Raw genomic sequence first — 57,671 nt, 5'->3', positions numbered from 1 at the left:
ATTGATTTAACAGCTATAAAAAAACAATCACACTATGATGAGACACCTGCTTACTCTCCCGCTTTTAATTGCGGTTACAATTAGTGGTTATGCCCAGGACATTAAGAACAATCCCGGCAGCAACCATGGTAATCGTTTTGAACAATTAGGTACTATTCTGCCTACACCCAACGAATACCGTACTGCAAGTGGCGCACCAGGACCTAAATACTGGCAGCAGCGTTGCGATTACGACATCGTTTGCCAACTGGATGAGCCCAACCGAAAATTGAACGGAAAGGAAACGCTTACCTATTTTAACAACTCTCCTGACCCGCTTAGCTATTTGTGGATACAGCTGGATGAAAACCAGCACAGCACAAAAAATAACTCCGGTTACCAAACGAGCAATACCATGCCCAAAAGTGTAACTGAAAACGACCTTGCAAGGCTTGGCGGAAAAACAGATAAGGAATATGGAGACAATATTTTAAAAGTAACTGATGCCTCAGGCAAACCGATCGGTTATACCATCAACAAAACAATGATGCGTATTGAACTGCCACAGGTTTTAAAACCCGGCCAGCAGTTTATTTTTAAGATAGAATGGAATTATTTTATCAGCGACCGCATGAAAAACTTTGGGCGTGGCGGGTATGAATATTTTCCTGAAGATGGCAATGATTTGTATACAATGACGCAGTGGTATCCACGCCTCTGTGTGTACAGCGATTTCCAGGGATGGCAGAACCACCAGTTTGTTGGCAGTGGTGAATTTGCATTAACCTTTGGCAACTTTAAAGTGGCGATGACAGTGCCGGCAGACCATGTAGTGATGGCCACCGGCGAGGGGCAAAACTATCAGCAGGTGCTATCACCGGCCCAGTTTGCCCGCTGGCAAAAAGCGCAGACAGCAACAGAACCAACAGAAATTGTTACGCTGGAGGAAGCCAAAGCAAGAGAGAAACAAAAGTTGACACAAACAAAAACATGGATATTTAAAGCCAGTATGGTACGTGACTTTGCCTGGGGCAGCAGCCGTAAATTTATATGGGATGCCATGGCAACAAAAGTAGAGGGCAAAAAAGTAATGTGCATGAGCGCTTACGGAAAAGAAGCATATAACCTGTACCGCAAGTATAGCACCAAAGCAGTGGCGCATACCATTAAAAGCTATTCAAAATTCACCATCCCTTACCCCTACCCTGTGGCCCAAAGTTTAGAAGCCGCCAATGGTATGGAGTACCCGATGATCTGTTTTAATTTTGGCCGTTGCGAAAAAGATGGCACCTACAGCGAGGGCACCAAAAACGGTATGCTGGGCGTAGTTATTCATGAGGTAGGGCATAACTTTTTTCCAATGATCATTAACAGCGATGAAAGGCAATGGACCTGGATGGATGAAGGCCTGAATTCTTTCTGCGAATATTTAACAGAAGAATTATGGGATAATAAGTTTCCTGTAAGCAAAGGCGCGGCTTATAAAATTGTTGATTACATGAAACTGCCTAAAGATCAGCTGGAACCCATTATGACCAACAGTGAAAACATTATACAATTTGGTCCCAATGCGTATACCAAGCCTTCTACGGGTTTAAATATTTTACGCGAAACCATCATGGGGAGGGATTTATTTGATTATGCCTTCAGGGAATATGCAAGGCGCTGGGCATTTAAACATCCTACACCCGCAGACCTTTTCAGAACCATGGAAGACGCGAGCGGTGAAGACCTGGACTGGTTTTGGCGTGGCTGGTTTTATGGTACTGATCCCTGCGACATTTCCCTGGACAGTGTGAAATGGGCTAAACTAACGCTTGATGGAGGTAACCCAACCACCGGTGGTAATACGATTAAACAAAACATTGCCAGGCCACTTTTAAATTCGTTTGAAGATATTTCTAAAGTAAGAAACCGGGAAGACAAAAAGATCAATTTTGCTACGGATGCAGATACCAGCCTGCGGGATTTTTACTGGCGTTACGATCGCGGCGTTGCGAAAGTTGACACTACGCCGGTTGAAATTATCATCCCCGTTGCAGTGGCAGATACTTTTACCAACCAGCAAAAAACTGATTTGGCCGGTGGTAAAAACATGTACGAGCTAACCTTTAGCAACAAGGGTGGTTTGGTAATGCCCATCATCATTGAATGGACGTTTAAAGACAGCACAAAACAAATTGACCGCATACCTGCACAGGTATGGCGAAAGAATGAAAACAAAGTGGTAAAAACATTTGTAAAAGATAAAGAAGTGGCCTCTATTAAGTTAGACCCAATGAGGGAAACAGCCGACATCAATACCAGCAACAATACCTGGCCGGCTGTTGAAACGCCCACCAGCTTTCAATTGTTTAAAGCCCGCAGCGGAGCAGGCCGTGGTGGGGCATCTGGTAATATCAATCCCATGCAAAAAGAAATAAAAAAATAATTACATTTTAGATTACAGTAAAGCCGCTCCTTTGCAGGAGCGGCTTTTTTATGGCATCATCTGCCTCTGTTAAAATATGTATACCGGTGTTTTTTTTATAGGAGATATAACAAAAACTGCCACACCTGTACCTGCGGTAGTTATTATGCAGTCTGTTTTATTTACCAGCAACCTTTTTCATTCTCCAATTGTGATGGAAGTTTTTTTGCTCAGGCCATTAATCACCCAACATCCTTTTACAGTCTGCTGGCCGGTAAGGAATAAACCAGTTGCCTTTTAGGGAGTTAATTAACTATGTAAACAGCTTTCGTTGTTGCAATTGATCTGCCTTTATTTATGCTTAATAAGTACCTGCGTACTAAATACCGATCCTTTATCGGAAACATTTACTACATAATAACCATTCGGGAAATTAACTGTATTGATATCGATCGACTTTTCAGTAAATGCCCGGTCCAGTATTTTTTTACCGCTGATATCAATCAATACAATTCGTCTTTGGTCAGAAAAATATTCTTCAGTGGAATACACTTTTATTAACTCATCGGCGGGGTTAGGTGTAACTTTTATTTTTTGAAAATCTGCTGCCTTTCTTACCACCAATACCTGGCTCAGATAACTGTCGCCGGAAGCGTCGTAAGCCCTTATCCTGTAATAGGCGTCGCTGTTTCCGTTCACGCGGTTATTAAAATAATAGCTCTCTTTACCTGCTTCTCCGTTTACTGTACCGGCAAGTGCCCAGTTTTTCGAATCCTCACTATACTCTACTTCAAATTTGCCAACCAATGTTGATGCCAGGGCAATTGACCACTTTATACTGTGCAGGGTGGTGTTGATGGCATCTGCCTTGGCGTCAATAAATTTTACCGGTAAAATGGTTCCAAAGAAAAACGGTGTAGGCCTGTTTTCGGGATAGTCGCCAGGGTCGCCATCTGCATTCAAATCTATTACATTCACTCCACCATTATTGGATGAATCAATTACCGGAAGCCGGTTGCCCGCATTACCTATTTCACCCTTTGAAAAGGCTGTGTTATAATAGATTTGATTATTGACAAGGTTAGTTGCCCTTAGATGTACCTGTAATATCACATAGCCGTTCTGAAGATTGCTCATCAACTGGTTGTCCAGAAACATTTTATTATTGGTAACGCCATCAAATAACGGATCCAGTATTAAATTATTAGGATTTGATGACACGGTAACGCTAACATTAGAAACGTTGGCAGCCCCGAATATTGCTCCAAAATCTTCAGTAACATTAAAGTTGGTAAGCTTAACATTACCCATATTTCTTGCTACTATTTCATACACAATGTCTTCCGTTACACTGTCAATTTTTGTATTGGCCACCAACCGGTTTGACAAGCCTGTTGCAGGCGTAATACTGGAATTATCAATCGGGGTTTGGTTTAATTGAAATGTTTGTTGATTCGTCATTACTTTCGTTACCAAATCATACACATAACGGAAACAACTGCCGTTGAAATTAGTGCCGGCCAATTGTATGGCTCCATTTACATAAGCCAGGGCGTAACAAGGCCTCGCCATATCCTGTATAAAATTGGCAATGGCGTTTCCTGATCCGCCGTTGTAATTGGTGATCTCATAAAACTTGCCCGGGTTGTCGCCCATTACAATAAACATTCTGCCGTTGGGCATTAAGCAAATATCGCCTGTATTCAGGGTATTGGGGATGTGATTGGATGGAAAACGGATTGTTTTACTTGCAAGAATAGTACCCGTTGCTTCATCGAACCGCTCTATAATGGCTGAACTGTCCACGAGGTTGCGTATAGACCATAGATCTCCGTTAATGTCAAATTCAAAATTATTAGGTGTATAGTTATACAGATAAGTAGGTACCAGTGGCATGGTTGCCGGACATGTATACGCCGTAGGTAAACTCATATCGTATATATAAATACGGCTGTCACCCTGGTTTATGTCATTGATATAAATCTTATTGTCCTTTGGATTGTAAGAAATAAATTTATTAAAAACGTCTGAAAAGGGAGGGTTAACCGCACAACTTGCCATCAGGTATGCACCTGTGATGGGTTTGTTTCCAATGGAAGAAAAAGTAACGGCTGTTTTATTACCACAGGCATTAGAACCAAAATTTAAAATAGCCGTATTGATAGCCTTGCTTTGGCCGTAGCCTTTACCACAAATCAATACAATCACTGTAATGAGGTACTTAATTTTTTTTCTCATAAATCGGCATAATAGTGGGTTGAACAGTTACTATAACGGACTCAGTATAAAAAAATTGTTGTTTTTATTAGTGCAGCTGTGCAGTGAGGCCCAAAGGCGCCGGGCTTTTCACCAGAAGAAGCCGGAATAACTGATCCGGTTATTTATCAAACATACATTTCAAAGCAGATTAATGGATACTGGCGTAGCTTGTTTCGTTACCGATTGTTAAGGAAAAAGTTGTTGAAGCTGTATACATTTCGTCCCCATTGTTAAATACGGTTTTTATACGATAGTATACCTTTTCTTCAGACAGGTAAGTTTTTCTGAATTTCACTTCGTAGTTGGTAGACCAGGCAGTAACATCGCTGGCTGCTATTAATTTCGAGGTTTCAAAAGTATGGTTATCGTAACTTAATTGTAATTCAAAATGACTGGTATTACTTTCGTTTATAGCCTGCCATTTAATGGAAGCACCGTTGGCATCTCTTTCAAATTTTAATTCGTTTCCCTCTGCACCCATAGGTTTGAATGATATATCATTGGTAACGGTTTCCGGGTTGTTGTTAATCGTAAATTTTACCTGTGCATTCACAGACGTAACAAGAAACGTGCAAGTAACTGCGAGAATGGTTGAGATAGCTTTCATAAAATCAGTTTTTAATTATGAGGGTACTGATAGTATGTTTACAGCAATGATGCCAACAGCTAAAACCTTTACTGGTAAAGGGTTTCAGAATTTACTTGTTATAGATTTTTCTTTTTCAGGGAAACAAATTCCATTTTATGGAAAAAATCGGTAGTTAGTATTCTACCAGTTTACAAGCAATAACGGATACTTGCTTATTTATTAATAAACGACCCGGATAGCACTTATGGGCAATAATTAATTATGCGTAGTTGATTAACTAAATAAAAATTCTACGTCTTCTTTACTCAATTGTTTTACAAAGCCTTCGTTATCGCCGATTAAATGATCGCTGAGTTCTTTTTTTCTTTGCTGCAGCTGAATAATTTTTTCCTCTATCGTATCCTTACAAATCATCTTGTAAGCAAATACGTTTTTGGTTTGCCCAATGCGGTGAGTCCGGTCGATGGCCTGTTGCTGTACTGCATTGTTCCACCAGGGGTCAAACAGAAATACATAATCTGCCGCAGTTAAGGTGAGACCCGTATTACCCGCCATCAGGCTGATTAAAAAAACACTGGTGGTATTGGATGGCTCCTGAAAATCAGCCACCATTGCAGCTCTCTGCCTGGGTGGCGTACTGCCATCCAGCTGATAAAATGAAATGCCCTTTTTTGTAAAGCTTTCTGCCAGCAGGTTCAGCATTTTTGTAAACTGAGAAAACACCAGCACTTTATGATTGCCGAGGTTAGCCAGCTCGTCCAGCAACATTTCTGTTTTTACTGAATGACCGGTTGTTTGTTCTTCAGCTGGTAACAATAAAGGCGAACTGCACACCTGTTTCAATTTCATGATACCCTGCAGCACGGCTAGTTTGCTCTTGCCGAGGCCTTCAGTTTTTATATTTAAAAACAGGTTGCTTTTAATATTTTCTTTGATGCCTTCGTACATTTCTTTTTGCGAAGCATTCATGTTACACCATAACACAGTCTCTGTTTTTTCCGGCAGGTCTTTAGCCACTTGTTCTTTGGTTCGGCGGAGAATAAATGGGGCGGTTAGTTTTTGGAGTGCAGCAATTTTTTCTTCATTCCGGTCACGGTCTATGGCATCAGCATATTCCCGTTTAAAAAATTCTTTTGTACCGAACATGCCGGGCAACAGAAATTCAAGTTGCGAATACAAATCAAAAGTATTGTTCATCACTGGCGTACCGCTCAGGGCAATACGGCTGCGAACCTGCAACTGGTAAATAGCACGGGTACTTTGCGCTGAAGGATTTTTTATATTATGGCTTTCATCCACTACAGCCACATCAAAAACAATGGCTGACAGTTGTTCAATATCCGACCGCATGGTGCCATAACTGGTGATGCAAACATCCATTGTTTCAGCATGAATGGAACTGATATTTCTTGCTGCGCCATGATGAATATAGCTGCGCAAATGAGGTGCGAATTTCGTGATCTCCTGCTGCCAGTTGTAAATAAGGGAAGATGGGCAAACTATCAATGCTATTCGGCCTTCTGCCTGCTCCAGCCGGTCAGTTATAAAACAAATCGTCTGCAGGGTTTTACCCAATCCCATGTCATCCGCCAGGCAAGCACCTGCATTGATAGCCGATAACATTTTTAGCCATTCAAACCCTTTTTGCTGGTAAGGACGCAGCGTGGCCTGTATGCTGGCCGGCGCTTTATATACCACTTCCCCCGGCTGCTGCCAGCGTTCCCAGTTTTGCCACCAGTCATCACTTACTGTAATTTTCAGCGGCTGATCTTCTGTCGCATTCTTTTGTTCGCTGATCGCCAGCCATTGCGGTACGTTCAGCTGCTTTTTCTCTATCTTACTATGTTTGATGATGGTGGCATATTCCGCTATCCAGCTTTCGGTTAAAACACCGAAGGATCCATCCTTCAGCATGAGGGCACGTTGGCCGGCAATGAGCATTTTCTGCAGTTCTGGCAACGCTATTTTTTCCTCTCCAAACTGCAGGGAAAAATCAGCCAGCAAAACCTGCGCATCTTTTTTTACGATCGTCATTTTGGTAACCGGCTTATGTGCCGAATACCTGAAGTGGGTAAGCATATCCATACCAGCGAGTTCGATATCCATGTCCAGGAGCTGGTGGTATACTTTTAAAAACCATTGCTTTTTCTGCGCTTCGGCAAACGATAAATAATACCAGCCATTTAACTGCTTGATAAAATTGGGATGTAAGGCAACGAGCTCCTTTTTAAAAGCAGCCTCCATTTCTTTATCGCGTTTTACAACTATGGTTTCACCGCGGTTGGTGGTTTCAAAATACTCCTTCCACTCACCCTCTGCAATATATCCATCGTATACCCATTGTGGTGTAAGTACTAAAAAAGAATTGCTTATCTCGCTAAGTAACACCCTTCGTACAGGTGGAACCTCTATCGTGGTTACAGAGAACAAATTATTTCGCTCCACGATGTAGCTTTCTTCGAGCCTGCTCAAAATATTTTCTGCAAGGGATGGCGCATCAGCACTGTATTGCGACGGATTTTTTTGCACCAGCCATTCCAGCGTTTGATAATCTTTTGATGCCAGTAAAAAATACTCGTTTTTACTTTCGAGCAGGAAGTGAAAACGGTTAAAATTTTCCAGGGGATAATCGGCTCCGTTAATGGTTATGATGGTTTGCAATACCAATTCGTCTTTCTCCTTCAGCACTTCAAACTTCAAAAATGGTTTGTAGTTGCTGAAACTGCAGGATGCAGTGATCATGTTACCAGTACTTGCATTGGGTAACTGATGATACCACTTTACAAGGTGTGCAAATGGTTTAAAAAATTCAAAATGCTCCTGTAGTTTTCGTGCATAGGCTGCCTTTAAAAACTGGCTCAGCTGAACGCCTGATTTTTGCTGCTTATGGCGTTTGATAATATCATCTTCCATGCGATAAAGAGCTTCCGGTGTTAACCCGTATAAACCCTGCCTGGCCTGACCTGGAAGATCGCTGTACAGCCGCAGCATTTCCCGGCTGTCGAGCTCTGCTATATCATACTTTACACCTAAAACATTTTTTGTAATGTGAAGCGAACGGAGGATGCTTTTTTGCTGGGTTAACTGCCGGGGCAGCAGCAGCAAAGCGGTTTTTTTTTCTGTTTTTTTATCGGCCATAATCAGACCGCAAATGTAGTAGATTTATCAGCGAATGATGCCCAAATATTGACCACCATGCTTAAATTAAAAAGGCGAAGGTTAGAAAAACAATCTAAGCAGATTTATGAATACCCGTCAATAAACAGCTGCTTATAACGCTGCGGTACAAGAGGGCGATGCAACAATGTTCATTATAGCTTCCTGGCCCGGACCAACTTGTTTTCTTATAAAGATTATTGTTGCTATCATTACAACGAAGTCTTTCCTTCCCGCTCCATTTGTTTTCTTTTCTTTTTGCTGTATTTTTTTTCGTACTCCAGTATCTCTTTCGTCTTCCCTACTTCACCCGTTACATCTGCCGGTTTTTTAGCCACGATTGCTGTGTTATTATCTGCTTTTACCAGGCGTCCATGATCGTAGGTTTCAGCCTTAATAAATTTCTCACCCGGAGCGTAATACTTCCATACACCGTTGGGAACACTATACTGTTCTGCCTTTACAATTTTATAACTGCTTACCTCATTGTTACCCTGCCCGTATACGGCAATGGTATCGTACGGTCTTTCAGGATCGTACCCTTTCCATTCTTCATGGCGGATAAGGTCGCCCAAAAATGTGAAGTATTCCTGCACACCTTCTTTGCCACCAGCTTTATAATTTTCCACAGCCAAAATATCTCCGGTGCTGTTGTATTTGCGCCAGGGACCTGTCTTTTTATCATCTTTAAAATATCCTTCTTCGTCATACCCCGGTTCGCCTCTTAATTCCACCACACTAATCACCCACCTGCCCTGCTTTAAATTATTTTTATCCACTACGTTTAGTGTATCTCCCTTTGGCGACAGTATAAATGACTTGTATTGGGCGCCGGCACAGAAAGAAAAAAGCAACAGGGTCATTATGCAAGCGGCGATTTTAAAATTGATGTTTTTCATACTGCGATTTTTGTAGATTTTAAACAACGCAAATTTACCTTTTTGTTGACTAACCAGGCATGTTAACGATTTTTTTTAACATCTGTTGTATATCTGAACGAGCGTTTATTTTTACAGGTATACAATACTGTATTTCAGTACATTTGAGAAAAATAGGTTGTGCATACAATATTAATCATCGATGATGAAGAAAAATTAAGAACACTGATGGCCCGTATCATCAGGCTGGAAGGTTACGAGGTGCTGGAAGCCGCTACCTGTAAAGCCGCATTAAAAAAACTGGAACAGACAGAAGCCGATGTAATTTTATGTGATGTTAAACTGCCAGACGGTAACGGAGTTGAACTGATTAAAGAAATAAAGACCCTTTATCCGCGGGTGGAAATTATTTTGCTTACTGCGTATGGTAATATTCCGGATGGTGTACAGGCCATGAAAAATGGCGCTTTTGATTATCTTACCAAAGGCAATGACAATGAAAAAATTGTTCCACTCATCAACCGGGCGCTGGAAAAAGTACAGCTGGAAAAACGTATCGAAAAACTGGAGCAGCAGGTAGGCAAACGTTACGGGTTCGACAGTATTTTAGGCAGTTCGCCGTTGATACTTGAAGCCATTGCATTTGCAAAAAAAGTAGCACCAACCAACGCATCGGTTTTATTGCTGGGCGAGACTGGTACAGGCAAAGAGGTATTTGCACAGGCCATTCACAATGGCAGCCTGCGGGCGGGCAAACCTTTTATGGCGCTCAATTGCAGTGCATTTGGAAAGGAGTTGCTGGAAAGTGAAATATTCGGACATAAGTCGGGTGCCTTTACCGGCGCATTGAAAGATAAAAAGGGCTTGATTGAAGAAGCCAATACGGGTACCTTATTTTTAGATGAGATCGGTGAAATGCATATTGACCTGCAGGCGAAATTATTGCGTGTACTGGAAACGGGTGAGTTTATCAAAGTGGGTGACACAAAACCCACCAAAGTGGACGTAAGAATTATTGCCGCAACCAACCGCGACCTGCAGGATGAAGTAATAACCGGCAGGTTCAGAGAAGATCTTTTTTACAGGATCAATGTGTTTACTATCATGTTGCCTTCGTTACGTGACCGGAAAAAAGACATACCGGACCTGGCAAATAGTTTTATAAAACTATTTGCTCAGAAAAGCAATAAGCGGATTGATGGAATGAGTAAAGACTTTAGCGGTCATTTGCAAAACCATGTGTGGAAAGGAAATATCAGGGAACTAAAAAATGTAATCGAACGGGCCGTCATCCTGGCCGAAGGGTCGCAATTGACATCAGACAGTTTGCCGGTAGAACTGCAGATCAATGACACACAACAGCAAAGCGGCATGTCAGCCTTCGAATTGTCGAGTGTTGAAAAATTGCATATTCAGCGGGTATTAAATCATACCAAAGGAAATAAAACAGAGGCAGCAAGATTGCTGAATATTGGCTTAACCACATTGTACCGGAAAATAGAAGAGTATAAAATTTTTTAAAAAACCATTTCAAAATGAAAATCACCCTCCCAAAACGGAGGGTTTTTTGTATTTTTTTTTGAGGTGAATTAAGCGATGAAATTTATTAAATAATATTGCTGAAAGTTACTGCTATCAACAGGTTTATTGATTTTGTCCAATTCACATTTACCGTACAAATAAAATGATCTTCCTTTAGCAAAGTGCTGTTATATCGGTTACAACAATAGTTGTTTTTACGCTGTTGTTGTACATTTTTTATAAAAAAATATTATGCATCCCAACTTAAAAAAAGTTACCGGCGCAGGCCTGTTAATTACCCTAGGAATTATTTTTGGTGACATTGGCACTTCGCCTTTGTACGTTTTTTCAGCCATCATCGGCAAACGCGTTATAACAGATCAGCTGGTATACGGCGGTATCTCCTGTGTGTTTTGGACACTGACGCTGCAAACCACTTTTAAATATATATTGCTCACCCTGCAGGCAGATAACAAAGGTGAAGGAGGAATATTTTCACTGTATGCCATTGTTTGGAGATACCGGCACTGGCTGTATTTTCCGGCCGCACTGGGTGCCGCCACGTTATTGGCGGATGGCATTATTACACCCCCTATTTCTGTCTCCTCTGCTATTGAAGGTTTAAACGGCGTGCATGGCCTGGAAAATATTATTGTTCCCGGTAATGCGCTAACCATCGGGATAATCGTTGGTATTATTTCCCTTTTATTTTTCTTTCAGCAATTTGGTACCAAGGTAATCGGAAGTTCCTTTGGCCCCATTATGTTTGTCTGGTTTTCAATGATCATGTTTTTTGGTATTGTACAGGTTACATATTATCCCCACATATTATCGGCTTTCAATCCATATTACGCATACGACCTTTTGAGCCACTATCCTAAAGGATTTTGGTTACTTGGCTCTGTGTTTTTATGCACTACAGGGGCCGAAGCATTGTACAGCGACCTGGGGCACTGCGGCAGAAAAAATATACAGGTAAGCTGGATCTTTGTGAAGATTGCTTTGGTAGCCAATTATTTTGGGCAGGCTGCCTGGTTACTAAAAAGTGGAAAATCACCGCTGAATGGGATCAACCCTTTTTATGCGATTATACCCCATAGCTTTTTGCTGCCTGCAATCATCATTGCAACGCTGGCTACCATCATCGCCAGCCAGGCACTCATCAGCGGATCATTCACATTAATCAGTGAGGCAGTAAATATGAATTTCTGGCCACGCATTACCATTAAATTCCCCACTAATGTCAGGGGACAGATTTATATCCCCAGTATCAACTGGATACTATGGATTGGCTGCGTAGTAATGATGTTATATTTTAAAGAATCAAGCACCATGGAGGCTGCGTATGGCTTTTCCATAACAATTGCCATGCTGATGACAACCATGCTGATGTTTTACTACATGAAGTTTATAAAAAAATGGAGCACCCCGGTTTTGTTGCTGATATTGGCCATTTTTCTGTCCGTAGAACTTTCCTTTTTTGTAGCTAATGTTGCCAAAATAAAACAACGTTGGATGTTTTTAATCTTTGAGATCCTGCTTGTGTTCATTATGTACATCTGGTACAAAGCAAGAAAAATTACCAACAGATTTTTACACTTTGAGTCTATCGCCCCATTTGTGCCGGCTTTGCATAATTTGAGCATTAATTTAAAGGAACCCAAATATGCCACACACCTGATCTATCTTACCAAAGCTAACAGCAATAAAAGTGTTGAAAAAAGAATTTTAGAATCCATTTTTAGTAAAAGGCCCAAGCGTGCCGATGTGTATTGGTTTGTTCACATCGACAGAACAGATGAACCTTATACCATGGAGTATTCAGTAGAAGAAATTGAGCATGATAAAATCATCCGGGTAGAGTTTCGTTTGGGCTTTCGCATCCAACCCAGGATAAATTTGTTTATGAAAAAGGTTATGCAGGAAATGGTGGAACACCATGACCTGGAGATTGGCATTAATGATGAAGCCCCGCTGTTGAATAAGCACAATATTTCTGCAGATATCAGGTATGTGTTAATTCAAAAATTTCTGTCGATAGAAAACGAATTTTCATTTAAAGACAGTTTCATTCTCAACTCGTATTTTGCCATTCTCAATCTTGGTCAGTCAGATAAAAAAGCCTTTGGCCTTGAAATGGGCGATACGGCCATTGAAAGGATTCCATTGGTTGTTTCTCCGGTTGTAAACATTCCCCTTAAACGCATTGTACACGCATAAAAGCACTTCCTTTTGAAAAGCGACCCTTCCATTTTGGAAGGGTTTTTTATTGATCCGAAATGATGCTCTGTTATCCATATTACATACAACACAATACAGTACTGCATTACAGCTTTCACTAAACTATTTTAACAAGAGAGGCATATGGTTTGGCATCATGTAATGAAATGGGAAAAATGAAATTGCCTTTTCAACAATTCAAGCAAATGATAAAACTAGTCCATGTGTTTATTAGAAGTTACTGATTTTGTGATATTGGCAGAGCCTGTTTAAACCTATTGCCAAATCAATTCAAAGCATGTGAAAATCAATATTTCCGATGATAATTATCATGGCTACAAGATTCTTCAGGCTTTAGTTTTACTACAATTTTTTAAAAAAATGAGAAAATTTCTAAACCGAGTAATGGCTTTGCATCCAATACCGCAAAAAGTAAAAGAAGTTGTTATTATACTGTTGGCCTGGTTAACAGCAGTTGCGCTCGTTTACATCACCTATCAAAAGTTTAAAATATTATTTCATAAATAAAAACTAAAAAATGCTGACCATTCTTCTAATTCTTGCAGGGCTTTTATGCTTTGTGCTATTTTTTAAAGCCATTGATTTTTTTGACAAAATCTGATCATCGCATCAGGTATAAAAATTTTAAACCATGTTATTACTTTTTATTTTATCCATCCTGGTTTTTTGTTACATCTGTTATGTACTTGTAAAGCCAGAAAAATTTTAACCTTGAATGGTAAGCGATCAATGAGAATATTCATTATCAACGAACATTCACAATTCACCATTCACAATTCACTTTTATGAACACAGAAATTGTTGGCGTTGTTGCCATGTTTATCATCACTGTACTGCTGGCCATTCCATTAGGCCGGTATATTGGTAAAGTTTATAGCGGGGATAAAACCTGGCTCGATCCCATTATCAATCCTATAGACAAATTGTTTTACAAAGCCGGCGGTATTAACCCCACAAAAGAAATGACCTGGCAACAAAACCTTGTGGCATTATTAGTTATCAATCTCGTGTGGTTTTTACTCTCCATGCTGGTATTAATGAACATGAGCTGGCTGCCGCTCAACCCGGATAGTAACCCATCCATGAGTGCTGACCTAGCCTTTAACACTACCATCAGTTTTGTATCCAATACCAACCTGCAACACTATTCCGGTGAAAGCGGTGTATCGTACCTGGGGCAATTGCTGTTGATGTTTTTTCAGTTCGTAAGTGCAGGTGCAGGGATGGCAGCATGTGCTGTAGTATTTAAAGCAATGAAAGAAAAGAACAGCGATAAGCTGGGTAACTTTTATGTGTACTTTATAAAATCCTGCACCAGGGTTTTATTGCCCATCTCAGTTGTGATAGCAATCGTTTTGTTGTTCAATGGCACACCCATGACATTTCAGGGTAAAGACCAATTTATTTCCCTGCAGGGTGATACAGTGAATGTATCAAGAGGACCCGCAGCAGCTATGGTAGCCATTAAGCAAATCGGTACCAACGGAGGTGGATACTTCGGTGTTAACAGCGCCCACCCGCTGGAAAATCCCAATTACTTTACGAACATGATGGAGAACATCTGCATCATCCTGATACCCATCGCCATGATATTTGCGCTGGGTTATATCATCAAAAGAAAACGTTTTGCCTGGATGGTTTTTGGAGTGATGACGATCGGTTTTTTATTACTGGTGATCCCTTCCATCTACCAGGAAATGAAAGGCAGCAACGCCATTCATAAAATGGGCCTGGTTCAAAACCTGGGAAGCATGGAAGGCAAGGAAGTACGTTTTGGCCCGGCTGCATCCGCCTACTGGGGTATCACTACCACCGTAACTTCTAACGGTTCGGTCAACGCCATGCATGACAGCTTTACACCACTTACCGGCATGTTTGCCATGCTGGGCATGATGATCAATTCATTCTATGGCGGTGTAGGGGTGGGCTTTTTAAACTTCTATATTTTCATCATCATCGCCGTTTTCATCAGCGGCTTAATGGTAGGCCGCACACCGGAATTTTTAGGCAAAAAGATCGAAGCAAAGGAAATGAAGATTGCAGCCATCATTGCATTGCTGCACCCTTTCCTGATATTGGTTGGCACTGCCATCGCCTCCCACTTGTATGCTCAAAATCCAACGGCTTATGCTGCCTGGCTAAACAACCCCGGCAGCCACGGCTTTAGTGAAATGCTGTACGAGTTTACGTCTTCTTCTGCCAACAACGGCAGTGGCTTTGAAGGCCTTGGCGACAACACACCCTTCTGGAATATAGCCTGTGGCCTCGTGATGATCTTAGGCAGGTTTTTACCAATTATCGGTCCGCTGGCCATTGCAGGTATACTGGCAAAAAAGAAATATGTACCCGAAAGTGCCGGTACTTTAAAGACAGATACGTCCACTTTTGCAATTATGATTTTCGCAGTCATTTTTATCATCGCAGCATTATCATTTTTTCCCGCCCTTGCGCTTGGTCCGCTGGCAGAATACTTTGGTATGCGTTAAAAAAATTATAGGCCCAGCCGTTGAATATAAATGAAGCTTCACTGGCGTCGCACTCTTGTACAACAAAACAATATTGAACAAGGCAATGCATGTTCTGCGGCTCAGATAAAAGCAATTGGCTTTAAAATTTGTATAACTCGTGCATTAAAACTTGTGTCAAAAAATAGTGCATCAAAAAATAAAATCATGGCAAAGAACCATTCTAATAAACTGTTTGAACCAGCGCTCATCAACACCGCTTTAAAACAGTCTTTTATAAAATTAAATCCTCGTATCATGTTCCGCAACCCGGTGATGTTTACGGTTGAAATATGTACAGCTGTCATGCTGGCCGTTTGCATCTGGATCGCTACCGGCGAAAAAACACAGGGCAGCCTGTTGTATAATCTCATTGTGTTTGGGGTACTTTTTTTAACCCTCCTGTTTGCCAATTTTGCCGAAGCCATTGCAGAAGCAAGGGGGAAGGCGCAGGCAGATTCTCTCAGAAAAACAAGGGAGGAAACACCGGCGAAATGGATACAAACCGTGGGAGAAATGTATGTGAACGAAGTAAAAATTGTTCCTTCTTCCCAGTTAAAAGAAGGAGATGTATTTCTTTGTGAAGCAGGCGATATGATACCCATGGACGGCGAAATAATCTGGGGAATTGCAACCATCGATGAAAGCGCCATCACTGGTGAGAGTGCACCGGTGATAAGGGAAAGCGGCGGTGATAAAAGTTCTGTTACAGGCGGCACAAAAGTATTGTCCGACAAAATAAAAGTAAGGGTAACCACAGAACCGGGCGAATCTTTCCTGGATAAAATGATTGCGCTGGTAGAAGGTGCCAGCCGCCAGAAAACACCCAATGAAATTGCGTTGACTATTTTATTAGCTGGCTTTACACTGGTGTTCATCATTGTGTGTATCACGCTAAAACCATTTGGCGACTATGCCAATACACCGATCACCATTGCGGCGTTTATCTCCTTGTTTGTGTGTTTGATACCAACTACTATTGGTGGCCTGTTAAGCGCCATTGGCATTGCCGGCATGGACAGGGCCCTGCGGGCGAACGTAATTACTAAAAGTGGTAAAGCGGTAGAAACCGCCGGTGACCTGGACACTTTATTACTTGATAAAACAGGTACCATCACCATTGGTAACAGAAAGGCTACCAACTTTTATCCTGCCAATGGTATTGATGCAGCCGCTTTTACAGAAGCCTGTGCGCTGTCTTCACTAGCTGATGAAACCCCTGAGGGAAAATCAATCATTGAACTGGCTAACATCAATGTAAATACCTTTAAAACCGACGGCGCTAAATTTATTATGTTTACAGCGGAAACTAGAAGCAGCGGCATCGATTTACATGGCGGCATAAAAATTCGTAAAGGTGCTTATGATGCTATAAAAAATATAGTGACGAAGGCAGGCAATGGCTTTCCGGAAGAAACTGCAGAAAGAGTGCGGTTGATTTCAAGCAACGGCGGTACACCACTGGTTGTAAGTGAGAACAACAAGGTATTGGGTGTTATTGAATTACAGGACATCATAAAACCCGGTATCCAGGAAAGGTTTGCACGTCTGCGTAAAATGGGTGTAAAAACAGTGATGGTAACAGGTGATAATCCTTTAACAGCAAAGTTCATTGCAGAAAAAGCCGGCGTAGATGATTTTATAGCCGAAGCCAAACCTGAAGACAAGATGAACTACATCAAACAGGAACAGCAAGGCGGAAAGTTAGTCGCCATGATGGGCGATGGCACCAATGATGCACCTGCACTTGCACAGGCTGATGTAGGCGTGGCAATGAATAGTGGTACTGCCGCAGCTAAGGAAGCAGGTAATATGGTAGACCTGGATAATGACCCCACCAAACTGATAGAAATTGTAGAGATCGGAAAACAATTATTGATGACCAGGGGAACGTTAACCACCTTCTCAATCGCCAATGACGTAGCAAAGTATTTTGCAATTGTACCGGCCTTATTTATCACTTCGATACCGGCATTACAAGGTTTAAACATCATGCACCTGCATAGTCCTGAAAGTGCTATCTTATCAGCAGTAATATTTAATGCCCTCATCATCCCGATGCTGATTCCCCTGGCCTTAAAAGGGGTGGCATACAAGCCCATTGGTGCCAGCGCCTTGCTAAGAAGAAACTTATTGATCTATGGACTGGGTGGAGTAATAGTACCCTTTATCGGAATTAAATTATTGGATTTAGTGGTATCCGTTTGGTTTTAATAAACAAATAAATTTAAAAAAATGAAACAGCATATTCTTCCCGCATTAAAGTTAACCTTCATTTCCATCATAGTGCTTGCAGGTATCTACACACTTGCAATCTGGGTAGTTGCCCAGGCGGGTCCTAACCATGGCATCGGTGAAACCGTGAGTGTTAATAACAAAGTGGTTGGTTATAAATTAGAAGGTCAGAATTTTACCGCAGATAATTATTTTAACAGTAGGCCATCTGCCGCCGGCTACAATGCAGCTGGCAGTATTGGAAGCAATAAAGGGCCCAGCAATCCTGAGTACTTAAAACAGGTGCAAGACAGGGTAGATACTTTTTTAGTACACAATCCTTCTATAAAAAAAGAAGCCATCCCTGCAGAATTAGTAACCGCTTCTGGTAGCGGATTAGATCCTGATCTTTCTGCAGAAGCTGCAATGGTGCAGGTTGCACGAATATCAAAAGCAAGAAACATTTCCGAAGACAAATTAAATACACTGGTAGTGCAGCAAACACAAAAGCCGTTACTGGGTTTATTTGGCACAGAAAAAATAAATATTTTACAGTTGAACATCGCCCTGGATAAATTAAAATAATTATGCCGGAAATAACATCCAATGCCGAACACTTTTTGAACCTCATCCGCAAAAACAGGAGGGGCAAGTTTAAAATATACATTGGTATGAGTGCCGGTGTAGGTAAAACTTTCCGGATGTTACAGGAGGCACAAACCCTGCTGCGCAATGGCGTGGACGTTATGATCGGATATATTGAAACACATAATCGTAAAGAAACACACGAACTGCTGGAGGGGCTGCCCGTACTACCGAGGCGTAAATTATTTTACAAGGGAAAAGAGCTGGAGGAGTTTGATGTGCAGGCGGTAATCAACCTGCATCCTGAAGTGGTGATTGTAGATGAACTGGCCCACAGCAATATTGAAGGCAGTAAAAATGAAAAACGCTGGCAGGATGTAATAGAAATTTTAGATGCCGGTATCAATGTGATCAGTGCTGTAAATATACAGCATATAGAAAGTCTTAACAGCGCCGTAAAAGAAATTACAGGTGTAGATGTAGCAGAGCGGATACCAGACAGTGTTTTACAGCAGGCAGATGAAGTAGTGAACATCGACCTTACGGCAGACGAACTGATCACCAGGCTAAAGGAAGGCAAAATTTATTCACCTGATAAGATTGAAGTCTCGTTGAAAAACTTCTTTCAAAGCGAGCGCATACTCCAGTTAAGAGAACTGGCGCTAAAAGAAGTAGCCGGACAGGTAGAGCGCAAGATTGAAACCGAGTTGCCCCGTAATACGCATTTAAAAACGGAACGTTTTATGGCCTGCATCAGCAGCAATCATGAAATTGCAAAAAAAGTGATTCGCAAAACGGCCAGGCTGGCTTCTTATTATAACAGCAAATGGTATGTGCTATATGTTCAAACACCAAACGAAAGCGGAGATAAAATTGGACTTGCGTTACAAAGACACCTGATCAATAATTTTAAACTGGCTGCAGAACTGGGAGCAGAGATCATTAAAATAAAAAATAAAAATATCGCCAAAGGTATCCTGGAAGCCAGCGTAGATCAGCACATCACTACAATCTGCATTGGCAAACCTCATCTTACCCTTTGGAATATCATTGTCAGTACACCCGTATTTAACCAGCTATTGAATAAATTGTCAGAATCAGATATCGACATTGTAATTTTAGCATAGCATGAAACTTAAAACAAAATTATCCCTCGGCCTTTCCTTTCTGTTTGCGGTGATAGTGGCCTTTGGCATTCTTGGCTTTTTTTATATTAACCGTCTTAGTAATGATGCAGACAGGGTATTAAAAAATAACCACGAATCGCTTGTGTACGCGAATAATATGCTGAAGGCGCTGGAAGAAATTCCTTCTAAAAAAGCAGCCTTTCAGTTATTTGAATATAACCTGGAGAGGCAGGAAAAAAATATTACCGAACCGGGCGAAAAAGAAAGTACAGAGGCGCTTAGAAAAAATTTCACAGAATTAAAAGCCAACCCTTCTGACTCGTCCAATTACCCGCAGTTGCGCCAGTCTATACAAGTGATTAATGATTTAAACCAGGATGCCATTTTAAGAAAAAACGAAGTTGCTCAAAAAACAGCGGAGGATGCACGCTTCTGGCTTACGCTCATATTTACCATACTCATCATTGTGAGCATTACATTTATCTATAATTTTCCAGCGATTATTTCTACACCTGTAACAAAACTGGCCGAAGGCATCAGGGAAATTGCCAACAAAAATTACAAGCAACGGATTTACCTGGAACAAAAAGATGAGTTTGGTGACCTCGCCAATTCTTTTAACAGCATGGCCGAAAAACTGGATGAATATGAGCACAGTAACCTTGCAAAAATAAAGTTTGAAAAAAGCAGGATTGAAACCATTATCAACCAGATGAAGGATGGCATTATCGGGCTGGATGAGAAGAAACATATTTTGTTTGTTAATGCCGTTTCTGAAAAAATACTGGGTCTTAAAGAAAATGATATCATTGGTAAATATGCCGCAGATATAGCCATTCAAAACGACCTGATGAGAACCTTGCTGCAGGATGACAGCAGGAAGGAATTAAAAATTTATGCGGATGAAAAAGAAAGTTTCTTTAACAAAGATTTTATTAATGTAAAAGCAAATGATGCAGTAATTGGCCAGGTGATTGTTTTGCGCAATATCACCCCCTATCATGAACTGAACGAAGCCAAAACGAATTTCATCGCCACCGTTTCGCACGAATTAAAAACACCTATAGCTTCCATACGAATGAGTCTGCAATTACTGGATAATAAACAAACGGGCAATATAAATACCGAACAGCAATTGCTGCTGGACAGCATAAAAGACGACACCAACCGCTTGCTAAAAATCACAGGAGAACTGCTGAACATGACTCAGGTAGACAGTGGCAAAATACAGTTAAGCATTGTATCCAGTGATGCAAAAGAAATTTTAGACTATGCAGTCAACGCCAACAAATCCGCGGCTGAACAAAAAAATATCCGGCTGGATGTTAACATAGTACCCAACCTGCCGCAGGTTGCGGCTGATAATGAAAAAACTGCCTGGGTGCTCACCAATTTATTATCGAATGCCATCCGCTACTCCTATGATAATTCAACCGTTTTTGCAAGTATACATGCAACTGGCAGTAAAATAATTTTCACTGTAAAAGACACCGGACAAGGCATTGCACCGGAATACAAGTCCAAAATTTTCGATCGTTATTTCCGTGTTCCCGGCACACACAAAGAAGGTACGGGTCTCGGACTTTCTATCTGCAAAGAATTTATTGAAGCCCAGGGCGGCCAGATAAATGTAGAAAGTGATTATGGCACCGGCAGCAGCTTTATGGTGATTTTAAATGCATTCCCCCATACCCTGAAGGGGAGTTCTGCGACGACCTCATAACGTAGCGGATTGAAGTAGTGTTACACAAAGCTAAAACAGTACAAGAGGGTGACACAAGAATGATCCACAAAGCTGTGTATTTGCCCCGGGAAAAAAATATTGTCAAAAAAATATTGCTGTAAAGTCCAAAAAAAATGGTTCTATGACAAATTTTACCAGATAATTTTTGTCGATATTTCTGCTAATAATATAACGATTGTCTATTTTTACGTTATGACAATTACACAACTGGAATACATTATTTCGCTGGATACTTACCGGCATTTTTCTACTGCCGCCGAAAGGTGTTTTGTAACCCAGCCAACATTGAGTATGCAGGTGCAGAAACTGGAAGATGAACTCGGCACCAAATTATTTGACCGCAGCAAACAACCTGTGATACCAACTGAGACCGGCGAAGAAGTCATACGACAGGCGAGGATGATTGTGCATGAAGTTAAGATGATGCACCAGCTGATAAAAGATAAACAGGGCGTATTGCAGGGCGAACTCAGAATTGGGATCATACCAACATTGGCACCTTACCTGCTGCCCATGTTTCTGCAACCTTTTCTCACAAAATACCCGGATATTAAAATAAGGGTAAAAGAAATGACCACCGACATTTTGGTAGAGAAACTAAAAGCCGGAAAGATAGATGCGGGTTTGCTGGTAACCCCTTTGCAAGAAAGCGCCATTAAAGAATATCCCTTGTTTTATGAAGAACTCGTGGCCTACGTTTCTAAATCAAACGCGGCTTTTAAAAAAACATATGTACTTGCAGATGATATTGATTTAAAAGAATTGTGGTTGCTGGAAGAAGGCCATTGTTTCCGTTCCCAGATCGTGAATTTATGTGAACTAAAAAAACAAAGCACCGAACAAAGCCATTTTGAATACGAAGCCGGCAGTGTGGAAACCCTGCGTAAAATGGTAGAGAAAAATAATGGTGTGACTATCTTGCCGGAAATGGCTACACTGGATTTTACGTTAAAGCAACTCAACATGGTGCGGCATTTTAAAGCCCCGGTGCCTGTAAGGGAAGTGAGCCTCGTTACACACCGCGACTATGTAAAGAAAAAACTGGTGGATGTTTTGAAAGCTGCCATCATTGAATCTATCCCCGCTAAAATAATGCTGAACAAAAATAAAAACCTGGTCAAAATTTAAGGTGCACTAAAAAAATAACTTAAAAAATTTACGGCTGGCTGCAGGTATGTTTGCAGCCGACCTATATTTACAATCTAAAAAATAAAAAATTATGGCAATTGAAATTGGGCAGCAAGCCCCCGCATTTACTTTATACGACAGTGAAAAAAACAAAGTGAGCCTGGCAGATTACAAAGGCAAAAATGTGTTACTGTTATTTTTTCCGCAGTCATTTACCGGTGGGTGTACAGCGCAACTTTGCAGCGCAAGGGATAACATGGCGTCTTATAATGGAGCGAATGCGCAGGTATTGGGCATTTCTGTTGATTCTGTTTTTACTCTGGGTAAATTTAAAGCCGAACAGAATTTAAATTTTCCGTTGTTAAGCGATTTTAATAAAGAAGTGTCCACAGCATATGAAAGTATTTATACTGACTGGATTCTGGATATGAAAGGCGTGAGCAAACGCTCTGCTTTTGTGATAGATAAAGAAGGTATTGTACGTTATGCAGAAGTACTTGAAAGCGCCGGAGATCAGCCCAATTTTACCGCAATACAGGAAACGCTGGCCGGATTGAACTAAGATTTTTTATCAAAAAGAGCCAATAAGTTTAACATCTTATTGGCTCTTTCACAATATTTTGCAATATAATTTGTTTAAGCAAATAGGTGACATTTTTAAAGAATTTACCTACTTTTACATAAACTGAAACGTTTAACAATTATATCAATCTTTTTATTTGGATTAATTTATACTTCTTTTGCTCAAAATAAAATCGCCGCCTCCAACGGTGGTGATCCTGCTGCAAAACTGATTAAATATTATCCAAATCCAGCTACTACCGCTATTAGCTTCGAATTCGTGCGGGGTTATGACAAATCTTTTACACTTCAGTTGTATAATTTCATGGGCAAAAAAGTGCTGGATGTAAACACACTTTCGCAGCTCACCAACCTTTCCCTCAACGGCTTTTACCGCGGCGTTTATATATTTCGCCTAAGTGATAAAAACGGCAACGTGATTGATTCCGGTAAATTCCAGGTGGTACGTTAAGTTTTATTTCTCTTTAATTTTATTGGCCCTGCAGTATATTTTCAATTAAGCTTCATTGGCGTCGCACTCTTGTACCAATAAGCGCTATGCAACTTTCATCGAAGCGTGTTATGACCTCTCTGATTTAAAACTCATTTTCATTTTTCCAAAAACAGGAAAGTTTTATAAAACCTGTGCAATCAGAAACTTCAAATAATGGGTATTTTCCTGTCCGCGGATAATCGGGTGGTCGGCTGATTGCGCATTGAATACTACCTGCCTTATTTTTCGTTTGGCATCTTTTGCAGCCATTTGTATAATGTCTAAAAACAACTCTGGTTTCACCAGGTTGGTACAACTGGAGGTCACCAAAAATCCGCCTGGTTTCACCAGTTTCATTCCCCGCAAATTAATTTCTTTATACCCTGCAACTGCCTTATCAATCGTACTCCTGCTCTTTGTAAACGAAGGCGGGTCAAGCATCACAACGTCCCACTGCTTGCCTTCTTTAGTCCATTCCTTTAACACATCAAAGGCATTTACACATTCAAAACGGCAAATGCTTTCCAGTCCGTTCAGGGCCGCATTTTTGTTGCACATATCAATAGCGCTTTGCGAAATATCCAGTCCCAAAACGCTTTTTGCGCCATAGTGCGCAGCCGTTACTTCAAATGAGCCGGTATAACAAAACGCACCCAGCACATCCGCCCCTTTTACAATATGCTGAATGGCCCGGCGGTTATCCTGCTGGTCTAAAAAATAACCTGTTTTTTGCCCGTTGGCAATATCCACGTTCATTTTTATGCCGTTCTCCTCAATCACAATATTGGTATCAAATTCCGCCGATAAAAATCCCTTATGCTGTTCCATGCCTTCCAGTTCCCTCACCGGTACATCGTTGCGCTCATAAATACCCTTGGGCGAAAACAATTGTTCCAGGGCTTTTACTATGGCAGGCTTCCAGATGTCGATGCCCAGCGCCAAAGTCTGTATCACAAAATAATCGTTGAATTTATCGATGATCAGTTGTGGCAGGTCATCCGCTTCGCCAAAAATGAGGCGGCAGTTTTCAGTATAACCCAGCGTTTGCCGGTAGGCCCAGGCCTGCTTGATTTTATTATAAAAAAATGCTTCATCAATGGGAATATCTTTATCCCGGGTAAGCAGCCGCACCATGATTTGCGATTGGGGGTTTACATAGCCTTTACCAATAAATTTCTTGTCGTGCGTAAAAACATTGACTATTTCGCCGGCTTTGGCAGCTGCATCTAAAGCTTTACCGCGGTTAATTTCGTTCGCAAAAATCCAGGGATGGCCGGTTTCCACACGATTGCCTACATTTTTATTGAGGAAAAGACTTTTCATGCCGCAAAGGTAACTTTTAACCACTCAGCCAGCTCAAATTTGCAGTTAAACTCACTTCATTTGCCAATTTGGCTGTTAATGAAGGTTGGCAAAATGTTTGACTATCGTACATTTGCACCTCATTTACCATCTTGATTGTATAACAAAAAAAGAAGGCTTAATACTATAATTATGGAACAAAAAATAAAAGAAACAGAAGAGGAAACAACCATGGCGGAGCAAACGCAGGGCTTTGAGGACATCAATTCGGATTCGGATATTCCGGGAAATACCCACTTAAGCAATGAAGCGGGGGAAAACGCGTTTGAAAAACTGCAGTCTGAACTGGAAGAACAAAAAGATAAATACATCCGTTTATTCGCCGAGTTTGATAACTATAAACGCCGCAGCGCCAAAGAAAGAATTGAACTGATTCAAACTGCGGGCAGGGAAGTAATTACCTCTTTACTGGATGTATTGGATGACAGCGAACGTGCTGAAAAACAGCTGCAAACAAGTACTGACCTGGAACAAATAAGAAAAGGTATCGAACTGGTGTTTGGCAAGTTGAGAAGCACATTACAGGCAAAAGGATTGAAAGCCATGGACAGTATCAACACAGAATTTGATGTGGAAAAACATGAAGCGATTACCGAAATACCGGCTCCTTCTGAAAACCTGAAAGATAAAGTAGTGGACGAGGTTCAAAAAGGGTATTACCTGAATGATAAGATTATCAGGTTTGCCAAGGTTGTGGTTGGTAAATAAATCGGTATCTTCTGCTTAGCGAATTACAAAGCAGGGATTTACCTAAGCTGACCGTACCCTATCTTATTACGCTTCGGTAAAAGTTCCTTACAGATATTAAAGTACAAGTGAGTGACACAACAATGCTGACCAATGAAAAAATGCTGGTAAAATAATAATAACAATTGTCTTTACCCTTTTTAAAGGTTAGGCATAAAACAAATTACCCTTTGGGGAAACCGGTTTATGAAGAAAGATTTTTATGAAATTTTGGGGATTAGTAAAACTGCATCGCAGGATGAGATAAAGAAAGCGTACCGTAAAGTGGCTATGCAGTTTCACCCTGACCGCAATCCCGGCGATAAAGCATCTGAAGAAAAATTTAAGGAAGCAGCTGAGGCTTACGAAATATTAAGCGATCCGGACAAGCGGGCCCAGTATGACCGTTTTGGTCACCAGGCTTTCAGTGGCGGTCGTGGTAACAGCGGCGGCGGATTTAGTGGCGGTGGTATGAATATGGATGATATCTTCAGCCAGTTTGGAGATATTTTTGGCGATGAAAGTCCGTTTGGTAGTTTCTTTGGTGGCGGAGGTAGCGGTGGACGCCGATCTTCCGGCGGAAGGAGCCATGGTGTGCGGGGCAGTAACCTGCGCATAAAAATAAAACTGAACTACGAGGAGATGGCCAAGGGCGCTTCGAAGACAGTTAAGGTAAAAAAATATGTTCCCTGCGCTACCTGTAGCGGCAGCGGAGCTAAAGATAAAAACAGTGTACAAACCTGTGGCACCTGCGGTGGCAGCGGCCAGGTAAGAAAAGTGCAGAATACCTTCCTGGGCCAGATGCAGACCGTGACTACCTGTCCTACCTGTAATGGCGAAGGAAGTACCATCGCCAATAAATGTACAAGCTGCAAGGGTGAAGGACGGGTTTACGGCGAGGAAACCGTAACCATCGAAATACCGGCAGGTGTACAGGAAGGTATGCAACTGAGCATGAATGGCAAAGGCAACGCAGGCGAACGCGGCGGAGCTAACGGCGACTTAATCATCCTGATTGAAGAGGAAGCTCATGCACAACTACAAAGAGACGGCCTGAATGTGGCTTTCGATTTACATATTTCTTTTCCTGAAGCGGTATTTGGAACCAATATAGAGGTACCAACGATTGATGGAAAGGCTAAAATAAAAATTCCGCCGGGAACCCAGAGTGGTAAAATTTTCCGGTTGAAAGGAAAAGGCTTTCCTTCAGTCAATTCTTACGAAAAAGGTGATCAGTTGATTCATGTAAATGTATGGACGCCGCAACATGTAAGTTCTGAAGAAAAAGCCATGCTGGAAAAAATGCAGGACAGCAAAAATTTCGAACCAAAACCGGAAAAAGGCGACAAGTCTTTTTTTGACAAGGTGCGGGAGATGTTTGCTTAATCTTTATATTTCATTTTCTTTTTTACGTAGATTTTTTTGGCCATCCCGATCAACTGTACAAATTGCTTTTGCAGGTAGTTGTCAGGATTATAGGCATTGGTGGCGATTCTTTCTGTCTCCGTCCAGTCAGTTACAGGAAAATACTTTGACTGGCGCAGCTTCATGCCAAACATGGCTATGGAAGCACCCAGTTGGTATTCCTTATCAATGTTATTAAAGGATTGGTAATTTGCGGGGCAATCAAATTTAATTTCCCTGCGGTTTTTTGTAGCCGGCAGGGTATATTTTAGTGAAACCGATGCCGGAGAAATCTGTGTGCCGGAATCAACGGCAAAAGCATTTTTTGGCGTTACTTCAAAAATTGCCAGCACACTGTTTCCGCTGCCAATATCTCCCCCTTCCAGTTCACCTGAGCTGTCTGCGATGGCATCCCTTTTATTATCGAAACCAATCAGACGATAGTCTTTTATTACAGCGGGGTTGAAATGCACATTTAAAAAAACATCATCTGCCACTGAAAAAAATGTCTGGGTTACTTCTTTTACCAGCACTTTTTCCGCCTCCGTAATATTGTCCAGGTAGGCATAATTTCCGTTCCCTCTTTTTGCCAGCGTTTCCAGTTTGGAATCTTTAAAATTTCCCATACCTACACCCAGGCAGGTTAAATATACACCACTCTTTTTTTCTTTAGTGATCAGCTCGTCAAGGGCCTTTTCTGTCACTTCTCCCACATTAAAATCGCCATCTGTTGCCAGTATCACCCTGTTATTTCCACCTTTTATGAAAGATCTTTCTGCCAGACCGTATGCCATCCTGATGGCCGATTCTCCCGGTGTATCGCCACTGGCCGTCAGCTCTTCAATAGAGGCCGTAATCTTTTGCTTTTCTGCTCCGCTCGTAGGTGGAAGCCATACAGATACGCTGCCACCATAAGCCACAATGGATACCGTGTCGATTGCCCTTAAATTTTTTATCAGCATTTGAAAAGCGGCTTTTACCAGCGGCAGCCTGTTGGGTAAATCCATACTTCCGGAAGCATCGATCAAAAAAACCAGGTTGGAAGGAGGTACTTTATCCATATCCAGTTTGCGGGCGTTAACGTTCAGGAATAACAATTTGCTTTCGGCATTCCAAGGGCATTCTGATAACTGTGATCCTAAACTAAATACTTCATTTTTAGAGGGCTCGCGGTAGTGCAGGTTAAAGTAATTCAATAATTCTTCTATTCGCACCGCATCCGGTGGTACCAGACTTTTAGTGGTAAGAAACCTGCGGATATTACTGTAGGATGCTTTATTGATGTTAAGGGAAAAAGCTGAATTGGGAAATTTGTTTACATCGACCGTTTCATTTTCTACCAGCGAAAAATAAGATTCATCGCTGACATACCAGGTATAGGTGGAAGAAAAATCCTGGTCTTTAGTAACGGAAATCAGCTTAGGCCTGTTTTTAGTTACATTGGCAGACAATGATTTTAAAATTAATTGCTGAAACGCATCTGTTTTTACGCCAAAGGATTTTGTTTCATAACCATCTGCAATCAGCGTAAGAGAATCATAAGCTGAATGACAGGAAATACCAAATCCACCTGATGTACCCGAATAGTAAACGTTTTTATCTGAGTGAAGTAAAATTTTTACATTCTGCAATAACTCACTTTTTTCGTTTTTTATTTCACCACGTAAATAGTATTGAGCATTGGCAAATGGCACAAATAGCAGGAAGGATATGTAGACAGCTAATTTTTTCAACAGTTCAAAAGTTGCAGTAAGTTATAAAAATTATCCCAAACAGAAACTGATTACTGCCGCATAACCGTTATTCCGCTGTTAATTGATAAATTTCCGGGATGTTTCTTCCCAACCCGTCGTAGTCAAGACCGAAGCCCAGTAAAAAGATATTTGGTACACTAAAGCCCAGGAAATCGATTGCTACAGGATGCAATAAAGCTTCAGGCTTGTGCAGTAAGGCTGCGATTTTTAGAGAAGCTGGCTGTTGTGCATACAGTTGTGGTAAAAACTTGTGCATCGTGGTGCCGGTATCAACAATGTCTTCAATAATAATGACATGCCTGCCTTGTAATGGCTCATCCAGCCCGATGGAAGTAATGACATTGCCGGTTGAGCAGGTCCCCTTGTAAGAAGCCAGCTTTATAAAACAGATCTCTGCATCTATTGATATTTCTTTAAAAAGATCAGCCGCAAACATAAATGAGCCGTTTAAAATAGCAATGAATAAAGGGCGTTTGCCGGCATACTCTGTATTAATTTCAGCTGCCAGTTCTTTTATCCGTTCGTTAATCTTTACTGCAGAAATATACGGCTTGAATTTTTTATCATTTACCTGTAATACTGGCATATGGTTGTTGGCTGTTTTATTGTGTGTGTACGTGTATAAAGGACTATTCAGAAACTACCAGCTCCTGTCCTATCCGTAAATTGTCGGTAGTTAAATTATTCCATTGCCTTAATTGCTGAATGGTTACCTGGTACTTCTTTGCTATGCTGTACAATCCTTCTTTAGGTTGCACAGTATGTATTTTGTGCGGTGCTGGTACTTCTTTTTTTGATACTGTTGAAGCAACTGCATCCTTTATTGCGGCTGCCTGTTGCGTTTGTGCAACCGGACTTAAATACAATTTTGTCCCTGCAGCAACTGGTGTATCTTCTTTCATGTCGTTATACAATAAAAGATATTTCAGCTGTATGCCATTTTTTTGTGCGATGTCATGCAACGGCTCCTGCTGTTGTGCGATGTAAAAATCACTGGCGCCTGTTTTTGATTTCTTTTGCAAAAAGATAATCTGGTCGTCTTTAAGAATGCCGTCTTCTTCCAGGTCGTTATAGGAAAGTAGTTTACTTAGATCAATATCATTTCCGGTGGCAATGGCAAGCAGCGAGGTTCCTTTTTTTGCATTGATATATTTGTGCCCGTTAATATAGTTTACAGGCTGGCTTTCAGACGAATTAGCAGGTTCTGTGTTATCAGCGGAAGTGGCTTTTTCCGGCGCCGGTTCCTTATCATCCTGGTATTTGCTTTTATCAACTTGTGGCATATCCTGGGCTCCTATTAAAGAATATTGCTGCAGGTTATATTGTTCAATATTTTTAATCAGGATGTCAGGATATTTTGGATTAGTGGCATACCCCGCCTTTCTCAATCCTTTTGCCCATGCCTTGTAGTCCAATGGATCTAACTGAAAAAGAAAAGCATACCACTCCATTCCACGCAAATAATTACTATGATCCCTGTAAGATGCTTCTGCATCTTTATAGCTGCGAAAACATTCGCCCTTTTCATCATCGTGGGTCACCGCGTCCGACGTCCAGCTGCTTTTACATTTGATACCAAAATGATTATTCGATTTTTTTACAAGATCGCTGTTGCCGCTTTCTGTTTCCAGAAGTCCCTGTGCCAACGTTATGGCGGCAGGCACACCCATTCTTTTCATTTCTTTTATTGCAAGGTCTTTGTATTTTTCTACGTATTGCTCAGGCGTCATTTTTTGCGCATTTGCACTAATGCAAAAAACGGCAACCGTCCATATTAAATTCACCAATTTTTTTATCATAATTATTAGCCTTTGGGGAGCCTGATTTTACAATTTTCTTATCAGCATCAATCCGTCCCTTACTGTTAGCAATACCTGTTGTACTCCCGGATCATTTTTTACATGCTCATTAAAAGCATGTACGGCTTTCGCATTTTTGCCGCTGATATTTTCTTCCAGTACCTGTCCATGAAACAAGGTATTGTCTGCGATGATAACACCGTTCTGCTTCACCGCAGGCAAAATTAAATCGTAATAACCGATATAACCCGTTTTATCTGCGTCGATAAAAACAATATCCCACTGTTCATTTAACGTGGGAATAATATCATTCGCGTCACCAAGGTGCAACCGGATGTTATTTTTATATACAGATCTCTCAAAATACGATTTTGCTGTCGCAGCATCCGGCTCTCTTAATTCAACGGTGTGAAGCATTCCTCCGGGCCTTAAACCTTTGGCAAGGCACAGCGCACTGTATCCTGTAAACGTGCCTATTTCCAAAATGCGGGATGGTTGCAACAAAGTACTCAACAGGCTTAAAAAACTCCCCTGCACGTGCCCGCTAAGCATGTGTGCATTGTCATGTGTTGCAGTTGTATATTGATTTATTTCGTGCAGTAAATCATCTTCTTCAAAAGAAAAATTAGATGCGTATGCTTCTGCTGCAATATTTACAATATCCATGAATTGAATTTAATAACAATGGCGTCACCCTTAATTCACCGATTAAAAATGACACCCTGCAGGTACAAAAATAAAATTTATACCCCGTAACCAATTATTTTTTTGAAATGATTAACAAGCCTGTAAAGGTTAATAGTCCGTTGATGATGAGTATTTCAATACCAATTACATATCCATTCAATAAATGCGGCGCATTGGTTTGAAGCAGGTAACATAGTACGGGACTTATAATTGCTATAATGGCGATAATGAAATTATCCGGTAAACTGCGACGGGTTAAAATACCAAAAGTAAACAGGCCTAGCAGGGGACCATATGTATAGCCGGCAAGGTCTAAAATTTTATCAATAATAGAACGGCTGTTAATTTCCCTGAAGATCAATATGCATATAAAAAACAGCGTGGTCATTGTTAAATGCACTGATAATCGCAGGCGTCTTTTTTGTTGCTCATTTAAATCCGTTCTTTCCTTTATGCCCAAAATATCAATGCAAAAAGAAGAAGTAAGCGCTGTTAAGGCACCATCTGCACTGGGAAACAAAGCCGATATCAACGCGATAATAAAAATAACAGAAATATAGGACGGCATGGATTGCAATAAGCCAAGTGCTACCGAAGGAAAAAGATTATCACCGGTTAAATTCAGGTTATTATATGCAAATCCCCATACAGGCACACCATCTACCATTGTTGTGGTGAAACTGGCTCCCTGGGTATAAGCATACAGGTACAAAAGGCCGCCCAGCAGCAGGAACAGCAAATTTACAAACACTAAAATCACACTGAACGTCAGCATATTTTTTTGTGAATCCTTCAGGTTTTTTACGCTGATATTTTTTTGCATCATTTCCTGGTCAAGCCCTGTCATGGCGATGGTTATAAATGCACCTCCAACAATCTGTTTTATAAAATACCCCTTGCTGTTGATATCGGTATTAAATATCCGTGTCAGGTTTTTTGCTTCCATTGCATTTACCGCTTCGCCTACTGAAAGATGCAGGTGAGATAAGATGTAACCAATGCATACAATCAAACCCAGTATCATCATGGTTGTTTGTAAGGTATCTGTATAGACAATTGTTTTTACGCCGCCTTCAAATGTGTACAGCAATATCATAATCAGCACTACGGCAGCAGATACATAAAACGGAATGTGCATCCTGGATAAAATAAAAACATGCAACACATTAATAACAAGATACAGTCTTGCTGTGGCGCCTACCGTTCTTGATAAGATAAAAAAAGATGCACCGGTTTTATAAGCCCAGGTACCAAAGCGCTGCTTGAGATAATTATAAATTGAAGTTAAGTTCAGTTTATAATAAAGCGGTAACAATACATAGGCAACAACAAGGTATCCCAAAAAATAACCAATCACTACCTGGAAATATCCAAGTGCATTGGGAACAAGCCCCTCTTTGCCAATATTGCCAACACTACCGGGAACGCTCACAAATGTTACTCCGCTTAAGGAGGTGCCAATCATGCCGAAAGCCACCAGCATCCAGTTACTATTGCGGTTACCGATAAAAAAAGAATCATTATTTGAATTTCTGCTGGTATACCAGGCCACGATGAATAACAATAAAAAATAACCGATAACAAAATACAAAAGCGTTGAAGGAGCCATGTTGAAAAATAATTAAAATATAATCCCGCTAAATTAGCAGAAGTAAAAGTATTTGTTGAATTTTAAACAATATACATCATTATGACTTTTGAATCCATTGCGGTTTTTTGTGGAAGTAAGACAGGAAACAACCCCTTATTTGCAGCGCATGCCACCAGCCTTGGATACCTGCTGGCTGAAAAAAATATTACCTTAATTTATGGTGGTGGCAATAAGGGTTTAATGGCCTCTGTGGCCAATGCTGTGATGGAAAAATGCGGCAAAGTAATTGGCATTATACCTCAGGTATTAACTGAATGGGAACACCAACATGAAGGCATAACTGAACTGATTGTGGTAGAAACAATGCATGTACGCAAACGCATGCTTTATGAGAAATGTGATGCGGCCATTGTACTGCCCGGTGGCTATGGAACATTGGATGAAGTTTTTGAAATGCTTACCTGGAACCAGTTGAGTATACACGATAAACCGATTTTTATTTTAAACAGCGGTGGTTTTTATGATGGCTTGTTACTGCATGTTGATAAAATGATGAGAGAGGGATTTCTATACGATCAGCCTGCAAAAAGCTTCACTGTTATAAGTACACCTGAAGAAATATTTCACTACAATCAATAACGTTCTCTTCTTTGTCTTCCCTGGAAAAGCCCAATGTTAAATCCTGCCCTTACAACAGGAATCATTCTGCGGCCGGCATCTACATAAGGTGAATTTGGTTGTTGTGCCACATCAAACAGAACCGAAAAATAATAATAGGTGTTATTTCCTTCACTTCTTCCGCTGCTATAGCCTGCACCCAGTAATACGCTGTTTACATCTGTTGTACCTTTTGCAACAGTACCCACACCTGGCTCTATCACTCTCAGATTTATAAAATTATGTTCGTACTGCCCCTGCAGGTAAAGGAAATTTACCGGAAAAATTCGCACGAATGCCCCCGGACCGATATTGGTTTGCCGGTACTTAATCCCGCTATAATCTTTTTGGCCCTGGTAAATGACATTTACGCTTAAGGCAGCGTCCAGCCACTTTGTGAGACTATAACCAAGGTAAGGACTAACTCCCAGGGTAGTACCGCCAGTATAAAATGCAAGCGTAAGATCACCACCGGTAAATAATTTTTCTTTTTGAAATCCGGTGACCCGTTCTTCTTCCGGTTCGCTTTGTTGTGCAAAAATGGAGATTGAAAAAATGGTTACGCTGACTAATAAAACTATCTTTTTCATTTGTTGCTTGCTTATTCTTAAGGTTATTCTACATTAGAAAAAATCTGGTGTAAAAATCGTACAAAATATTGATTAATAATTTGTACAAGTTTAAATGCCTGCAATAAAAATTGTTAATTTTTGGGCAGGCCTTAAGTGTAATAGTGTCGCTGAATTATAAGTTTGTAATGAATCGCAGAAATAGCAAATGAATGATTAATATACCAGATGAATGAAATATTCAACAGTGAATCGTCTGTTGCGGCTCATTGTAAGTTTTATATTTAATACGAATTGTTGCAACTATTGTCAACGTATTAAAGTGATATCACCTGTTGTGCGATACTTTGTATTGTTAGTAAATTCCACATCCAGTGTATAGCTATATACTTCCAGTGGTTGCATCTTTCCTTTGTATGTTCCGTCCCACCCCCGGTAAATATTATTGCTTACAAACATTACCTGGCCCCAGCGGTTGTATATTTTCCAGTTCATTTTCCCTATACCAAAACCCTTTACATTAATCACTGCATTCTTTCCAAATTTGCCCGGGGTAAAGGCATTTGGTACATCCACCAGTGGTAAAATTTTTGCCGATACATCCATGCAGAAGGTATCTATGCATCCGGCCGGATTGACTGCCTGCAGGCAAACATTAAATGTTCCGGTAGACGTAAACTGGTACAATGGATTTGCTTCTGCTGATGTTTGCCCATCTCCAAAATCCCAGATATAACTGATTGCACCAATGGAAAGATTTCTGAACTGCACTGGTATATTTTCGGGAGCAGGGTTAGGTGACGCTGCAAAATTCGCCGTAGGAATTTCATACACGGTAATTGAAAAACTGGTTGAATCCGTTTTATTACAGGTAGCAGTATCATTGGCTATTAACTTGACCGTGTACGTTCCGGCATTTGTATACAAGTGAATAGGATCTACATCTGCCGACGTAGTGCCATCGCCGAAGGACCATATAAAATTGGTGCCTCCCAATGAAGTATTTTTAAATACGGCGTTGTAAGGTTTGCAGCCTTTTGCAGGAGTTTCAAACTGCGCTTTAACGGTAACGGCTAAACGCACCTGTTTAACGGCTGAGTCGGGAGAATTACAAAAAACACTGTCATCTACTACCAGTCTTACAATGTAAGTTCCAATAGCCGCATAAGTGTGTTGCTGACTTTCCAGGCCTGCCTGTACCGGCGGTGTTCCATCACCAAAATCCCATAAAAAACTGTTGGGTTTGTAAGATGGTATAGTGGCCGTGGTGGTATTGGTAAATACATACGACAGATTGGTACAGGGTGGAATTTTTACGGCAACAAAATCAGGATGCACTTCATTGTTACCTACTCTTATATGAGCATACGCCGTATCAGAAATATTGCAGGTGGTCGAATCTATAGAAACCAATCTCAAAGTGTACAATCCCACTTTTGTATAGGTATGTGTAGTTGAATTGTTCGGTGCATAAGTGGTATCTGTTTTTGGACTGTTGACATCCCCATAATCCCAGATATACATTTTTCCCTTTGCCAGGGTGTCAGTAAATTTAATAGTAAGCGGAACGCAACCCACCGTATCAAACACACCGTTAATCGTGGCTTTTACACTGGCACCTATCCCCCCAAAATTCATTTCTATTTTAACCGCTGCTTCATTACAATTGGAAGATCCATTTGTTGGCGCCCATACACCTGGTGTAGTGGGAAAAAAGCCCGGTGTTCTTGGCCCTTCACAGTTAGCACAAATAGCCTGGTAGATAATTCCGTTGGCATCAAAGCGACTGGTACCGCCATCTACATGGTCATCGAGACCTCCTCCGTTTTGTCCATAAAAACTACCAAACAGCTGGCTGGCAGCATTCTTTTCCAATACAAAAAAATAAAAATCATTTCCATCTGTGCTGCCTTTGATTGCGTTTGCCGTAACTGGCAGTCCCCTGGTACCGGCACAGGGATACTGCTGCAGATTATTGAATTTGCCCCCCCAGCCGGAAACATATACATTCTGGCAACGGTCTACCAAAAAAGCAACCGGTGAAATATTGGGGATTGATGAATTGGTGCCGAAAATGGTTGAATACACATAGGAAGATAAATCCGGTTTTAGCTTAGCAATGAACTGTTTGGAACCTGCATTACTATAGGCGGCATTTTTTACAGGCCAGTTGCCGGTTGTAGCACCCATAATGTAAGGAAAGCCAAATTTATCGAACTGTATTCCGTACACCAGGTCATTGCCACTGGTGCCTGCAAAAATGGTTTTTATAATTGATTTCCCATCGGTTGTAATTGCTGTAATAAATCCGTCCGTTGCACCCCCCTGGTTGGTTATGCCGATACCTGGTTCTATAGCCGACCCCACGATAGTACCAGGAAGCGTGGCACTGGTTGTTCCACCAGCGACAAACAGATTCCCTCCGGAAGGCTCAAGAGCCATGACAAAACAAGCATCGCTGCCATCTCCTCCAAAAAATGTACTGAAGATGATGTCCGAAAGATTTGAGGTAAATTTTATAATAACCCCGTCCTGTCTTCCGCCACCAAATTTATTTTGGAGCACCCCGGTGGTTACCGGAAAATCCGGAGATTGTGTACAGGATGCAAGACAAATATTACCTGATCCATCCAATATTACTTCACTTCTTGCATCGTCTCCATAATTTCTCCTTGTCTCAAATGCGCCACCTGTCTGGCCGTTAGGCGCCCCTATCAGTGATAAATATTTTGGTCTTATATTAACGCCATCATCACCGCTGCCGCCCACTTTTACAGAGCCAATCAAAGCGGTACCTGTAGCATTAAACTTGGTTACTACAATATCATAACCACCTGGCGTGCCGATAAAGGGCGTAGTAGTCGGATAGTCAGCAGAAGTTGTTCTTCCTGCAACAACTAAATTACCCTGCCCGTCACTTATCATACTATGTGGCTGTTCGTTTCCATTTCCGCCTCCTAAATAAGTCGCATACATTCTATTGATGCCATCCGGTGAAAATTTAATGATGGTAATATCATAGGGGCCGTTGGAATCTTCCTGTGAACCGCCATTATACGTTTGGTCAAAAGCACCGGTCGATACAGGATAGCCGCTTGCAAATGAGATTCCTCCAGCAAATAAACTGCCGTCTGGGCCCGGGGTTGCTGTGTATCCCCAGTTATCGCTGGTACTACCAGTAAAAGAAGCAAAAATCAATGTAGGATCAATGATCAGTGTTGCATCAGGCGAATAATTTTTCACTTTAAATTTCACCACATTGTCTTTAACAACATATTTGCAGTCAACGGTTGTGCGGTGCCCGGACTCCACCTGGTACGAATACGGATACAACTCTTTTACATCGCCTACAGAAGTACCTATAACAAGTTCCCTGTCTTTAACGCCAAGGCTATTCACGCCATCATATTTAAGAGCTATATCATTTACATCGCCTCCCGGGTGTACAATCAAATCATATTTTAAGGTGCCGGCATCTGTATAATATCGTACATCAATATTGGGGTACATGTTAGTGTAAGTAACTCCCGAATATATTTTGCAACCACCCTGCCATTTGCTTTTGTCATTGCCTATAAAATAATTATTGTATGTTGTCAAAGGTTTGTCAGGACTGGCTTTAGCAGTTACTGATGCTCCTAAAAAATTTACACGGTAAGCATGCGAATGAATTAGAAGGCTTTTACTTTTGGCTAAAGAAAAGTTATTGCCAGGCTCCTTTGTAACAATCGAATTACTATCAGCAATTAGACTACCATGCATGTAGTTGAAGTAATTTTTCAGATCCCGGGCGCTATGCATCAAAACACTAAATCCATTTTTTTGAAGAAAAAATGCCCCTGTTGAAATCTCGCTTTTAAAATCCGCCCGGCTGTCCCATTGTCCCTTGTTTTCGACAAACTGCAACTGGGCAACGCTACGCTTACCTGCACATATTATTGAAAATGTGAGAAGCAAGTAAATAGCTATTTTATTGATGAAAAGCAGTGTAGATATTTTATCCAAGATACTTAAATATACTCTTAATATATTATCTATATTAAATCCAAAAGCCTGCATGCACTATATCTATATTGGGACACTGTTGTCGCTTAAGTATATCATTCTCCTTTAGCCAACAAGATAATGTAAAACTAAAACCTGGGGCAGATCACCTGGCGGGTATCACCGGAAGCTTCTCCGTAAAAGCCCTTCTTCATTACATTAAATTCAGAAGCGCCCTGCATATTATTATAATTTCTTAAAGCTGAGGTAGTAGCATCATAACTGAAAGTAAAACGCACATGTTTTAATTCAAAACCAACCATGGGAACAATGGCATCACCTGCCCTGTAATACAAGCCTGCCAATAGCTGCATGTCGCCGCCTGCGCCGGAAAGATTGTAATTGGCATTTAACCCAATGACCAATTCGCTTGACTTAGCCTGCATGGTATAATAGGCATTTGGGTTCAATATAACCCGCTCATCAACTTTCAGCAGCGCATTTAAAAAGCCGATGTGCCGCACCGGTATTTTGGTAGAATCTCCTCCCGGATTAAAAAAAGTTTCCTGCGGCCTGTTGACGTGGTGAATAGAATATCCGCCATTGAAATATACATTTTCGTTGGGAAAATAGGCATAGTTCATACCCACCTGCATATCAAAATAACTCACATTGTTATTCACGAGCACTACATCTGTCGGGGTATTAGAATCAAAAAACTTTCCGTCAAACTGGTCAGGAAATTTTAATTTACTCTGATCAATTCTTTTATTTGCCCAGCCAAGGTTAAAACCAGCCGTAAGCAAACTGCTGCTTCCAAGCATTTGGTGATAGGCCAACGAACCGTACACTTTGGTAGAACGGAGGCCGCCGCTGCCTGCTACATCACTTAAAATAAAACCACCTATTCCCAACCAGCCATATTCAATCTGGTTACGCAAAACCTGTGCATCGCCAAAAACACTTACCGTTTGATACGGTGTAGCCATGACAGAAGAATACTGGTTGCGGTAACTGGCGCCCAGCCTGTAATCTGCGTCTGGAATAAATCCTGTATTGGCAGGGTTGGTTGTAAGCGGGTTATTGAAAAATTGTGAAAAATGAAGATCCTGAGCCTGAACAAATGTGGTGATTTGCAGGCCAACAGCTACTATCAATAATATGTTGATTCTTCCTTTCATGCTTACTGTAACAGCAAATAAATTTTACCTTAATAACGTGATATCTCCCGTCTTTCGATATTTAGTACCGTTTGTAAATTCAACATCCAGTGTATAGGTATATACTTCCAGGGGCTGTAGTTTTCCTTTATATGTTCCATCCCAACCCTGGCTAACACTGTTACTTACAAACATTACCTGTCCCCAGCGATTGTATATTTTCCAGGTCATCTTTCCTATTCCAAAACCCTTTACGCCGATCACTGCGTTTTTCCCAAATTTGCCTGGTGTAAACGCATTTGGAACATCCACCAGTGGCAAAATTTTTGCCGAAACATTCATACAAAAAGTATCTATACAACCCGCAGGATTGATGGCTTGCAGACATACGCTGAAAGTTCCCGTAGAAGTAAACTGGTATAATGGATTCACTTCTTCAGATGTCTGTCCATCTCCAAAATCCCAGATGTAACTGGTTGCACCCAGGGACAGATTCCTAAACTGGACTGGTATATTTTCCGGAGCGGGGTTGGGTGCTGCTGCGAAATTTGCAGTAGGAATTTCATACACTGTAATGGTGTAACTGGTTGAATCTATCTTATTACAGGTTGAAGTATCATTGGCAATCAATTTAACCGTATAAGTTCCCGCACTTGCATAAAGGTGAACCGGATCCACATCTGTTGATGTAGTACCATCGCCGAAAGACCATTTAAAATCTGTACCACCCAGCGAAGTATTTTTGAATACCGCAATATATGGCTTACACCCTTTTGCAGGCGTTTCAAACTGCGCCTTAACGGTAACGGCTAAACGCACCTGCTTAACAGCTGAATCCGGCGAATTACAAAAAACACTGTCATCAACCACCAGCCTTACGATGTAGGTACCTACTGCTGCATAAGTATGCTGCTGATTTCCCAAACCGGCTCGCACCTGGGGCGTTCCATCTCCAAAATCCCATAGAAAACTATTTGGCTTGAAGGTGGGTATGGTGGCTGTAGTTGTATTGGTAAATGTATACGTAAGGTTGGTACAGGGAGGAATTTTTACCGCAATGAAATCAGGATGTACTTCGTTGTTACCCACCCTGACATGGGTATACGCGGTATCTGAAATATTACACGTAGTGGAATCTATAGAAACCAGCCTCAGGGTATACACCCCTACTTTTGTATAGGTATGTGTGGTGGAATTGTTGGGTGCATAAGTGGTATCATTTTTTGGACTATTAATATCTCCATAATCCCAGATATACATTTTTCCTTTGGCCAGGGTATCCGTAAATTTAATGGTAAGCGGAACACAGCCCACTGTATCAAACACGCCGTTAATGGTAGCTTTTACACTGGCACCGATGCCACCAAAATTCATTTCTATTTTAACAGCGGCTTCGTTGCAATTAGATGAGCCATTTGTTGGAGCCCATACGCCAGGTGTAGTAGGAAAAAATCCGGGAGTTCTTGGGCCGCCACAATTAGCGCAAATAGCCTGGTATATAATCCCGTTGGCATCAAATCGGCTGGTACCCCCGTCAACGTGGTCATCAAATCCACCGGTTTGCCCGTAAAAGCTACCAAATAGCTGGCTTTTTGCATCCTTTTCCAGAACAAAGAAATAGAAATCGCCCCCATCACTGGTAGATTTAAGCGCATTAGATGTTACCGGCATGCCCCTTGTTCCTGCACAGGGATATTGCCGTTCATTATTGAATTTTCCACCCCAGCCGGAAACATATACATTTTGACAGCGGTCAACCAAAAAAGCGACTGGCGAAATATTTGGGATAGAGGAATTGGTACCAAAAATGGTTGAAAACAAATAGGTAGATAAATCCGGTTTTAACTTGGCAATAAATTGCTTGGCGCCAGCATTGCTGTAAGCGGCGTTTTTTACCGGCCAGTTGCCGGTTGTAGCACCCATGATATAAGGAAATCCAAATTTATCGAACTGTATTCCATAGACAAGATCATTGCCGCTGGTACCAGCAAAAATGGTTTTTATAATGGATTTACCATCTGTTGTAATCTCGGTAATAAATCCGTCTGTTGCTCCGCCCTGGTTGGTAATACCCATGCCTGGTTCTACCGGCGAACCTGCGACGGTGCCGGGAAGCGTTGCACTGGTTGTGCCTCCAGCAACATACAAATTACCCCTTGCCGGATTGATGGATAACACAAAGCAGGCGTCGCTGCCCGTGCCGCCAAAAAAAGTGCTGAATATGATATTCGTGAGATTAGGTGTGAATTCCATTACAACTCCATCCTGTCTACCGCCACCAAACACGCCCTGTAATACACCGCCCGTAACCGGAAAATCTGAAGACTGTGTACAGGACGCCAGATAGATATTGCCAGATCCATCCAGTATCACTTCACTTCTTGCATCGTCTCCATAGTTTCTTCTTGTTTCAAATGCTCCATCCGTCTGACCGTTTGGCGCTCCTACCAGGGGAGAATATTTTGGCCTTATGTTAACGCCATCGTCTCCGCTTCCGCCCACTTTTATAGAGCCGAGTAAAGCTGTACCGGCAGGATTAAATTTGGTAACCACGATATCATAACCGCCTGGCTTACCAACAAATGCAGTGGTAGTTGGATAATCAGTTGACGTAGTGCGGCCGGCAACCACCAAATTTCCCTGCCCGTCACAAATCATGCTATGAGGTTGCTCATTGGCAGTTGATCCGCCCAGGTAAGTAGCATATAATCTCTTGGTTCCGTCAGGCGAAAATTTAATAATGGCAATATCATATGGTCCATTGGCATCTTCCTGTGACCCGCTGTTATACGTTTGGTCAAAAGCACCTGTTGATACCGGGTAACCGGCACCGAATGAAATACCACCTGCAAACAAACTACCGTCAGGCCCCGGCGTTGCTGTATATCCCCAGTTATCAGTTGTACTGCCGGTAAAAGAAGCAAAAATCAATGTTGGATCAATGATCAGTGTAGCATCAGGCGAATAATTTTTTACTTTGAATTTGACCACGTTGTCTTTAACAACATATTTGCAATCAACTGTTGTGCGACCGCCCGCCTCTACCTGGTACGAGTAGGGATATAACTCTTTTACATCACCTACTGAAGTACCTATGACAAGTTCCCGGTCTTTTACACCAAGGTTATTTACGCCGTCATACTTAAGGGCTATATCATTTACATCACCTCCCGGGTGCACAATTAAATCATATTTTAATGTGCCGGCGTCTGTATAGTAACGTACATCAATATTGGGATACATGTTGGTGTAAGTAACTCCCGAATATATTTTGCAACCACCCTGCCATTTGCTTTTATCATTGCCGATAAAATAATTGTTGTAGGTTGGCAAAGGCTTATCAGGACTGGCTTTTGCAGTTGCTGATGCTCCTAAAAAATTTACTCTGTAAGCGTGAGAATGTATTACAATTGCATCATTTGCGGTCGCTGGAAATTTACCTGGAATTGTTCTTGCAGCAGCTGAACCAGAGGTGCTGTCTGTATTCAATTTCCCATGCATTTGATCTGCCAGTTTTTTAAGATCATCTGCATTACGCAACACAACGCTAAATCCATTTTTTTGAAGAAAAAAAGCACCCGTAGAAATCTCGCTTTTAAAATCTGCCCTGCTGTCCCACTGCCCTTTGTTTTCTATAAACTGCAATTGTGCAAAGCTCCTGCTACCTATAAATATTATTAAAGAGGTAAGCAAAAAAGAAAGCGTTATATACTTAACAGAGTTCAATAGAGAGGTAATTTTGTACAAAGTACTGAAATATAATCAAACATACTACAGCCCTGCAACGTTTATGTATTGTTAATTCTACTTACGAAATTTTACTCCAAACCGTTTTACCTTTTTGAAAATGAAGGTAATTTTTTACCGGCGCATTTTCTTCCATCACCAAATCGGGGTCTGTAATAATGATTTCCTCCGCAGCAGTTTTGGCGGCTTCCAGCATCACCCTGTCACTTACTATATTTGCCAGTTTAAAGTTCAATAAGCCGCTTTGTTTAGTGCCTTCAATATCTCCCGGTCCTCTTATTTCCAAATCTTTTTCGGCTACTTTAAAACCATCGTTTGTTGCGCAGAGTATTTTTAATCTTTCCTTTGCGTCTTTTGACACTTTGTTTCCAGTCAGCAGCACACAATAACTCTGTTCACTTCCCCGCCCTACCCTGCCACGTAGCTGGTGCAACTGCGATAAACCAAATTTTTCTGCACTTTCTATAACCATGATTGAAGCGTTCGGCACATTCACACCCACTTCAATCACTGTTGTACTCACCATGATTTGTGTATCAGCTTTTACAAACCGCTGCATGTTGGTTTCTTTCTGATCCCCGGGCTGGCGCCCATGCACCATGCTGATCCAATATTTCGGTTCGGGAAAAAATGATTTTACTTCTTCAAAACCCTTCATCAGATTTTCGTAATCCATTTTGGCAGACTCTTCTATCAACGGATACACCACGTAAGCCTGCCGGCCTTTTTTAATTTCATCTCTTATAAAATCCATTACCATCGGCCGTTTATTTTCAAAACGATGTACGGTAGTAATTGGTTGCCTTCCCGGCGGCAGTTCATCAATCACGCTGTAATCCAAATCACCATAAGCCGTTAAAGCAAGCGTTCTTGGAATGGGCGTAGCCGTCATCACCAGCACATGTGGCGGTAATGTATTTTTGGCCCATAACCTTGCCCGTTGCGCCACACCGAATTTATGTTGTTCATCAATTACTGCAAAACCGAGGTTTTTAAACTGCACTTTATCTTCTATCACCGCATGCGTGCCGATCAATATGTTCAATGAGCCATCTTCGCAGGCTTTTAAAATTTCCCTGCGCTGTTTAGTAACAGATGATCCGGTTAATAGTTTTACACAAACCGGTAAATCTTTTACCAGGGCAGCGATGGTATTATAGTGCTGTTGCGCCAGGATTTCTGTCGGTGCCATTAATACAGATTGAAAAGCGTCGCCTTTGGTTGGGTGCGTATTATCAGCAGCAATCAGCATACTTAATAATGCAACAATGGTTTTGCCGCTGCCTACGTCTCCCTGCAGCAGCCGGTTCATTTGTTTTCCACTGCCGAAATCTTTTCTGATTTCCTTTAACACTCTTTTTTGGGCGTTGGTAAGTTCAAAGGGAAGATAGGTGTTGTAAAAAATATTGAATAGGTCGCCCACTTTGTTGAAGGTCCAGCCCTGGCTGAAACGATGACGGGTACTGCGTAATAAGCCCAGCCGCATTTGGGCAAAAAATAATTCTTCAAACTTCAGCCTTCTTACTGCATGCGCATACAATTCTTCTGTTGCAGGAAAATGGATAGAACGAAATGCATCCCAGCGGGAAATAAAACGGTATTTTAAGAGCAATGATTCCGGCAAATTCTCCGGCAGATCTTTAGCCGATAATTGTTGTAATAAGGCGTAGGTTAATTTTGCAAAGGCCCTGCCATTCAAGCCACGGGCTTTTAATTTTTCTGTAGAATAATAAACAGGTTCCAGGAATTTTTTACCATCCGCTTTTTCGGCTGTGTACAATTCAATTTCAGGATGATTGATTTGTACCCGGTTCATAAAAAAGCCCACTTTCCCAAAAACCAGGTAATGGTGACCAACGGTTAATAATTTTTCCGCCCAGCTGATTCCCTGGAACCAGACCAGTTCCATTTCACCTGTATCATCCTGCAGGTAAGCTACCAAACGCTTGCTGCGTTTTTCGCCTATCAGCTCAACGTGGGTCAATTTTCCAGCAACCTGTGCATATTCTGTTCCTTCATTTAATGTTGCAATCTTATCTATTTTGGTTTTATCCAAATGCCGGAAAGGATAATATTCCAGCATGTCCTTAAAAGTGAAAATGCTTAATTCTTTTTTTAGCATATCTCCTCTCAGCGGGCCAACGCCTTTAAGGTACTCAACCGGACTGGATAATATATTGGGTGAAGATGAAATAGTAAGTAGTTTATACAAATATATTTCTTTGGCAGGAAATGAGCCCCAACGCCAGGCCACCGGTCCCATCTGATTTTTAATCAGGATGCTGTAGGAAATTAGCGAGGCTGTGGATTGACAACGTTCCAAAAGTCTGTGCAGGCAAAAGGGAGCGGCACAACGATTTACTACAAAACTGTAAATGCACGTTCAATAACTTTCCGCTAAAACAATTAAATTATGCGGTTAAATTTAGTTTAAGAAGGTTTTCTTGCCGGTGGATTTCGATGAAAATGCATGGGCTTTTTACCATGTTTGCTGCCAGTTTCCCGGGGCACAAAGGTGGATGGCGTATAAGCCGGCGCTTCGCCAAACTGTTCAGGAACCACTTCTTTGGGAACGGGTTTTCCTAATAATTTTTCAATGGTAGCAAACTTGCGCTGTTCTTTGACACTGACAAAAGTAATCGCCGTACCTTCTGCAGCCGCCCTTGCTGTACGACCAATGCGGTGTACATAGTCTTCCCCATCGTGCGGCACATCGTAATTCAGTACCAGGCCAATGTTATCAATATCAATACCACGGCTTAATATATCGGTAGCCACCAACACCTGCAAGCGGCCACTTTTAAAATGCATGAGTACTTCTTCTCTTTTATCCTGTTCAAGGTCGCTGTGAATTTCATCGACCGCCAGTTTGGTTCTTTTTAACTCCCTGTTTAATTCTTTCACGCTGTTTTTGCTGCTGCAAAAAATAAGCACAGAGGAAAAAGTTTTTTGCATTAAGAGGTGCTTTACGAGGGGTATTTTTTGTGTATCGTACACCACATAAGCCAGCTGTGTAATTTTTTCATTTGGCTTACTGATAGATATATTTATTTCGGCAGGCTGGTGTAATATACGGCGGGCCATTTCTCTTATCTTATGTGGCATGGTGGCCGAAAAAAGCAGGTTCTGGCGCTTGGCCGGCAGGGCTCCAATAATGCGCATGATGTCATCATAAAAACCCATGTCGAGCATACGGTCGGCCTCATCTAAAATTAAATATTTTAATCCCTGGAATTTTACATAGCCCATGTTGATGTGCGCCAGCATTTTACCGGGGGTACAGATCACTACATCGGCGCCAGCGCTGAGGGCCTTTTTTTCCTGTATAAATGCATTGCCATCTCCACCTCCATAAACAGCAATAGAACTTACGGAAGTAAAATAACTTAAGCCTTCCATATGCTGTGCAATCTGTATGGCCAGCTCCCTGGTGGGTACAATTACCAACGCGGTAATGCTATGCTGGTTAAGCGGACTTGAAATTATATTATTGATGAGCGGCAGTAAAAACGCGGCGGTTTTGCCGGTACCTGTTTGTGCGGAAGCTATGACATCTCTGCCTGCTAAAACGAGTGGAATGACCTGTTCCTGAACAGGGGTGGCTTCATTGTAATTGGAGGCTTCTATGCCGTCTATCAATCTTTGATCAAAGTCAAAATCGGTGAACTTCAAAATGTGTAGGGAAATTAATTTAAAAAGAATGTATTGTTGTTAATGGTTGTTTGTTTTATTCAGCATTTGCTTCGGCTGTAACTTCCGGTGCTGGTTGTGGTGCGGTATTTTTTATAGTCAATTGAAATTTCGTGTTTAGAATTACTTCATACTGTCCGCCCCGCAACACTGCTTTTGTAGCATCATCTTCCAGCATAGCGCTTGCCAAATGACTGGCAAGATCTGATCCGCTGATTACATTACTTACTTTGCCATCTGTAAAAGCAATTACAAATTTATAACCCGCTTTGCGGCCCGTTCCCGCTCTTTCAAAATCTTCCCTGTTAAGGCTCAGTAACTGGTCGCCTGCGGCTGATTTTTTTAGTAAAATTCTAATTACCGGCAGGTATTTGTTCCAAATATAAGTATACATATAAAAGATTTTTAATTGTGCTGCCTTCGTACAAAGGACAAACATTGAACGAAAGTGAAATATGGCGTATAAAGATACAGCTTATAGATGGATAATGCTGTTTTGATTTTTCCGGATACCTGCCTGTTGGAGGTATTCCCGTGTTAATCACCTGGTATCAGTGGGTTTTACTATCTCCGTTCAGTTGAAGGCACAACAATTAATACAGGGGACTACCGGTCATTCCCCGCCAGCGGCAAATCAATTTTCATTATTGAATAAATATTTTCTTTGGCCTCCGGCGCTTGCATCCACAACCAATCATTATAAATACTACATTAGCAGCATAAAACGATTGTATGCCAAAATTTACTTTAAAAAAATCGCCGCAAACTAATTGTGCGCATTCATTGCCTTTATTACTTCCGCTTTTATATTAGCCGTTTTTACTGACGCCAATCAAATTATCATCTTCTTAAAAAATTCAAAATCTATTTTCATGCAGCAATACATCTTAGCGTTAGACCAGGGCACTACCAGTTCCAGGGCGATTGTATTTGACAAAATGGGCTCCATTGTTTCTGTAGCACAAAAAGAGTTTACCCAGATTTTTCCAAAAAGCGGCTGGGTTGAACATGATGCCAATGAAATATGGAGCACCCAGTTTGGCGTAGCTGCGGAAGCGATTACCAAGGCAGGTTTATCGGCGGAAAACATTGCGGCCATTGGTATCACCAATCAACGCGAAACAACTGTTGTATGGGATAGAAATACCGGCGTGCCAGTGTACAACGCCATCGTTTGGCAAGACAGAAGAACGGCTTCTTTTTGTGATGAACTCAAAGCAAAAGGCGCTGATAAAATTATCCGGGAAAAAACAGGTTTAATTGTAGATGCTTATTTTAGTGGTACCAAAATAAAATGGATTTTAGACAACGTAGAAGGTGCCCGGGAGAAAGCGAACAACGGGGAGCTGTGTTTTGGAACGATTGATACCTGGCTTGTATGGAACCTAACCAAAGGCCAGGCACACATTACGGATGTTTCCAACGCCAGTCGTACGATGCTCTGCAATATACATACTTTGCAGTGGGATGGCGAGCTGCAGGAATTATTAGGCATACCCGGCAACATGTTGCCGCAAATCCGCAGCAGTAGCGAAGTGTATGGCCACACACAAAATATTTTATCGGCCCATAATATCCCAATCGCAGGCATAGCAGGCGATCAGCAGTCAGCATTATTTGGACAAATGTGTACGCAGCCCGGCATGGTAAAAAATACCTATGGTACAGGTTGCTTTATGTTGATGAACACGGGTGAAAAACCGGTAACAAGCACTAATAATTTATTAACCACTGTAGCGTGGAAGGTCAACGGTATTACGCATTATGCACTGGAAGGCAGTGTATTTATTGCAGGTGCTGTTATACAATGGCTAAGAGACAGCATTGGCATTATTACAACCGCCGCCGAAGTTGAAACACTTGCCGCACAGGTAAAAGATAGTGACGGTGTGTATGTAGTACCTGCTTTTGCAGGCCTTGGCGCACCGCATTGGAACCAGCATGCCAGGGGCATCATAACTGGACTTACACGGGGATCGAACAAAGCGCATATTGCCAGGGCTGCCCTGGATAGCATCGCCTATCAAACCATGGATGTGTTGAAGGCAATGGAAGCTGATTCCGGTATCAGCATTAAAGAATTAAGGGTGGATGGAGGCGCAACCGTGAATAATTTATTAATGCAGTTTCAAAGTAACATCATGAATACAACCGTTGTACGGCCGGTTATTACAGAGACTACTGCCCTGGGCGCCGCCTACCTGGCAGGCCTTGCCGTAGGCTATTGGCCGGATATGGAATCTATACAGAACCAATGGCAGGTGGATAAAAAGTTTGTCTCTGCTATGGACGAGGAAGAAAGAACAGCCTTAACCAAACAATGGCAGCGTTCTGTAAAAACTGCCAAGGCATGGGCAGATGATGAATAGTGGAAATATTATCTTACGCGTTACGCCATCATAGAAATAAGAACTGACTTAAAAAACAATCAACCTAATTATTGCAATCAAATAAATCGTAGTTTTTAAGATGGACAGGCAAAAAATGTTACAGCAGCTGAATGATGTTGCGCAATGGGATATCATTGTTATCGGCGGTGGGGCCACCGGTCTCGGTTGTGCTGTTGATGCTGCTTCAAGAGGATATAAAACTTTGCTTGTTGAACAGGACGACTTTTCAAAAGGGACCAGCAGCCGCAGCACCAAACTGGTACATGGTGGCGTACGGTACCTGGCACAGGGCAATATTAAGCTGGTTAAAGAAGCACTTCGTGAAAGAGGCATCTTGTTAAAAAATGCACCACATGTGTGCCATAACCTGGCATTCATCATTCCTTCTTTTCACTGGTGGCAAAAATGGTATTATAGTATCGGGCTTAGCACGTACGATTTGCTGGCGGGTAAATTAAGCCTTGGTAAAACAAAAATGCTCTCAAAAAAAACAACCATGCAATTGTTACCGGCCATTTCGCCTGACAATTTAAGTGGCGGTGTATTGTACCAGGACGGCCAGTTTGATGATGCCAGGCTGGCGGTAAACCTGGCACAAACAGCGGTTGAACAAGGTGCGGCCATGCTGAATTATTGCAAAGTAATTGCCTTGAATAAAACAGGCGGCAATATCAGTGGTTTGGTGGTGGAAGATGTTTTATCCGGCATAAAATATACGCTCAATGGTAAGTCGGTTATTAATGCAACTGGTGTATTTACCGATAACGTAATTGCCATGGATGATGCCGGGCACGAACCTATTGTATCTCCGTCACAGGGCGTTCATATTGTTGTTGATGAAAAGTTTTTTCCTGGTAAACAGGCTTTAATGATTCCGAAAACGGATGACGGAAGGGTGTTGTTTGCAGTACCCTGGCATGACAAGGTTTTGCTGGGCACTACCGATACACCGGTAAAGGAAATTACAACCGAACCAAAAGCATTACAGGAAGAAGTTGATTTTATTATCAAACATTGTAACCGTTACCTGAGCACACAAATAGGACACGGCGATATAAAAGCGGTATATGCAGGTTTAAGGCCATTGATAAAAGTAAAGGGACAAAAATCCACTGCCATTTTACCAAGAGACCATACTACCATTGTATCAAAAAGTGGATTGGTAACCATAACAGGCGGTAAGTGGACTACTTACAGAACCATGGCCATACATGCTATTGACAATGCCGCTAATGCCTGTAAGCTGCCAAAACAACCCTGCGTCACAGACACGCTGAAAATTCATGGTTATACCCAACATGCAACAAGCGATGCTACGCTGAATATATATGGCAGTGATGCGGAAAAAATTATTGAGCTGAGCAACCAGCAGCCATCTCTTAAAGAAAAAATACATGCCGGCTTGCCTTATAGCAAGGCCACCGTTGTGTGGGCGGTACAACACGAGATGGCTATGACCGTGGAAGATGTTTTAGCAAGGCGAACAAGGGCATTGTTCCTGGATGCAGCCGCAGCTGTGGAAGCCGCTCCCATGGTGGCGGCGCTGATAGCAGGGTTACTGCAAAGGGATGACAAATGGCAAGAACAACAAGTTTTGGCTTTTACAGCAATAGCGCAAAATTACCTGGCACACTGATTAAATGTTTGATTCCTAAACCAAAAAATAAACTTTAAAAATGACACCTTTTATTGCAGAACTTACCGGTACCGCTGTGTTGATATTGCTGGGAGACGGCGTTGTTGCCAATGTAGTATTGAACAAGACCTATGGTAACAACAGCGGCCTTATTGTAATTGCTTTTGGATGGGCGATTGCTGTATTCGCAGGCGTATTTATTTCTGCAGGTTCAAGTGGCGCACACCTTAACCCGGCTATAACGATTGGCCTTGCCGCATTGGGTAAATTTGAATGGAGGCTTGTGCCTACTTATATTGCAGCGCAGTTACTTGGCGCAATGATCGGCGCATTTTTAGTATGGCTTACTTACCGCAACCATTTTGATGCAACGGAAAGCCAGGCATCCAAATTGGGCGTCTTTTGTACGTCTCCAGCCATTGAAAGCAGGGCAGATAATTTTTTCTCAGAAATAGTCGGCACTTTTGTTTTGGTAATAGGAGCTCTTTTTATCGTATCATCAAAAGAAAGCCTGGGTGCGTTGGACGGCTTGCCAATTTCACTGCTGGTATTAGGAATCGGGCTGAGTTTGGGCGGTACTACCGGTTATGCTATCAACCCGGCAAGAGACCTTGGACCAAGAATTATGCATGCCATCTTGCCCATTAAAGGAAAAGGAAGCAGCAACTGGAAATACGGCATTGTACCAGTTATAGCACCCATCATTGGCAGCTTGCTGGCAGCATTGTGCTATCATTTTATTCATTGATTTGTTAACCGGACGATTTTTATAACTGAGCTGTTTAAGCCATCCCCGGAATATCAATTCCGGGGATTTTTTTGTATGCTATTTTTTTGTACAGCCAGAAAAAAAACTAACCCCGGGCAGGTTCTTTTTTGTGCAGGTGATTCTCTGCTTTGTATGTTGTTGTTTTTTCATTAACTTACTGGTATAATTCATTCATCCTCCATGTAAAAACATTTTTACCTTTTTTCAATTGCTCTTCTCTCTTTGCCTGCAAGTGTTTTGTTCTATATCCCTTGTTGATTTAAAACACCCCATTACAATCAGGTAAAATGACAACAGACAACCCTCCATCCACAAAAACAGTTTCAGTAACTACCTATCTTATTATCTCGGCGATCAGCCTTATAGCAGCCTCCGGTATTGGTTACTACTATTTGCATTACATGAAACAGGGCGGCTCCGAAAAAATGGATGACCGCGTATTTTATCTGATTCTGGTATTGTTTGGAATGGCTGCCAGTGCGCTGATCTTCGGCATCATGAATTCTTATGCAACCCTGAAGGGCATCGAGTCGAACGTTACCTACAAATTTACCGGGCCTGTGGTTGGTGTGATATTAACAGTGCTCGGCGGCTTTATGATTCCAAAAGGTTCCAGCGATCAGATGCTTACGGTAAGGGTGTTTGATGAAGACAAAAATCCCATCACAAAAGGACGCGTTACGTTGACCTTTCCACACTACCAGCGGGAAGCCTCCGTGAATGAAAAAGGGATGGTGGTATTTCCCGAAATTCCGTACGATCAGTTACGAAACAACATTGCGATCAATGTGGTAAGCGATGGGTATATACCCGTCAATATCGACACTTTGTTGCCGAACTTTGCCCCCGTCAGTCTTATCCTTGCACAGGCAAAAATTATAAGGCTTGCCGGTACAGTAAAAGATGCAGCAGACCGCCCGATCAGGGACGTTGATATTACGGTGGATGGAACTCCTTATGCCACCAAAACCACCAATGACGGCAGCTTTCAAATACCGTTGCCCGACTACCATTTTGGCGACCGTGTAACAGTGGTTACTGCTCACCCTGCTTATGAAGACAAACAAAAAATGCTGAACATAACATCCGGTGAAATTGACAATATTGAGTTTGTATTAAACCCTCTTCCAATCAGTAATCCAACCTCCACTAATAATGCTAAACACAAAAAGAAATGAAAACACCCATTATACTCACTGCCTTATTTACGATACTTACTAATGCACTTGCTGCGCAACAGGTAATTATCAAAGGCACATTACGCTGCATCAACAATGGTGTGACTTCTACAAGAGGAGCCACCAATATTATCATCATTCCATCTTTTAATCCAAAAGCAGCCGTTGCTACCACTACCACACCACAGGGCTATTTTGAAATCAATACCGGTTGGAGCGCAAAAGACCTGCGGGATAAAAACGTGTCGCTGTATATTATTACCAAATGCAGCAGCTGCAAAAAGGTAGAACGCGTTTTTATTTCGGAAGACCTGGACAAGCGAAATCCGGATCCCTCCAAAATGTTTGTAACAATAAAAAACTGGAAAATACTGGAGAATTGCAAGGAATCAGAACTGCCCGATATTATGTCTGAAAAGCTGCTGGATTCAGCACATCATTTGCCTGCTTTAACCATTGACGGCAGCGCCCAGGGCAGTGCGGCAATGGGCCCGGTTTCGTTTATTAATTTATTTGAGAAATTGATTACGGTTGCAGCATCTCAAAAAGCAGGATTTTATAAGGCTGCAACGTTATTACCCGGCAAAATAAAATACGGTGAATTTCTCCACTCATCACCTCTTATCAATACAGATAATACCGGCTTTAATTTCGCTCCTTCACGCAATTTATCTGAAGCTGTATTTTGGAACGCCGCGGCCATTGCCAACAGCAGTAAACCCAATAATGTAAGCTTGCTGGCTAATTTTAAAAACAACATTAAACTGTCCGGCTATCAACAAATTGCGCCCAAACTGTATCTCGGCATGGGCGGCATTTATACGCAGCAAAATGAATTTAGAAATGTAATCTCGCAAAGGCTGGGTTCAGTCGCCAGCGATTTTGATACCGTGAACCGGACACATACCCAAAAGCTAAAAGAATTTGCCGCTTTTATAGCACCTGTATACTCAGTTAATAATAAACTAAGTGTGGCACTGACTTTAAAATCGGTATGGCAGCAATTTAATAATCCAAACCTGATTGTGCTTCAAAGCGATTTCGTGAATAATGTTGATTATGTTTTTTTTGTAGACGACAGTATCCGAAAACAACATTTTGATTTTGACGCATCGGTGAACTATAAAATCAATAGCTATTTACAGGCTGGTGTATCTGTAATGAATATTGCCGGAAACAAATTATACAAAGATCTTTTTATAAAAGACTCTTCCAACCAATCCTTTGTAAACCAACGTGCATATGGCATTGGCATATGTTATAAAAGAGAAAGATTGAATGTGGGAGTAGATGCGCTGTTCACTGACAAAGGATTGTATGATGCCGCAATTGGGGTAAACTACGTTCCGGCAAATAATATTTTGCTGGCCACCGGGTATGCCATTAAACAACAAAGTTTTTCAGCCTCCTTCAGGTGGAAGCATTTTAAACTGGCTTATATCAACGACAATAATTTAATGATTAATGAAGTGAGGCTTGCAAAAAATAAATTGTTCAACGGAAAAATTTATTCAGGTTTTGTGTTTGATTTTTAGCACACAAATACGTTGGCTGTAATACCATTTTATCTATGATAACTCCCCCAAACATTCATCCAGGTATTGCACCAACTCATCCGCATTTTGCTGATTGAATGGCATGGGTGGTTTTATTTTCAGCACATTGTGCAACGGTCCATCGGTGCTTAATAAATAACCTTTGTCTTTCATTTTTTCAACCACGATATCTATTTCCGGAACTGCAGGCTCTAATGTTGTTCTATCTTTTACCATTTCGGCGCCGATGAATAATCCATGGCCCCGCACGTCGCTGATGATGGCATATTTATCCATTAACCTCTTTAACCCTGCCACTAAATGGTTGCCGGTTTCCAGTGCGTGCTGTTGCATTTCCTCCTGTTGAATTACATCCAGTACCGCCAGCCCGGTTGCCATGGAAACCGGGTTGCCGCCAAACGTATTAAAGTATTCCATGCCATTGTTGAAGGCATCGGCGATTTCATTGGTAACTACCACAGCCGCCAACGGATGCCCGTTGCCGATCGGCTTACCCATTACCACAATATCCGGCACCACGTCCTGCAATTCGAAGCCCCAGAATTTTTCTCCTACCCTTCCAAAACCTACCTGTACTTCGTCTGCAATACAAACACCGCCGGCCGCGTTCACATATTTGTACACCTGTTTTAAATATCCGGGCGGTAAAGGAATTTGACCGCCAACACCCAATAAAGTTTCACAAATAAAAACCGCCGGGGATTTTCCTTCTGCCTTTAATGAGTCAATAATCCTTTGTACATCCGCTGCATATTTTTCACCTGCATTGGCATCGCCATATTTGTATGGGCCACGATACATATCAGGATTGATGGCTTTATGAATCCAGGGCATTTTACCAAAACCGCCCTTGCTGTCAAATTTATACGGGCTCATCTCCATGGCCACGGTTGACGTACCATGATAAGCATGATCAAGCACAATAATATCTTTTTGACGGGTAAAATGCCGGCTCATCCTGATAGCTAAATCGTTTGCCTCACTGCCGCTGTTGGTAAAATAACAAACAGACAGCGATTCCGGCAAGGTGGCTGTCAGCCGTTTTGCATACTCCATCATGTGATCATTTAAATACCGGGTATTGGTATTGAGCGTTGCAATTTGTCTTTGCATTCGTTTCACTACCACCGGGTGACAATGCCCAACATGCGAAGGATTGTTTACACAGTCCACAAAAGTGCGGCCTTTATCATCATATAAATATTGCAGCGCAGCTTTTATAATTTTAAGCGGCTGCTTGTAACCGATACTTAAATTTCTTCCGACATGTTTTTTTCTTTCTTCCAGTAAACCGGTATAGTCTTTGTCATTGATCAAGCCCTCATATCCACAGGCCGTTCTGAAACTATCCTGTGCTTTTACGGGGTTAATACGGATGAGCTGGTATAATAAATTCCAGGCAGGTTGCTCCGTAATAAAATGATGCTCGTTGCTGCTGTCGAGCGAGGCGTTATAGGCTGATTGTGTTACGCTGATGCACAACCTTGCTGCAATTAAATAATACAACAGGTCGAGCTCCTGTATTGTTAAAAGATATTCTGCGTGGTAATTTTTAACGATCACCGCGGCCGTTTCCAAAGGCCTTTTGTTATTCAGCATGGCGTACGTGCAGGCAACAGCCACGCTGTTGATGAGCGCTGTATATACCATATCGCCAAAATCAATCAGTCCACAAACGGTATTGTCTTTCACCAGCAAATTGTAATCATTGGCATCGTTGTGCGCATAGGCATGTCGCAGAGAAGCCAGTACGGGCATTACTTCTGTTTCAAATTGCAGTAAAAAATATCCCGCCATGCGCCTTTTTTCATGATTGGTAATGCAAGCCAGTTTTGCATTGGCATCCATCGCCGTACTGATATCCCAAATATAACGCCGGTGCATGGCGGGGTGAGAAAAATGCTGCAATGCCTTATCCATCTTGGCAAGAAAATTGCCGAGATCAGCATGTAAGATGTCATTCCTTTCGGTTGCATCTACCCAAAAGATGCCCTCTAAAAAACTCAGAATACGCAGGTAATAATTTCTGTCGTCAATTACCAGCGTTGTCAATTCCTTCCCTTCGGTATTCAGCAGGTAATGCTGAAACTGATTGGCCACTTCACTCGCCGCAAGATGATTTACAATTTTTACCTGCGCATCCAAAAAATGGTAGCCGTGTTCATCGGTGGCCACTTTTAAAATGTATTGCAGCCCCTCCTTATCTTTCAATAAAAAATTTAATTCATCGTAACCGTTAAGTGCTTTTGCTTTCACCGCTACGCCGTACTGTTGTAAAGCAAATGCTTCAATAAATTGTTCTGTAAATTCCATCTGATGAGTCCGTTTATTTTGTTACACTTTGAACCTGCTTCAAAAAATTGAAGCGTTATTTTCAATATCTTTCTTTTGCTTTTTCTGTTAATGTATCACCCCTTTTTATTAGCCGCAAGGTAAACGAATAGGTGTAATCCTGGTAGGGTAAGGTATACTCTGCATGGGTTTTAGCACCCAAGCTATTATCACCACCCAATCCCATTTGTTTGTAGTCAATGTTCCACCACACCAGGTTTTCATTTTGCATGGAACCTCCGTGCTTGTTTGCTTTTTGAGTGTGATCGAAATCGAGATTGTGCATATTAAAATGCAACACACCGCTGCTGAGCAAAGGCTCACCCAGGGCCATCAACCCGGTTCCGGCGGTATCAAGTAACGCCATCCAGCGTACGTCTGTTCTGTTGCCACTTTCCTGCGCACGGGCGTACGGATGAAACAATGCATCCACCGGTGCGGTATACAAATCCACGGCTGACGCATAATTGCGGTCCTGGTAATTATCAAATGGCCCCCTGCCCAGCCAGTTCGCCTGGTCGATACTTCCGTCCAGAATAAGCCGCATGCCAAACCTGGGCAATTCTGGAAATGGTTGTTTGCCTGCTTTTAATGACGCCGTAATTTCTATATCACCATTGGCATTAATCAAATACGTGGCATAATAATCAGCATCCACTAAAACAAGGTAATGGACCGTATTTACAGCGAATTCATGCGCATTGATTTGTTTTACGACAAATGATTTTAAGGTGGCATTTTCAGCCGCATGCTGCCATACGGCGCAACGCATTTGCAGGCTGTTGCCAATATCATTGTCTGTAACCGCCCGCCAAAAATTGGGAAGAACCGGAGCTGTCAACAATTCCTTGTTACCTTCTTTATACGAACTTAACCAGCCTGTTTTTTTATCGAAGCCCACAGCAAAAAGAGTTGAAGAAAAGGTTTGCTTATCTGTATCTTCTGTGCCAGCAATAACAGGAAAATTGGCTAATGATTTTATTGCTGGTTCTTTAAAAACCGGTAGTTTAAACTGCTCCCAGGCAACTACAAATTTTGCAGGAATCAATGCAGTTGCCTGCTTTGTTTCTGCTGCTATAAACAAAAAATATTCCTTGCCCGCGTCCGCATCAATGACCGGCAAATCAAGCTTTATTGCTGTGCTTTGCTGTGGAGAAAGATCAAAGGTTGAAATATTTCCTTTGGCAATTATCTTTCCATCAGCCTTTATATACCAGGTAATAGTATAATTATTGAGATTGGTAAAGTCAAAACGGTTCGTGACACGGATGGTATTTGTTGAAAAATCAACC

38 protein-coding genes (1 of these 38 only partly in view) are annotated in these 57,671 nt (G+C 41.6%); 19 read left to right on the top strand and 19 right to left on the bottom strand.

The window, feature by feature from the left end:
• Positions 1-37 precede the first annotated feature (37 nt).
• Positions 38-2,410: a M1 family metallopeptidase gene (locus QWZ08_RS03190; RefSeq protein WP_435387579.1), complete on the top strand. Its 2,373-nt coding sequence runs from the start codon at positions 38-40 to the stop codon at positions 2,408-2,410.
• 330 nt (positions 2,411-2,740) lie between these two features.
• Here QWZ08_RS03190 and QWZ08_RS03185 read toward each other — a convergent pair whose 3' ends face one another.
• The 4 genes from QWZ08_RS03185 to QWZ08_RS03170 form a co-directional block, all read right to left on the bottom strand.
• Positions 2,741-4,627, bottom strand: a complete 1,887-nt coding sequence (locus tag QWZ08_RS03185) for a T9SS type A sorting domain-containing protein (protein WP_290335762.1) — start codon at positions 4,625-4,627, stop codon at positions 2,741-2,743.
• A gap of 169 nt (positions 4,628-4,796) precedes the next feature.
• Complete coding sequence (locus tag QWZ08_RS03180) at positions 4,797-5,255, bottom strand: hypothetical protein (RefSeq protein ID WP_290335761.1); 459 nt, start codon at positions 5,253-5,255, stop codon at positions 4,797-4,799.
• A 255-nt stretch (positions 5,256-5,510) separates the two neighbouring features.
• The gene (locus QWZ08_RS03175) at positions 5,511-8,375 is read right to left on the bottom strand and encodes a DEAD/DEAH box helicase (RefSeq protein ID WP_290335760.1); all 2,865 of its coding nucleotides are present in this window, start codon (positions 8,373-8,375) and stop codon (positions 5,511-5,513) included.
• A gap of 230 nt (positions 8,376-8,605) precedes the next feature.
• Complete coding sequence (locus QWZ08_RS03170) at positions 8,606-9,292, bottom strand: toxin-antitoxin system YwqK family antitoxin (protein ID WP_290335759.1); 687 nt, start codon at positions 9,290-9,292, stop codon at positions 8,606-8,608.
• 159 nt (positions 9,293-9,451) lie between these two features.
• On the opposite strand from QWZ08_RS03170, the gene QWZ08_RS03165 reads away from it, so the two are divergent.
• The 10 genes from QWZ08_RS03165 (at position 9,452) to QWZ08_RS03120 (ending at position 23,368) form a co-directional block, all read left to right on the top strand.
• Positions 9,452-10,792, top strand: a complete 1,341-nt coding sequence (locus tag QWZ08_RS03165; RefSeq protein WP_290335758.1) for a sigma-54-dependent transcriptional regulator — start codon at positions 9,452-9,454, stop codon at positions 10,790-10,792.
• 252 nt (positions 10,793-11,044) lie between these two features.
• Entirely contained in the window at positions 11,045-13,012 is a 1,968-nt protein-coding gene (locus QWZ08_RS03160) for a KUP/HAK/KT family potassium transporter (protein ID WP_290335757.1), read from the top strand.
• A gap of 806 nt (positions 13,013-13,818) precedes the next feature.
• A complete protein-coding gene (gene kdpA, locus QWZ08_RS03155) occupies positions 13,819-15,519 on the top strand; it encodes a potassium-transporting ATPase subunit KdpA (RefSeq protein ID WP_290335756.1) in 1,701 nt (566 codons plus the stop codon).
• A 186-nt stretch (positions 15,520-15,705) separates the two neighbouring features.
• Positions 15,706-17,751, top strand: a complete 2,046-nt coding sequence (kdpB, locus tag QWZ08_RS03150) for a potassium-transporting ATPase subunit KdpB (protein ID WP_290335755.1) — start codon at positions 15,706-15,708, stop codon at positions 17,749-17,751.
• 21 nt (positions 17,752-17,772) lie between these two features.
• Positions 17,773-18,336, top strand: coding sequence for a K(+)-transporting ATPase subunit C (locus tag QWZ08_RS03145; protein ID WP_290335754.1), 564 nt, complete (start codon positions 17,773-17,775; stop codon positions 18,334-18,336).
• A 2-nt stretch (positions 18,337-18,338) separates the two neighbouring features.
• The gene (locus QWZ08_RS03140; RefSeq protein WP_290335752.1) at positions 18,339-19,463 is read left to right on the top strand and encodes a sensor protein KdpD; all 1,125 of its coding nucleotides are present in this window, start codon (positions 18,339-18,341) and stop codon (positions 19,461-19,463) included.
• Between the two features lies 1 nt (position 19,464).
• The gene (locus tag QWZ08_RS03135; RefSeq protein WP_290335751.1) at positions 19,465-21,186 is read left to right on the top strand and encodes a sensor histidine kinase; all 1,722 of its coding nucleotides are present in this window, start codon (positions 19,465-19,467) and stop codon (positions 21,184-21,186) included.
• Positions 21,187-21,399: 213 nt separating this feature from the next.
• Positions 21,400-22,335, top strand: coding sequence for a hydrogen peroxide-inducible genes activator (locus QWZ08_RS03130; RefSeq protein ID WP_290335750.1), 936 nt, complete (start codon positions 21,400-21,402; stop codon positions 22,333-22,335).
• 91 nt (positions 22,336-22,426) lie between these two features.
• Complete coding sequence (locus QWZ08_RS03125; protein ID WP_290335749.1) at positions 22,427-22,897, top strand: redoxin domain-containing protein; 471 nt, start codon at positions 22,427-22,429, stop codon at positions 22,895-22,897.
• 102 nt (positions 22,898-22,999) lie between these two features.
• On the top strand, positions 23,000-23,368 hold the full coding sequence (locus QWZ08_RS03120; RefSeq protein ID WP_353960473.1) for a T9SS type A sorting domain-containing protein: 369 nt from the start codon (positions 23,000-23,002) through the stop codon (positions 23,366-23,368).
• A 162-nt stretch (positions 23,369-23,530) separates the two neighbouring features.
• On the opposite strand, the gene QWZ08_RS03115 is transcribed toward QWZ08_RS03120, so the two are convergent.
• Complete coding sequence (locus QWZ08_RS03115) at positions 23,531-24,712, bottom strand: class I SAM-dependent rRNA methyltransferase (RefSeq protein ID WP_290335748.1); 1,182 nt, start codon at positions 24,710-24,712, stop codon at positions 23,531-23,533.
• 171 nt (positions 24,713-24,883) lie between these two features.
• On the opposite strand from QWZ08_RS03115, the gene QWZ08_RS03110 reads away from it, so the two are divergent.
• Together QWZ08_RS03110 and dnaJ are read left to right on the top strand one after the other, a co-directional pair.
• On the top strand, positions 24,884-25,459 hold the full coding sequence (locus tag QWZ08_RS03110; protein WP_290335747.1) for a nucleotide exchange factor GrpE: 576 nt from the start codon (positions 24,884-24,886) through the stop codon (positions 25,457-25,459).
• A gap of 225 nt (positions 25,460-25,684) precedes the next feature.
• On the top strand, positions 25,685-26,863 hold the full coding sequence (dnaJ, locus tag QWZ08_RS03105) for a molecular chaperone DnaJ (protein ID WP_290335746.1): 1,179 nt from the start codon (positions 25,685-25,687) through the stop codon (positions 26,861-26,863).
• On the opposite strand, the gene QWZ08_RS03100 is transcribed toward dnaJ, so the two are convergent.
• The 5 genes from QWZ08_RS03100 to QWZ08_RS03080 all read right to left on the bottom strand — a co-directional run bounded on the left by QWZ08_RS03100 (position 26,860) and on the right by QWZ08_RS03080 (position 32,730).
• The gene (locus QWZ08_RS03100; protein WP_290335745.1) at positions 26,860-28,614 is read right to left on the bottom strand and encodes a vWA domain-containing protein; all 1,755 of its coding nucleotides are present in this window, start codon (positions 28,612-28,614) and stop codon (positions 26,860-26,862) included. The two genes, dnaJ and QWZ08_RS03100, sit on opposite strands and share 4 nt — an antisense overlap.
• 67 nt (positions 28,615-28,681) lie before the next feature.
• Complete coding sequence (gene hpt, locus QWZ08_RS03095) at positions 28,682-29,221, bottom strand: hypoxanthine phosphoribosyltransferase (RefSeq protein WP_290335744.1); 540 nt, start codon at positions 29,219-29,221, stop codon at positions 28,682-28,684.
• Positions 29,222-29,264: 43 nt separating this feature from the next.
• A complete protein-coding gene (locus tag QWZ08_RS03090; RefSeq protein ID WP_290335743.1) occupies positions 29,265-30,434 on the bottom strand; it encodes a glucosaminidase domain-containing protein in 1,170 nt (389 codons plus the stop codon).
• Between the two features lie 27 nt (positions 30,435-30,461).
• Positions 30,462-31,100 (bottom strand): O-methyltransferase, encoded by a 639-nt coding sequence (locus tag QWZ08_RS03085; RefSeq protein ID WP_290335742.1) that lies wholly within the window; start codon positions 31,098-31,100, stop codon positions 30,462-30,464.
• Between the two features lie 94 nt (positions 31,101-31,194).
• Positions 31,195-32,730 (bottom strand): sodium:solute symporter, encoded by a 1,536-nt coding sequence (locus tag QWZ08_RS03080; RefSeq protein WP_290335741.1) that lies wholly within the window; start codon positions 32,728-32,730, stop codon positions 31,195-31,197.
• Positions 32,731-32,811: 81 nt separating this feature from the next.
• Between QWZ08_RS03080 and QWZ08_RS03075 the strand changes: the two genes are divergently transcribed.
• Positions 32,812-33,351, top strand: a complete 540-nt coding sequence (locus QWZ08_RS03075; RefSeq protein ID WP_290335740.1) for an LOG family protein — start codon at positions 32,812-32,814, stop codon at positions 33,349-33,351.
• On the opposite strand, the gene QWZ08_RS03070 is transcribed toward QWZ08_RS03075, so the two are convergent.
• The 7 genes from QWZ08_RS03070 to QWZ08_RS03040 all read right to left on the bottom strand — a co-directional run bounded on the left by QWZ08_RS03070 (position 33,345) and on the right by QWZ08_RS03040 (position 46,913).
• Positions 33,345-33,959: a hypothetical protein gene (locus tag QWZ08_RS03070; RefSeq protein WP_290335739.1), complete on the bottom strand. Its 615-nt coding sequence runs from the start codon at positions 33,957-33,959 to the stop codon at positions 33,345-33,347. The genes QWZ08_RS03075 and QWZ08_RS03070 overlap by 7 nt on opposite strands.
• Positions 33,960-34,247: 288 nt before the next feature.
• Entirely contained in the window at positions 34,248-37,943 is a 3,696-nt protein-coding gene (locus tag QWZ08_RS03065) for a DUF7948 domain-containing protein (RefSeq protein WP_290335738.1), read from the bottom strand.
• Positions 37,944-38,071: 128 nt separating this feature from the next.
• Positions 38,072-39,103 (bottom strand): PorP/SprF family type IX secretion system membrane protein, encoded by a 1,032-nt coding sequence (locus tag QWZ08_RS03060; protein WP_290335737.1) that lies wholly within the window; start codon positions 39,101-39,103, stop codon positions 38,072-38,074.
• 24 nt (positions 39,104-39,127) lie between these two features.
• Positions 39,128-42,808, bottom strand: coding sequence for a DUF7948 domain-containing protein (locus tag QWZ08_RS03055; protein WP_290335735.1), 3,681 nt, complete (start codon positions 42,806-42,808; stop codon positions 39,128-39,130).
• 82 nt (positions 42,809-42,890) lie between these two features.
• Positions 42,891-45,092: an ATP-dependent DNA helicase RecG gene (recG, locus tag QWZ08_RS03050; RefSeq protein WP_290335733.1), complete on the bottom strand. Its 2,202-nt coding sequence runs from the start codon at positions 45,090-45,092 to the stop codon at positions 42,891-42,893.
• 167 nt (positions 45,093-45,259) lie between these two features.
• Entirely contained in the window at positions 45,260-46,501 is a 1,242-nt protein-coding gene (locus QWZ08_RS03045) for a DEAD/DEAH box helicase (protein ID WP_290335732.1), read from the bottom strand.
• A gap of 55 nt (positions 46,502-46,556) precedes the next feature.
• Complete coding sequence (locus QWZ08_RS03040; protein WP_290335731.1) at positions 46,557-46,913, bottom strand: hypothetical protein; 357 nt, start codon at positions 46,911-46,913, stop codon at positions 46,557-46,559.
• Between the two features lie 478 nt (positions 46,914-47,391).
• Here QWZ08_RS03040 and glpK point away from each other — a divergent pair, with 478 nt between their 5' ends.
• From glpK to QWZ08_RS03015, 5 genes are all read left to right on the top strand, one after another.
• Positions 47,392-48,888 carry a glycerol kinase GlpK gene (glpK, locus tag QWZ08_RS03035; protein WP_290335730.1) on the top strand — a complete coding sequence of 499 codons (1,497 nt, stop codon included), beginning with the start codon at positions 47,392-47,394 and terminating at the stop codon, positions 48,886-48,888.
• Positions 48,889-48,988: 100 nt separating this feature from the next.
• The gene (locus tag QWZ08_RS03030) at positions 48,989-50,545 is read left to right on the top strand and encodes a glycerol-3-phosphate dehydrogenase/oxidase (protein WP_290335729.1); all 1,557 of its coding nucleotides are present in this window, start codon (positions 48,989-48,991) and stop codon (positions 50,543-50,545) included.
• A 40-nt stretch (positions 50,546-50,585) separates the two neighbouring features.
• Positions 50,586-51,293, top strand: a complete 708-nt coding sequence (locus QWZ08_RS03025) for an MIP/aquaporin family protein (protein ID WP_290335728.1) — start codon at positions 50,586-50,588, stop codon at positions 51,291-51,293.
• Positions 51,294-51,601: 308 nt separating this feature from the next.
• Positions 51,602-52,492: a carboxypeptidase-like regulatory domain-containing protein gene (locus QWZ08_RS03020; RefSeq protein ID WP_290335727.1), complete on the top strand. Its 891-nt coding sequence runs from the start codon at positions 51,602-51,604 to the stop codon at positions 52,490-52,492.
• Positions 52,489-54,027, top strand: a complete 1,539-nt coding sequence (locus QWZ08_RS03015; protein WP_290335726.1) for a PorV/PorQ family protein — start codon at positions 52,489-52,491, stop codon at positions 54,025-54,027. The genes QWZ08_RS03020 and QWZ08_RS03015 overlap by 4 nt, the downstream gene beginning before the upstream one ends.
• Before the next feature lie 33 nt (positions 54,028-54,060).
• Here the strand turns inward: QWZ08_RS03015 and QWZ08_RS03010 are convergent, their stop codons facing one another.
• Together QWZ08_RS03010 and lacZ are read right to left on the bottom strand one after the other, a co-directional pair.
• Positions 54,061-56,361 (bottom strand): aminotransferase class III-fold pyridoxal phosphate-dependent enzyme, encoded by a 2,301-nt coding sequence (locus QWZ08_RS03010; protein ID WP_290335725.1) that lies wholly within the window; start codon positions 56,359-56,361, stop codon positions 54,061-54,063.
• Between the two features lie 61 nt (positions 56,362-56,422).
• A protein-coding gene (lacZ, locus tag QWZ08_RS03005) for a beta-galactosidase, LacZ type (RefSeq protein ID WP_290335724.1) crosses the window boundary here: on the bottom strand, positions 56,423-57,671 show its final stretch. Its footprint extends 1,895 nt past the window's final position; 1,249 of the gene's 3,144 nt are visible here — the last part of the coding sequence; its start codon lies off the right edge, out of view — the gene reads right to left on this strand; it ends in the stop codon at positions 56,423-56,425.

This window comes from Ferruginibacter paludis (genome assembly GCF_030409685.1).
In the GTDB taxonomy this organism is placed as follows: domain Bacteria; phylum Bacteroidota; class Bacteroidia; order Chitinophagales; family Chitinophagaceae; genus Ferruginibacter; species Ferruginibacter paludis.
This window is presented reverse-complemented; position numbering and strand designations above follow the sequence as displayed.

Excerpts from the sequence above, each read along its gene's own strand:
- QWZ08_RS03190 (WP_435387579.1), top strand. The coding sequence starts at position 38 with ATGAGACACCTGCTTACTCTCCCGCTTTTAATTGCGGTTACAATTAGT.
- QWZ08_RS03185 (WP_290335762.1), bottom strand. The coding sequence starts at position 4,627 with ATGAGAAAAAAAATTAAGTACCTCATTACAGTGATTGTATTGATTTGT.
- QWZ08_RS03180 (WP_290335761.1), bottom strand. The coding sequence starts at position 5,255 with ATGAAAGCTATCTCAACCATTCTCGCAGTTACTTGCACGTTTCTTGTT.
- QWZ08_RS03175 (WP_290335760.1), bottom strand. The coding sequence starts at position 8,375 with ATGGCCGATAAAAAAACAGAAAAAAAAACCGCTTTGCTGCTGCTGCCC.
- QWZ08_RS03170 (WP_290335759.1), bottom strand. The coding sequence starts at position 9,292 with ATGAAAAACATCAATTTTAAAATCGCCGCTTGCATAATGACCCTGTTG.
- QWZ08_RS03160 (WP_290335757.1), top strand. The coding sequence starts at position 11,045 with ATGCATCCCAACTTAAAAAAAGTTACCGGCGCAGGCCTGTTAATTACC.
- kdpA (WP_290335756.1), top strand. The coding sequence starts at position 13,819 with ATGAACACAGAAATTGTTGGCGTTGTTGCCATGTTTATCATCACTGTA.
- kdpB (WP_290335755.1), top strand. The coding sequence starts at position 15,706 with ATGGCAAAGAACCATTCTAATAAACTGTTTGAACCAGCGCTCATCAAC.
- QWZ08_RS03145 (WP_290335754.1), top strand. The coding sequence starts at position 17,773 with ATGAAACAGCATATTCTTCCCGCATTAAAGTTAACCTTCATTTCCATC.
- QWZ08_RS03140 (WP_290335752.1), top strand. The coding sequence starts at position 18,339 with ATGCCGGAAATAACATCCAATGCCGAACACTTTTTGAACCTCATCCGC.
- QWZ08_RS03135 (WP_290335751.1), top strand. The coding sequence starts at position 19,465 with ATGAAACTTAAAACAAAATTATCCCTCGGCCTTTCCTTTCTGTTTGCG.
- QWZ08_RS03130 (WP_290335750.1), top strand. The coding sequence starts at position 21,400 with ATGACAATTACACAACTGGAATACATTATTTCGCTGGATACTTACCGG.
- QWZ08_RS03125 (WP_290335749.1), top strand. The coding sequence starts at position 22,427 with ATGGCAATTGAAATTGGGCAGCAAGCCCCCGCATTTACTTTATACGAC.
- QWZ08_RS03115 (WP_290335748.1), bottom strand. The coding sequence starts at position 24,712 with ATGAAAAGTCTTTTCCTCAATAAAAATGTAGGCAATCGTGTGGAAACC.
- QWZ08_RS03110 (WP_290335747.1), top strand. The coding sequence starts at position 24,884 with ATGGAACAAAAAATAAAAGAAACAGAAGAGGAAACAACCATGGCGGAG.
- dnaJ (WP_290335746.1), top strand. The coding sequence starts at position 25,685 with ATGAAGAAAGATTTTTATGAAATTTTGGGGATTAGTAAAACTGCATCG.
- hpt (WP_290335744.1), bottom strand. The coding sequence starts at position 29,221 with ATGCCAGTATTACAGGTAAATGATAAAAAATTCAAGCCGTATATTTCT.
- QWZ08_RS03090 (WP_290335743.1), bottom strand. The coding sequence starts at position 30,434 with ATGATAAAAAAATTGGTGAATTTAATATGGACGGTTGCCGTTTTTTGC.
- QWZ08_RS03085 (WP_290335742.1), bottom strand. The coding sequence starts at position 31,100 with ATGGATATTGTAAATATTGCAGCAGAAGCATACGCATCTAATTTTTCT.
- QWZ08_RS03080 (WP_290335741.1), bottom strand. The coding sequence starts at position 32,730 with ATGGCTCCTTCAACGCTTTTGTATTTTGTTATCGGTTATTTTTTATTG.
- QWZ08_RS03075 (WP_290335740.1), top strand. The coding sequence starts at position 32,812 with ATGACTTTTGAATCCATTGCGGTTTTTTGTGGAAGTAAGACAGGAAAC.
- QWZ08_RS03070 (WP_290335739.1), bottom strand. The coding sequence starts at position 33,959 with ATGAAAAAGATAGTTTTATTAGTCAGCGTAACCATTTTTTCAATCTCC.
- QWZ08_RS03060 (WP_290335737.1), bottom strand. The coding sequence starts at position 39,103 with ATGAAAGGAAGAATCAACATATTATTGATAGTAGCTGTTGGCCTGCAA.
- recG (WP_290335733.1), bottom strand. The coding sequence starts at position 45,092 with ATGGGACCGGTGGCCTGGCGTTGGGGCTCATTTCCTGCCAAAGAAATA.
- QWZ08_RS03040 (WP_290335731.1), bottom strand. The coding sequence starts at position 46,913 with ATGTATACTTATATTTGGAACAAATACCTGCCGGTAATTAGAATTTTA.
- glpK (WP_290335730.1), top strand. The coding sequence starts at position 47,392 with ATGCAGCAATACATCTTAGCGTTAGACCAGGGCACTACCAGTTCCAGG.
- QWZ08_RS03030 (WP_290335729.1), top strand. The coding sequence starts at position 48,989 with ATGGACAGGCAAAAAATGTTACAGCAGCTGAATGATGTTGCGCAATGG.
- QWZ08_RS03025 (WP_290335728.1), top strand. The coding sequence starts at position 50,586 with ATGACACCTTTTATTGCAGAACTTACCGGTACCGCTGTGTTGATATTG.
- QWZ08_RS03020 (WP_290335727.1), top strand. The coding sequence starts at position 51,602 with ATGACAACAGACAACCCTCCATCCACAAAAACAGTTTCAGTAACTACC.
- QWZ08_RS03015 (WP_290335726.1), top strand. The coding sequence starts at position 52,489 with ATGAAAACACCCATTATACTCACTGCCTTATTTACGATACTTACTAAT.
- QWZ08_RS03010 (WP_290335725.1), bottom strand. The coding sequence starts at position 56,361 with ATGGAATTTACAGAACAATTTATTGAAGCATTTGCTTTACAACAGTAC.